Genomic DNA, 57,671 nt, shown 5'->3' on the forward strand with positions numbered 1-57,671 from the left:
ACTCAGAAGTGAAACGAAATAGCGCCGATGGTAGTGTGGGGCTTCCCCATGTGAGAGTAGGACATCGCCAGGCTTTAAATTTAAGAAGCCCGCTCGAAAGAGCGGGCTTTTTTGCATCTATAGAGTTTTAAAATTAGCCCACTTTATACCTAAAAAGTGTTCATCTAAGGTGCGATATACTTGCTCTCTGCAACCTTCCAAAAGGCTTTAACAAGCGGATTCTCCAGCTGAGTTTTGTTGCAGCAAACACCAAGTTTAAAAGGTTTAATTGGTAAGACTTTTAAACGATTTATCTTTTCTCTTACCGGACTGTTGTTGATTACAACATCAGGTGCGATACCTACTCCACACCCCAATGCAACCATACTTACGATGGCTTCATGTCCGGAGGTTTGTGCGTAGATCTTTGGCTTTATTTTCATTTGTTTGAGCCAAGTATTGGCCCTGTCCCTTGCCGTTCCTGCTTCTGGGAGTATGAATGGAATGACCGACCAGTCTGGTTTTTCTTTTTGTAGCTCTTCAGCAAACGCACTAACCCCAACAGGTACGATGACAGAAAGTGGGATTTCACTGATCGTTTCAAATGCGATTTTATTTGGCATCTGTTCTGACTTGGCTGATATGGCAATATCGGCTTCATCTGCTAGTATTTTGTCGATCGCTTGAGCTGGATCGCCGGTTGATAGTTTGAACTCAATGAAAGGGTTCTGAATACGAAAGTCAGAGATTAGCTCCGGAAGATGGCTGTAGCTTGCAGTAACAGAACAAAAGAGACGGATTTCTCCTTTCAATTCATCCTCGGTTCCCTTCAGGTGACTCTGATACTGCTGCCATTCGCCAAGAATCTTTAAGGCAACTGGGACTAGCTTTTTACCTTGGATAGTTAAATCAACGCTACGGTTGTCGCGTAAAAACAATTGTTGGCTGGTTTCCTCCTCTAATTTTTGTATCTGTCGGCTTAAGGCTGAAGGGCTAATATGCATTGCCGCTGCGGTCTTGGCGAAACTTTTACTCTCACAGAGATGAATGAAAAGTTGCAGGCTTTTGATATTCATTAAATTTTCATTTCCATGTTGCATAAATTGCAATAACTAATTGTGAATATATCACTTTAAGCAATCTCATGTCTGTTTTAGTATGAAGTTATTCGGTAAGGCAATTACTGACCTCAATGGAAGAATCTCAAAGGAGCACCCAGATGGCTAATTATTTCAATACCCTAAACTTGCGCGAGCAGTTGGACCAATTAGGTCGTTGTCGTTTTATGGACCGCAGTGAGTTCGCTTCAGAAGCGGATTATCTGAAAGGTAAGAAAGTGGTCATTGTAGGTTGTGGTGCTCAAGGTCTTAACCAAGGTCTGAACATGCGCGACTCTGGTCTAGACGTTGCTTATGCGCTTCGCCAAGCCGCGATTGATGAGCAACGCCAGTCATTCAAAAACGCAAAAGACAACGGTTTTGAGGTAGGTAGCTACGAAACGCTAATTCCACAAGCTGATCTAGTAGTAAACCTTACTCCAGATAAGCAGCACACAAACGTTGTTGAGACGGTAATGCCGTTAATGAAAGAAGGCGCAGCACTAGGTTACTCTCACGGTTTCAACGTTGTTGAAGAAGGCATGCAAATCCGTAAAGACCTAACGGTAGTAATGGTTGCACCTAAATGTCCAGGTACGGAAGTTCGTGAAGAATACAAGCGCGGTTTCGGTGTACCGACTCTTATCGCTGTTCACCCAGAGAACGACCCAAAAGGTGAAGGTTGGGATATCGCGAAAGCTTGGGCTGCAGCAACAGGTGGTCACCGTGCAGGCTGTCTAGAGTCTTCTTTTGTTGCTGAGGTGAAATCTGACCTAATGGGTGAGCAAACTATCCTTTGTGGCATGCTACAGGCTGGCTCTATCGTATGTTACGAGAAGATGATTGCTGATGGTATCGATCCTGGCTACGCTGGTAAGCTTCTTCAATACGGTTGGGAAACCATCACTGAAGCACTGAAGTTTGGTGGTATCACTCACATGATGGATCGCCTAACTAACCCTGCAAAAGTGAAAGCATTTGAGCTTTCTGAAGAGCTAAAAGAACTGATGCGTCCGCTATACAACAAGCACATGGATGACATCATCACCGGTCACTTCTCTAGCACTATGATGGCTGACTGGGCAAACGACGATGCAAATCTACTAGGCTGGCGTGCAGAAACAGGTGAAACTGCTTTCGAAAACTACCCAGAAACTGACGTAGAAATCTCTGAGCAAGAGTACTTCGATAACGGTATCTTGATGGTTGCTATGGTTCGTGCGGGTGTTGAGCTAGCATTCGAAGCGATGACGGCATCTGGCATCATCGATGAGTCTGCTTACTACGAGTCTCTACACGAGCTGCCACTTATCGCAAACACTATCGCACGTAAGCGTTTATACGAGATGAACGTGGTTATCTCAGACACTGCGGAATACGGTAACTACCTGTTCGCTAACGTAGCAACGCCGCTTCTACGTGAGAAGTTTATGCCAGCCGTAAATACTGACGTAATTGGTAAAGGTTTAGGTGAAACGTCTAACCAAGTGGATAACGCGACTCTTATCGCTGTGAATGAAACAATCCGTAACCACCCTGTAGAGTACATCGGTGAAGAGCTACGTGGTTACATGACTGATATGAAGCGTATCGCGGTGGGCGGCTAAATGACTCCATTTCGGTGTCGAAGGTGCTCGTTTACTATCGTAAAGTCCGCGCCTTCTCCTAGAAATGAAACCTTAATACAGCGTAATTTACTTAGTCTCAAGTAACGCAGTAGATAAACTCCAGGCAGACTGGAGTGATAAATACAAAATAAAACACAACATCTAATCAAAAGGCTTGGTCGCCGTTGACCAAGCCTTTTTGTTTTTAGCCGATTTATCTGCGCGCCGATAAGAAAAACGCTCCTTTGTGAGGAGCGCTTTGATACTTATTTTTCAGCAAGCTTTTCTTCAAGTTGCGCCAACTTCTGTTCCATTTCTGTTAGCTTTTGACGTGTACGTAGTAAAACTTGAGTTTGAACATCAAACTCTTCGCGACTTACAACATCTAGCTTGTTTAGCTGGCCTTGGATTACTTGACGAACTTTCTGATCGACATCAGAGCCCAATTCTTTTACAGGTTGAGGCATTGAGTCGTGAATCTGTTTAGCAATTTGCTCTAATTTCTTTGGGTCAAACATAGTGGCTAAAACTCCTTTTGATTTGTCCTCATTTTAAGTAAATGATACGTGAAAGTCGCCACTTAGATGGCAAAAAAGAGAGCGGCAATAAAAAAGGCCACCGAAGTGACCTTTTTGAATGCCTTAATAGCTTATCTGTTATCCGCTAATTCACGATGAGCTGCTTTCGCTTCGTCAACTCGCGCTAACTTCTCCAAGTCTTTGTCTTCAACAAATACTGGCAGAGGTTTGTGTTTTTCAGCTAGGTAGCTGTAAATCACAGGTAGTACGAATAGTGTGAACAGTGTACCGATTGCAAGGCCAGCAACGATGACGATACCGATACTGAAACGTTGCGCGGCACCTGCACCTGTTGCGTACATCAGCGGGATCAGACCTGCGATCATCGCTGCAGTGGTCATTAGGATAGGGCGAAGACGCACTTTCGCAGCTTCCATCACCGCATCAATACGAGACAGTTTATTATGTAACTGCTCTTCTTTGGCGACTTCACAGATCAAGATACCGTGCTTGGTTATTAGGCCGACCAGCGTTATCAAACCAACCTGCGAGTAGATGTTCATCGAGGCCGTACCCCAGGCCAATGCGATCAAGGCACCACATATTGCCAGAGGAACAGATACCATGATGACAATAGGATCGCGGAGTGATTCAAATTGAATCGCCAGAACGAGGAAGATGATCGCAAGTGCAAGACCGAAGGTTGCATACAAGGCACTACCTTCCGTTACAAACTGACGAGATTCGCCCATGTAATCGTGGTTATATCCTGCAGGCAGTTTGGTTTGTGCAATATTTTCAAACCAGTCGATTGCGTCACCCATAGCAACACTAGGTGATGGTACTGCACCCACAGTCGCTGAGTTTAGCTGGTTGAAGTGTGGCAAAGAGCGAGGCTCAGCCACCACATCGATTGTAATCAGACTGCCTAATGGAACCGCTTTACCATCCACAGAGCGTACATAGTAGTTCTTCATCGATTCTGGGTTTAGACGCCATTTACGCTCAACTTGAGGTATCACCTCATACGAGCGACCATTCAGGTCGATTCGGTTTACATAACCATCTGCCATCATGGTGCTGAGAGTGATGCCAATGTCTTGCATAGTCACACCGTAGGCACCCGCTTTGTCTTTATCGATCTTGATCTTCATCGTTGCTGAATCGTAGTTCAAATCCAGGTCGGAATAGACAAACATTGGGCTACTTGCAACATCGGTTAGAATATCGCTAGCGATAGTAAACAAGCTCTCGAAGCTATTTGGTGTTGTAATTACAAACTGAACAGGTAGACCTGAGCCTGCACCTGGAAGCTCTGGCATTTGGAATGCAGTGACAGACATACCAGGCACACTTGATACTAGGCCACCCACACGTTTCGTGATTTCAGATTGGCTTGCCTCTCGTTCACTCCAAGGCTTCAATGTTGCTAGGCCAAACGCTTGGTTTGAGTTTGGTACACCATTAAAGACCTGTGCGTATTCCACCTCCGGTTGATCTGAGAGTATTTGGTTTACGTCATCCATGGTATTTTGGATATAGTCCAAGTTCGCGTTTGATGGGGCAGTACCCATCAGCATGACCACACCTTTATCTTCAGATGGTGCTAGTTCGCTAGGAATAAACTTGAACAAGACCGGTAAGCTTGCAAATACAATGATTGCAAACGCAATAACAACCGGACGATGAGCCATTACCGCTTTCAACATGCCTTCGTAACGAGTGGTCATGCCATCAAGGATATGGTGAACTTTTTGCTCAAACTTGCTTGGCTTCTCGTTCGCCTTCAGCATCTTCGAACACATCATTGGTGATAGTGTCAAAGCGATGATGCCGGATACGAATACTGAACCTGCCAGTGTCAAAGCGAACTCTTTGAACAATGAACCGGTGATACCACCCATCAATGCGATCGGCGCGTACACTGCACCTAGCGTCAATGTCATCGCGATAACTGGAACCGCAATTTCACGCGTACCAATAATTGCAGCTCGGAATGGCGATTCCCCTTCTTTGATGTGACGGTCAACGTTTTCTAGTACAACGATCGCGTCATCCACCACCAGACCGATGGCAAGCACCATCGCCAGTAGCGTCATCAAGTTCCAAGAGAACCCCATTGCCTGCATCACCATTGCCACACCAATCAATGAAAGTGGAATGGTCACGATAGGAATGATTACCGCGCGGAATGAGCCCAGGAACAGTGTGATAACCACAAGTACGATTACTGCTGCTTCAAGAATCGTTTTCACTACTTCGTGAATCGATTCGTTGATGGCGATAGTTGAGTCGTACATTACGTTCATTTTGATGTTACTTGGTAGGTTGCGCTCAAGCTGAGGCAACAGTTCAAGTACGTCTGCTGCAATGTTGATTGGGTTAGCACTTGGCGCTGCGTTGATCGCTGCAACCACAGCTTCTTGACCGTTTGCACTTGCGCGATAAACGTCGTGACTCTTCTCTAGCGTTACTTTAGCGATATCACCTAGGCGGATGACATCCCCTTCACCAGTTTTCACGACCAATGCTTCAAGTTCAGCAACGTTTGATACCTGAGTATCTGCGCTACCGTTATAAAGCACGAACTCACCCGTCGCTTGACCGGTTGCAGATTGGTAGTTGTTGGCGTTAAGAACGCTCATCACATCGGTTGCGGTCAACTTCAAAGCGCCCATTTTGGCAGGATCTAGCCATACGCGCAGTGCGTACTTCATACCACCATACAGGTCAACTTTGGACACACCGTTTACGGTGAACAACTGCGGGTTGATTACACGCTCAAGGTAGTCAGTGATCTGGCTTGAAGATAACTCGTCACTCGTAAAGCCGATGTACAGTACCGCCGTTGTCGAACCTGTCGACATGGTTACGGTTGGGTCTTCGGCTTCTTTTGGTAGCTGTGAACGTACCGAGTTGGTTTTCGCCAGAATGTCAGACAACGCCGCATTTGGGTCAGTATTCAACTTCATGTTGACAGTAATGGTCGATTTACCCAGTACCGATTGCGAAGTCATGTAATCAATATTATCGGCTTGCGCTACCGCTTGCTCCAATGGCTGAGTAATAAAGCCTTGGATCAAGTTGGCACTTGCACCGTAGTAACTGGTGGTCACGGTGACCACCGTATTCGTCATTTCAGGGTATTCACGAACCTGCATTTTGAACACCGCTTGCAAACCAAGCAATGCAATCAAAAAGCTGATCGATACCGCTAAAACTGGACGTTTTATAAAAACATCTGTAAAGCGCATGATGCCTCCAACTTAAAGCATTGGTGTTTCAGCAGGTGGGGTAGTTGCATCGCTTTCGACAATGCTTACTTTCGCATGGTTACTCAAACGGACTTGACCCGATGTCACCACTACATCACCTGGCTTCACGCCTTCTAGAATGTGTGCGATATCTTTAGAGCGTTCGCCAACTTTTACCACATGCTGCTTAACGCGTTTTTCGCCATCTTCTTCTGTTACGATGTAAACATTGTCGCCATACAGCGTAAATGTGATCGCGGTTTGAGGTAGAGTGACCTGATTTTCTAATTTAGGCAGAATGATGTTTGCACGCGCGAACATACCACTACGCAGTTTGCCGTCACTGTTAGGGATATCCGCTTGAACTTGAATCAAACCACTTTGTACGTTTACAGCTGGTTCAATCGCAGAAATAGACCCTTTGAAAGGTTGGTCTGGATAAGCGTCAACAAAGATATCCACTTCTTGATCGATATTGATACGTGAAATATCGGTTTGTGGCACGGTGAAGCGCAAGCGCATCACGCTGGTATCTTCAAGGCGAACAATGTCGGTGCCCGCCTGTAGGTACTGACCGAGGTACACGTTACGAATACCTACCACACCATCAAATGGCGCTTTGATTTCGCGTCGGTCGATGGTCGCTTTCAGGCTTTCAATATCCGCTTTTAAGGAGAAGTAGTTTGCTTCTGCTTCGTCATACGCTTCTTTAGAAATAGAGCCTTTTTTGAATAGCCCTTGGTAGCGTTTGTATTTCGCTTCTGCCGCTGGCAACTTAGCTTGCGAGCTCTTCAAATTTGCTTTTTCGACTTCAGAATCAAGCAACACTAATGGCTGACCCGATTTAACTTGAGTACCGGAATCAAACGCGATTTTATCGATAACACCGCTGGTCTCATTTGCTACCGTCACGCCTTGGTTTGGCTCGATAAAACCAATTGCTTCGATGACTGGTACCCAATCCACCGCTTGCACTTCTGTCACGGTTACTGGGAACTCAGGTTCAGGACGGTTTGCCATGTATTCAGCGATCTTTTGTTGCTTAAATAAATTGAAACCTATCACGCTGCCGAACAAGAGAACGGCGATAAGTAACATAAAGAAAGTCCACTTTTTCATTCTATTAAGAACTCCAAGTTAGTGTTTAATAATTGCATCCCAACTGGCTTCAATAGCGGCCTCTAATGCCGTCTTATCCAGTTGATAAAATCCCAAAGCGTGTTTCCGAGCAAGTGCAACACTTGCCTCAAAACTTAATCCAGAAAGTACTTCGTTATCGAGAAGCTTGAATACTCCCTCGTCTTTACCCTGATTAAAAAGAAGATCTACTTGGGCAAACATTTGTCTCTCAAGTTCCCGAGCTTTGCTACTATTTGAACAGGGTAAAGATTCATATTGGACCCGGTTGCTGATCGCACTTAAGTTCGAGCTCGCTAGATTCCAAATATTGAGCCACATGGTTCGATAACGCTGTTTTAAAGGCATCTCTTCACTAACACCTAGTTGCACCGCAGTAGCAACACGCTTAGCAACGTTAAGGCGTAGTTCCTCTAAAAGATGTTCTTTATCTGAGAAATAACGGTAAATCGTCCCTGCTGCGACACCTGCCTCATTGGCGAGCTTTTGCATGGAAAGCCCTTGAAAGCCAGATTCAGCAATGAGTTGTTCAGCAGCGACTAAGATTTGTTCTCGTTTATCTACAGCAGGGTTATCCTTCATAATGTCACCCTTTAGTGAATGAACGTTCATTCATTATAGCTTAAATACCCGCCATTTATGCAACAGAATATTGCACTTAATTGGTGTGAAAATTACAAGAAATCAGCATAGCTTTCACGAGGCCACCCCTTTATCATAGGCGCCACATTCATCACCCGCAGAGAATTTCTATGAAGCTGAACCCTAGTCAAGATGAAGCCGTGAAATACGTGTCTGGTCCATGCCTAGTGCTAGCTGGTGCTGGCTCGGGCAAAACTCGTGTTATTACCAATAAAATCGCTTATCTGGTTCAGCAATGTGGTTACAAAGCGCGTAACATTGCTGCGGTGACGTTTACCAACAAAGCAGCACGTGAAATGAAGGAGCGTGTAGGTCAAACGTTAGGGAAAGGTGAGTCTAAAGGTTTGATGGTATCAACATTCCACACTTTAGGATTGAACATCATCAAGCGTGAGTACAAGCATTTAGGGTTGAAATCGGGCTTCTCACTGTTTGATGACCAAGACCAGCTAGCGCTGCTCAAAGAACTTACCGAAAAGCAGCTTGATGGTGATAAAGATCTGCTACGTCAGCTTCTGAGTTGTATTTCCAACTGGAAAAACGACATGTTGACGCCAGAGCAAGCCAAAGCGCGTGCGCAAGGTGAACAGCAACAATTGTTTGCGTTCTGTTTTGATATGTACCAAAAGCAAATGAAAGCCTATAACGCGCTCGATTTTGATGACCTAATTTTGATGCCCGTTTTACTCTTACGTAATCATGAAGATGTTCGTCAGCGTTGGCAGAATCGTATCCGTTACCTACTGGTTGACGAGTATCAAGATACCAACACGAGTCAGTATGAGCTGGTCAAATTAATTGTCGGAGAACGTGGGCGATTGACGGTTGTAGGGGATGACGATCAGTCTATTTATTCATGGCGTGGTGCGAAACCTCAGAACCTCGTGTTGCTGGGTGAAGATTATCCAAATTTGCGTTTGATTAAGCTAGAGCAAAACTACCGTTCAACGAGTCGAATCCTGCGTGCGGCCAACATTTTGATAGCTAACAACCCTCACGTCTATGAGAAGTCCTTGTTCTCTGAAATTCCTGACGGTGAAAAACTCAAAGTGTTGTTGGCTAAAAATGAAGAGCATGAAGCAGAGCGCGTAACGGGTGAACTAATTGCGCATAAGTTCCTAAACCGTACCGAATATAAAGATTATGCGATTCTATACCGTGGTAACCACCAATCACGTTTGATTGAAAAGTCTCTGATGCAAAACCGTGTACCGTATAAAATTTCTGGCGGCACCTCGTTTTTTGCGCGCGCAGAGATTAAAGACATCATGGCGTATTTGCGCGTTTTGGTTAATCCGGATGACGACAATGCATTTTTGCGCATTGTGAATACTCCACGACGTGAAATTGGCCCAGTAACGTTAGAGAAGTTAGGCAGTTATGCCAATATGCGAGGGAAGAGCCTGTTTGAGTCGAGCTTTGAAATGGGGCTCGAACAGCACCTAACGGGACGTGGCCTAGAAAACCTGCGTCGTTTCACCCAATGGCTAGTGGCGATTGCTGATCAAGCTGAGCGTGGTGATACCGTCGAAGCGGTTCGTTCGCTAGTTCGTGATATCCATTATGAAGATTGGCTATACGAAACTTCAGCAAGTCCGAAAGCCGCTGAAATGCGAATGAAGAACGTTTCTGATCTTTATTCATGGATAGTGGCGGACCTAGAGGGTGACAACTACGATCAAGAAGAGAAAACGTTAAAAGAAGTCGTTCAACGTTTGACCTTGCGTGACATGATGGAGCGCGGTGAAGAAGATGAAGACAGTGATGCAGTACAACTGATGACCTTGCACGCATCAAAAGGCCTTGAGTTCCCATATGTATACTTAATTGGGTCCGAAGAAGGTATTTTACCGCACCAAACCAGTATTGATGAAGATAACGTGGAAGAAGAGCGTCGCCTGATGTACGTTGGTATTACTCGCGCGCAACGTGAACTGACTTTCACTATGTGCAAAGAGCGTCGGCAGTTCGGCGAGTTGATCAAACCGACTCAAAGCCGCTTTTTGGATGAGTTGCCATTTGATGACGTTGAATGGGAAGTAAACAAAAAGCCAGTATCAGCAGAAGAGCGTATGGCGAAAGGTCAAGCACACATTGCCAATATTCGAGCAATGTTTAAGAAGTAAAGTAACCCTGTTCTCACTGACTAAAAACAAAAAGGCTTGCCAACTGGCAAGCCTTTTTCGTTGATGTCTTTACTTATAGACCTTCAATCATGTGGTCAATTGCTGCGATGATTTCATCGTCAGAACAGTCCATACAGGTTCCTTTGGCTGGCATCGCATTGAAGCCTTCTAATGCGTGCTTCACTAACGTATCTTTGCCTTGTGCAATACGTGGTGCCCAATCATCGGCATTACCTGTTTTAGGTGCGCCGTTTACACCAGATGCGTGACAAGCAATACAAAAAGTACCATAAACTGTGGCGCCATCACGTGGACCGGTTGGCTCTTCTTTCACTGGCTCAGAACCCGCTAGATAAACATCACCGACAGGTTGGATGCGTTCTGCGATCGCATCGTATTCAGTTTGGCTGATGTCAGAAGCTAAAGCTGCCGTAGAAAACGTTAAGGCAGCGAACAAAACGCTAATCATTTGTCGAGACATATCCATTAAACCCACTTCACATTCCCGAGGTAAGTGACTTACCTATTTATATAGTTAGAGTATTAATGCCGAGCAGAGAAATCATTAAATTCCACTGAATGGCATAGAATGATTAGACAACTTGGTTGCAGCTGTTAAATCAATGTAAATAATGGGTGATTATATCCCGATAACTTGTTGCAATAAACAACAAGTTATCCATGACAGGGCGTGAATCACATCAAAAATCCACTTTAACGGAAGATAACTGTCGAAAAAGAGACCAAACGATAAAAAAAGTAAAAAAAGTACTAGACGGCATAGTGTGATATCCGTATTATTCCACTCCGCCGATAGGGCATGCGCCCGTAGCTCAGTTGGATAGAGCGTTGGCCTCCGGAGCCAAAGGTCGAAGGTTCGAATCCTTTCGGGCGTACCATTGCCTCGGAGGATACATCGGTAAAAATCAGTGGTGGCTATAGCTCAGTTGGTAGAGCCCCGGATTGTGATTCCGGTTGTCGCGAGTTCAAGTCTCGTTAGCCACCCCATTCTTTCTTTTTTAGATTGAATGCGGTAGCATTGCTCCCAATCTTGATTCAATCAAGATAAAACATCGTCGGTGAATAGCGCAGCTTGGTAGCGCATCTGGTTTGGGACCAGAGGGTCGGGGGTTCGAATCCCTCTTCACCGACCACTATTTAGTTTATGGCTCTAATAGAGCGGTAAACAGCAAAAATTGATGGTGGCTATAGCTCAGTTGGTAGAGCCCTGGATTGTGATTCCGGTGGTCGCGAGTTCGAATCTCGTTAGCCACCCCATTAATTAAGGTGACTTCTTAGTTGAAGTGTCCTGTCTGATTTGAGAAAATCAGCAAATACAGTTCGGTGAATAGCGCAGCTTGGTAGCGCATCTGGTTTGGGACCAGAGGGTCGGGGGTTCGAATCCCTCTTCACCGACCACTATTAGAAAGCCTGCTTTTTAGCAGGCTTTCGTCGTTTTAGAGTTTATGATCTCGCTTGGACTGTATTAGTCGGTAATGTATCAATGGATTTGAACCCAAGTGGGGTTCGCCTGAAGTTAGAATTCGGCTCTTCACCGACCGCTATTTAGAGCCTCAGTCGAAAGACTGGGGCTTTTTTGCATATCTCCTGAAAAGAATCGGCATTCCATTTCAATTTTTCCCAAAAGTGTACAGCTCTAGGGGCTTTTGACCACCTATGATCCAAATGCTTTTCGAGCTGACAAAATAAACCCCAGAGCAGTGTCTGGGGTTTTGTAGTTTTCTAATCCGCTGCTTTTATTGGGCGAGTGTTTTAAGGATTTCTTTCAGGTCTACCGTTTCTTGGATTTCAAAACTTGGCGTTATATCCGTTGAGTTGCTTGCGCCTGTCGCATTCACCCACACACTCAAAATGCCCATATTGTTAGCGCCAGCAATGTCAGCAGGTAAAGAGTCGCCCACGTGTAGAGCCTCTTCTGGTTTTACTTCGACCAAGTCGAGCGCTTTTTGGAAAATACTTGTAGCAGGTTTCTCTTCTGGCTCTTCTCCTCCCACAATAATATGGTCCACCCAGTTGCTCATTTGTGTCGCGTTTAATTTAGGGTGTTGAGAAAAAATCGGACCGTTAGTGATCACGACGAGTTTGTAATGTTGACGAAGGTCGCTGAGCATTTCTTTTACACCAGGGAAGAAGGTGAACGCGCCCATACGTGCAGAGTCAAAGTAGTCTTGAGCTTGTTGAGCCTCTTTTGCAGTGATGCTGACGCCTTGCTCCGCCAAGATGTTTTGGATCAGGCCACAACGGAAGGCATTTTCATCGGGTAGCAGAGCCACAAGGTGAGGGAACTCAGCATTCAGCTTTTTGTATACACCCTGCAAGTAGCGCTGCAAAAACGCTTTTGGCTCGGTAACTTGTGGATAGGTCTTATGAATCCAAGTTGTAAACGCTTGTCCTGCAACTTTATCGGCTTGTGACGTTGCACATAAAGTCTCGTCCATATCAAAAAAAATCGCTTTAAGCACAGGGGCTCCTTTTATTTACGGCTTGGCTTTGACACTGTTCATCTATTATCCCACTCTCAATTGTGTCGTAAAGGGTTAAAACCGGCGAGTTTTCTTATGACGTACGAATGAGGATAGCGGTACTTTCCTTTGCTTAGTCAATAAACCGCTTAAGTGGCGCATATTCTGCGTTGGAGCAGGATTTGTGTGGTTTTGCTGTTTTGTTCACGTTTTGACCTATCCTTTCTCTTCCTAAGTTTGGCTTTTTGTATTTGCCGACTATTTTATTAATAGTTTTTTATGTTGAAAAAACACTTTTTGCATATGATATTGTTTGTTAAATGTTAATAAATACACATGAATAATATGGTTAATGATCTTGTTTAGCTCATGTTTACTTTTAGAGCATTTTTCTAGTTTTATTGGTGCATGACGCACAAAAATAGTGTGATATGAAAATGGTTAAATACTTGTTAATGCATTTTTATTCGCTAATTGTGCGTTTATTTAATGTTTTTTCGGCGGAATATACTTTAATTGTTGCTTTTTTGTGTGATTTTTGCCAAATTATTTCCGCATTAAGATTTCAGAGTATTATTCTGAATTTGAACGGATTCATTCAGGTGATGAATGGTGCCTTTGGCATGATTCGATACCACAGACAAGGCAGTAGAGGTCTGAAATGTCACTATTAGAAGTGAAAAACCTTCGTATTGAATACCCATCCCGACACGGCGTTCACGCTGCCGTGAAGTCACTTTCTTTTCATATTGAACGTGGTGAAATCGTGGGTGTTGTTGGCGAATCAGGTGCGGGTAAATCCACCGTTGGTAACGCCGTTATTGATTTGCTTAGCCCTCCAGGTCGCGTTGCTAGCGGCGATGTTTTCTTGGATGGAGAAAAAATTTCTGGCCTATCACCAGAAGCGATGCGTAAGGTTCGCGGCTCGAAAATAGGTTTTATTTTCCAAGATCCGATGACCTCGCTCAATCCACTTTTTACTGTTGAGCAACAGCTGAAAGAGACGATCCACGCCAACATGAAGGTCTCTGATGAAGAGGCGTATCAGCGCGCGCTTTCTCTTATGCAGCAGGTTGGTATTCCTCAACCAGAAAACCGCTTAAAGCAGTACCCGCACCAATTCTCTGGTGGTATGCGTCAGCGTGTTGTCATTGCCATTGCTTTGGCTGGTGAGCCTGATCTCATCATCGCGGACGAACCAACTACGGCGTTAGACGTTTCTATCCAAGACCAAATCCTCAACTTGATCCGCGAGCTGTGTATCAAGAACAATGTCGGCTGTATGTTAGTTACTCACGATATGGGTGTCGTCTCCAACGTCACCGATCGCGTGGCGGTAATGTATCGTGGTGACTTGGTGGAGTTTGGACCAACAGCCAAAGTATTGGGCGATCCTGATCACTCTTACACTCGCAGTCTAATTTCAGCGGTACCACGTTCAGACAGAAAGTTAGATCGTTTCCCGTTAGTAAGCTATATCGAAGAAGCGGCGGAAATGGAGCCACTCGATATCAAGAACCACTGGTTAGGACAAAGCCAAGATGAGCGTGAGTACACTGGCCCGCTTTTGGACGTGAAGAACGTCAATCTTCGCTTTGTGACCAAAGACTCTTTGTTCGAGAGCCGCCGAGAATACGTGCAAGCATCTAATAATGTGAGCTTTGAAGTGCACGAAGGCGAAACCTTTGGTTTGGTGGGCGAGTCTGGTTCAGGTAAATCGACCATTGCACGTGTGATTGCTGGTTTATACCAACCTAACTCTGGTCAGGTGAAATTCGAGGGCATTGACCTGACCGCTTTAACCTCTGAGAAAGAGCGCCGCCCGATGCGTCGTCAAATGCAGATGGTGTTCCAAAACCCATATACTTCAATGAACCCTCGTATGAAGGTATTCGATATTATTGCTGAGCCAATCCGTTTCCATAAATTGACGAAAAACGAGTCGGAAACTCGCCAAATCGTGAATGACCTATTGGATCATGTTGGTTTGGGTCGAATGGCTGGGCTTAAGTACCCTCATGAATTCTCCGGTGGTCAGCGTCAGCGTATTTCTATTGCGCGTGCGTTGGCGACTCGTCCTCGACTTTTGATTTGTGATGAACCGACCTCAGCACTGGACGTATCGGTACAGGCACAAATTCTAAACTTGCTGAAAGATCTGCAAAGTGAGCTGAACTTGACTATGTTGTTTATCAGCCACGATTTACCTGTTATTCGTCAGATGTGTGACCGAGTAGGTGTGATGCAAATGGGTACACTTTTAGAAGTGGCACCAACAGAACAGTTATTCACGGCACCTCAACACGAATACAGCAAAAAATTGATTTCTCTGATGCCGGAGTTTACTGGCTTGCGAGAAGAGATCGAAACGGCATAAACCAAGCAATTCGCTTGGCTAACCTTTAGTCATAACAAAGACGCAAACACAACAACAAGGGATCCGTATCCCCGCATGAAGGAGTTATGCAAATGAAAACCATGAAAAGCAAATTAGCAGTGGCGCTAATGGCTGCGGGCCTAAGCTTTAACGCAATGGCAGCAGATATCAAAGTTGGCTATGCAGCTGACCCAGTATCGCTTGACCCACATGAGCAGCTATCAGGTGGCACACTGCAAATGTCACACATGGTATTTGATCCGTTGGTTCGCTTTACTCAAAAAATGGATTTCGAGCCTCGCCTAGCGGAAAGCTGGGAACGTATTAACGATACGACTGTTCGTTTCAAACTGCGTGAAGGTGTGAAATTCCATTCTGGCAATACTCTAACGGCTGACGACGTCGTGTGGACGTTCCAGCGTTTACAAAGCTCTCCTGACTTTAAAAACATCTTCGACCCGTACGAGAAAATCGTCAAAGTTGACGACAACACGTTCGATCTTGTAACTAAAGGTCCTTACCCACTAGTGCTGCAAACCGCAACGTACATTTTCCCAATGGACAGCAAGTTCTACACTGGCAAAACTGCGGACGGCAAAGATAAGTCTGAGCTAGTGAAGCACGGTAATTCATTCGCATCGACTAACGTTTCTGGCACGGGTCCATTCATTGTGACTTCTCGTGAACAGGGCGTAAAAGTGGAATTTGAACGCTTTAAAGATTACTGGGACAAAGAGTCGAAAGGTAACGTTGATAAGCTAACGCTTGTGCCAATCAAAGAAGACGCAACTCGTGTAGCAGCGCTGCTTTCTGGCGGTGTTGACATGATTCACCCTGTAGCGCCAAACGACCACAAACGCGTTGAAGATGCTGACGGCATCGACCTAGTTACGCTACCTGGTACTCGTATCATCACGTTCCAACTAAACCAAAACAGCAACGAAGCATTGAAAGACGTTCGCGTTCGCCAAGCGATTGTTCACGCAATCAATAACGAAGGTATCGTGAAGAAAATCATGAAAGGCTTCGCAACGGCCGCTGGTCAGCAAAGCCCGGCTGGTTACGTAGGTCACGATGACAAACTGGTTCCTCGCTACGATTTGAAGAAAGCGAAAGAACTGATGAAAGAAGCGGGTTACGAAAACGGCCTGACGCTAACGATGATCGCACCAAACAACCGTTACGTGAATGATGCGAAAGTAGCACAAGCGGCAGCGGCAATGTTGTCTAAGATCGGTATCAAGGTTGATCTGAAGACCATGCCAAAAGCGCAGTACTGGCCTGAGTTCGACAAGTGTGCGGCAGACATGCTGATGATCGGTTGGCACTCAGATACAGAAGACTCAGCGAACTTCAACGAGTTCCTAACTATGACTCGTAACGAAGAAACCGGTCGTGGTCAGTACAACTGTGGTTACTACTCAAACCCAGAAATGGACAAAGTGGTTGAAGCTGCGAACGTAGAGACGGATCCTGCGAAACGTGCAGAAATGCTGAAGGGCGTAGAAGCGACACTATACAACGACGCAGCATTCGTACCGCTACACTGGCAAAGTGAAGCATGGGGCGCGAAGTCTAACGTGAAAGCGGCAGACATCGTTAACCCAATGGTAATGCCTTACTTCGGTGACCTAGTGGTTGAATAATCACGGTTAGTCGACTTTGAGGAGGGATGGATTTCCCTCCTCAACTTAAAGCACTCGACTCAGTTTTGTTTCAGTCGGATTGAGTTGGTTATTTAGACTGAATTTTCTCTCTAATTTAGAGATCTATGGATAGTTAAGGGGCAAGGAATGTTTTCGTTTCTGGTCAAGCGCCTGTTTCAGGCACTGATAGTGATGTTTGTGATCAGTTTGGTGGCGTTTGCCATTCAGGACAACCTGGGTGATCCGCTGCGTGAGCTTGTAGGTCAGTCGGTTTCGGAATCGGAGCGTCAAGCGCTACGCGACGACTTGGGCCTGAACGATCCCTTTATCACAAAGTACACGCGCTTTGTGGGTAATGCACTACAAGGTGATTTGGGTACATCATACTTTTTCAAGCGACCTGCGGTTGAGGTGATCCTCGATAAGCTGGTGGCAACATTAGAGCTCGTGTTTGGCGCGACGCTTATCATCATTGTTTTCTCTATTCCGCTTGGGGTGTACTCTGCGATTCATCCTAAGAGTGTTTTTACCAAATTTGTCATGGCGATGAGCAGTGTCGGCATCTCGATTCCGGTGTTCTTAACCGCAATCATGCTGATGTATGTCTTCTCCATAGAACTTGGTTGGTTGCCTTCCTATGGGCGAGGTGAAACCGCTAACGTACTCGGTTGGGAATCTGGCTTCTTTACCATTGATGGTATCAAGCACCTCATCCTACCTTGTATTGCGCTAGCGTCTATTATGCTGCCGTTGTTCATCCGCTTGGTGCGTTCAGAAATGCTGGAAGTTCTGAGTTCGGAATACATTAAGTTCGCCAAAGCAAAAGGTTTGAACTTACAAAAGATTTATTACCAACATGCACTTAAGAACACCATGCTACCAGTATTGACGGTAGGTGGCGTGCAGATTGGTACCATGGTGGCCTACACCATTCTTACTGAAACCGTGTTCCAATGGCCGGGCACTGGCTTCCTTTTCCTAGAGGCAATCAACCGTGTAGATACACCGCTGATCACTGCCTACGTTATCTTTGTTGGTCTGATCTTCGTGGTAACCAATACCATCGTTGACTTGCTGTACGGCATCATCAACCCAACTGTGAACCTAACTGGAAAAGGAGCTTAATCATGAGCCAATCAAATTTAACACCAGCTCCTGCTCCATCAGCGTGGCAGCGTTTCAAAGAGTCAGATTTTCTGTATTACTTCAAACGCGACAAAGTGGCGATGGCGAGTTTTACCGTCTTTATGATGTTCTTAGTATTGGCATTGGCTGCACCGATTCTTGCGCCAACAGACCCGTACGATCTGACGTCTATCGACATCATGGATTCTGAGTTGCCACCTTCGTGGATGGAAGATGGCGATGAGCGCTTTGTGTTGGGTACTGACGAGCAAGGTCGCGATATTTTATCGACCATTCTTTACGGTTCTCGTTTGTCTTTGACGATCGGCTTTTTAGCCGTCGGTCTTCAGTTGATTCTGGGTATCATCATTGGTTTGTCGGCGGGTTACTTCGGTGGTCGTATCGATAGCTTCTTGATGCGCTTTGCGGATGTTCAACTATCGTTCTCAACCATGATGGTGGCGATCATCGTATCGGCCATTTTCAAAGCCAGCTTTGGCAGCGATTTTTACAGCCAATACGCAGTGGTGATGCTGGTGGTGATCATCGGTGTGGCTGAATGGCCGCAATACGCACGGACTATTCGTGCCTCGGTATTGGCAGAGAAGAAGAAAGAATACGTCGAAGCGGCGCGTGTGATGGGCTTTAAAGCGCCACGCATCATGTTCCGTCACATTCTGCCGAACTGTCTATCGCCAATCTTGGTTATCTCGACGGTACAGGTAGCGAACGCGATCATGTCGGAAGCGGCACTGTCATTCCTAGGTTTGGGTCTTCCTGTTGATCAGCCGTCACTAGGTGCGCTGATCAGCATCGGCTTTAACTACATCTTCTCAGGTGCGTGGTGGATTACTGCCTTCCCAGGCATCGTGTTAGTTACACTGGTTCTGGTTATCAACTTATTGGGTGACTGGCTACGTGATGTATTCAACCCGAAACTGTACAAAGGATAAGAATTTTCCCACCAAGCGTTGTAAATTCACTTAATTCCTTCCTAAACTGAGAGCCGGATGCAAATTCCGGCTCTTTTTTTGCTAGTTATTCTTTGTTCACATTTTTTTGGCGCTTTGCCGCCATAATGACCTTACCCACTAATTTAGAGTGAAGTGTATGGAAATGAAGAAGGCACAACACCCATCTCGTATCTTCCAAGCAAGCCTGGCTTTGGGTTTGTTGCTGGTATGCGCCCAGTTTTCTAATCCAGTTGAGGCGGAGGAGTTCCTTTGCCAAGCCACTCAAGCCAGCGAGAAAGAATTACCGATGCTTGAGAAAACATGCCCAATTGGTAACGGAGTATGGGGAAAGAAAGTGCCGCAAGGAGGCAACTACCTCTACTGGATTCAATGCGGATTACTACCAAAGCCAATGTCACTCGCGAAAGCTAAGCCTCTCTATAGTAAAATCACGACTGACGTATGGATGAAGCCTGAATCCAAAGGCTATCGCTGTTTGATTGGACCTTACAAGGCATTGTCTGATGCGAGGGATGACTTACGAGGAGTCAAAACCTTGTCGAATTACAAAGAGGCGTTCATCCGAGTGGTTGGGAAAGGGACGAAACAACCAGTAACACCACCTACACCTAAATCTACTGTATCGTCGAAATCAGCCGCATCTTCGGTTAAGCCAACACCGACGGTGACCCCGAAACCCGCGCCAGTTCCTGCTGTGCGAGCTGATACCGACGCCTTTAAAGCGCGGGCAGAGAAGCCAGATACCAAGGCAAAAAGTTCGCGTGATAGCTCTTCGTCTACGCCTGTTGCTAAGACCAAAGCGAAGCCAATTGTCACTGGAAATGATGACATTGAAGTTCGGTTGAGAACTTCAGTACAGGGCAAAACGTACGTGGTCCCATATTTACTCGATCACCATAATCAGTTTTACATGGAACATGGTAAGCCGTGGAACCGCCTCAACTACGAAAACTCGCACAAAGTATGTCAGCAACTGGGTATGAACTTAGCTAACCCTGCAGAGTTTAAAGCGCTGAGGGCGTCTGGGGTGATGGAAAAAAATCAATGGCCACTGCAACTGCCGTATTGGGGCAAAGATAAGAAAGGTTTGTTCGCCGATCGTGAGCCCAATCAGCTCACCGGAACCTCATTATTGAACGTGGTGTGCGTGAAATAACGACTCAGATATTGCGGTCAAAATATAGAAGAAAGCCCCGAGTTCGGGGCTTTTTTGCGGTCTCAAATATTATCGCTATTTGAGTGGCGTTTCTTTGTGACAGTTAGAGCAGATATACACTTCTTTGATGCCGACCAATCGTTCCCAAAGTGTTCTGCGTCTTCTGCGCAAATGCACGCTATCACAGCAAGGGTTAACGATGGTTGCTTTAGTCATCATCACCAGGCTCCAAAATCGGTAGTGAACTCGCGATGCTTGTCATGGCTTCTTTGCTGTTAGAGTACAGACCATATTCCGGTGCGGATTCATGACCGTTTTGTTCTTTACTCCAACGAATACCAATATAAAAGTCACCAAAATCGCGGTTGATGTAACGATGACGAGTTTTGTAATCTGACTCTGAGCCTGTTTCTTCTAGAATCAGCAGTTCACGGTCTTCATCATTCTGGATTTCCCAATTACCTGGAGTTTGGAATCCTGTTGGCATGAACGAAGTGTAGTTGTAAGTATCAGTGTCGTATTCGTACGCACCTGACGAGTATTTCAGGACTGTGTCGTCGCCTGTGCCATTACTTTCTACCATCAAGTCATGCTCTACCGTGCCGTGTTTGATGTGTTCTGCAACCGAAAGTGATTCTGCAAATGGGGTATTGCTTGAGTCCATCCAGAACAGCTCATCATCTGATATTTTAACGATCATTTGAGTGCCGTTATGCTCGGTTTTGTGCTGGTACAACATTTCATACTCGTCGCCGTAGCTGTTGTATAGCTTACCGTCTTTCAGCTCAACGTCGTTACAGTCTTTATTGTTGTATTCCGTGTAACCAGTTTGTTGGTCCAGATCGGCAAGAATGGCGTAAGCATCGTGTTCCCATGTGTCTTTTAGGAAGTCACTGATGTTCGCTTTGTACTCTTGATTCATCTCATCGTGGTTTGAACCCCAGCAGAATAGTAGGCCTTCAGAATCTTGCATCAACATGGCGTAGCCAATTTCACCATCTTTCTGTGCAAAGCTACCCATTTTCCATTCTTGACCGTTGAAGTGCTCGTGAGTGAAGCCCAAAGTCGGTACTACTGGTGGTGGCGTGACGCCTTCGATAACCGTTGGCATGCTGAGCGCAATTTGTACCGCGGTATGGCCATCTGTTGCGCTAATCGCAAGTACTGCTCCAGCTTCACCTGCTTTTGTTGGTGTGCCTTTAATGGTGATAATTGCATTACCATCCTCAGATACTGTTAGACCTTCAATGTCTACATAGTCCGCTGAGTAGTCGGTAATTTGACCGTCTTTATCTTGGAACAAACCAGAAATATCGAGTGTTTGTTCAAACACTTCACCTTGTTGTAGGTACCAACCATCAACGATGGACTGCAGACGCGCTTGTTCTGTTTCTACAACCATTGGTGGTAAGTTTGCCGATTCGATTTCGAACTGAAATACGGTGCTTACCGTACCCAAAACCTTACCTGACGAATCAATGTCTTGCGCCGTTAGAACAATCTCAAAATCACCAGCTTTCTCTACGATTGCAGTTGGATGTAGAACAATCAGGTTGCCAGTTTGCACAACTTCAATGCCTGTGCCTGCAAAGTTGTGCGTCAGTTTGGTTGTCACAAGGTTTTGGTCTTTGTCTGCAAATAGACCTTCAATGTCTAGCTCTAAGCCATCAAAGTCCACGCCTTGTACGATTTTTGGTAGTTTTTCTAGCTTATCTTTAGCTGCCTTTTCGACGATTTTGTTTACGGTTAGCTTGTTATTAACTGCCGTTTCAGGAGCTAAGGTGTCGCTGTCTGGGGTCGCGTCAGTGATGATTGGACGTAGATTTGGGTCATTGATGTTTTCGCCAGATGCAACAAGACGTTCCACTTCTTGGTTTGCCGCTTGAGCAAACTCCGTGGCTTTTTTCTCGTAGTTCGTTGGGTTTTGTGCTTTCGAGTCGGTCAGAATCTGAGCGGTTTTATGTAGTTCGGCGTTTTTTGTCGCACCTTCAACAAAATCACTGTACAGATCAATTGGTGCTTCTTCTGAGCCTCCTAGCGCTTGGTTTACTTTCGCTTTCGCGTCTTCTTCACTAATGGCTGGATCTTTTGCCATTTCAATCGCCACAAGATCCGTGATAGGTGAAATCACGTTTGATGATGTTGGTGCACGGAATACGATTTCGTGCGCCATAGCTTGGCCTGGATGATCCATATCTACCGTGTATTTGCCAGCGTACTCTTTCGCATCCAAGGCGATGAGCTGTTTCTGCTTTGAACCGTTTGGTGTGATGGTCTGTAGCGCTAGAGTGCTTTCTGGTTTTGCATCCAATTTCAGTTGACCTTTCTCATCGGTCAGACCAAGGAATGTTTCTTGAGTGTCCCATTGGCCGTTGTTGTTCGTATCTTCAAAAACAACGGCATGCTTGAAGTAGCCGTCAAAACCTGTGATCACAACGCCGTCGTTAGCACTGCTTGAACCACCATCTGAACCGCCACAGCCTGTAAGAGCGATAGCCACTGACGCTGCTAGTAAACTCACCTTATTCATTATTTATTTGTCCTTGTTTCGTTTCCGAATGAGAAAGTCGCTTTTTTATTATTTTTTTCTTTATATCTCACTAGTGAGATATAAGAGAGTGGTGTCTTTTTAATGACTATTGAGCTTAGGTTCAAGACACGAAAATCCGCACAAAACCCGTAAAATTTATTTCTATTTTTTGTCTATGGTGGAAAATTGATAATTTGATCACGGTTCCAGTTTTGTTTTTGGGATGATTGTTTTGTCAAAATAACCATCTGTAAATAAAGGTTTATTGGGTATTAGTAAGGGCTGGGGCGTGATAAATCATGTTGATCTTAAATTCCTCAACGCGATCAGCGAGCTCAGGTTTTGGACGTAAAATGTAGCTATACACCTCGCCATCAAGTAGCTCGTCGTAAGGGGAATAGTTAAGATCAAACGATAACGATTGTTGTCCAGTAGCAGGGGTGCTGATGAACTCGTGGCAATCAATTTGGTAAGTCGGATCGTCTGGGTTAGGGTCTGATATGATGTCGATTTGATAGTCTCCTTGACCAGCAATGACATGGCTGTGATACCAAATGGCGACATCACTACAATACAGGTTAGGACCATAAGTGTGTAAATTGAAATCGGATTCGATGCTTTCACCATGAGGACCAATGACTTGAGTACCATAGTGATAAATATAATTGCCAACTTCAGCAACCAGATCCCCCCCACTTGGGAGAGGTAGCAAATAATCAAAAAAGGAGATTTGATGCAGATATCGTCCTGTCGGTGCATTGATGCGCTTCTCCATGGACTGCTTGTTCTTTTGCATGGTATAGCTTTCGAATTGTTTACCATCAAACACGGTGGTGAAGTAGTTCCGAGTATCTTCATGAACCTGAGATGGGTATTCTTTTTTGATGGTCCAAATTTGGCGTACACCTTGGACATAAACGATCAACGAATCATCACTGATTTTGTACTTGCCCACTTTTTTCAAGTCTCCCTTTTCAGGACACTGGCGTTTGTTGTGTGAGGCGGCATAACTTACTTCGCCCCCCTCAAACTGAAAGGCCTCGCAATACACCACTTCATACGCGTACGCGATACCTGCAAGATTTTGTGTCGTCTCTAGGCGATAAACTACATCGCCAACTAACGGGTGTTCTGTGTCATTTTGATCGGGTGTGATAACGGGTAACTCAAAGCGCGTTGTGACCCATGCATGATCGCTATTACCGTGATAATCATCGCGCGCTGCTACCGCCAAATATGTGGTGGTTTTTATTTCCTCAGGCGCTCCTTGCACCATCATTTGTCCTTGGTTGAGGACTCTTAACCCATTGGCGTTTTCAAGCCAAATCTGAGTGGTGAGGAGATCGCCATCTGGGTCTTCAAAAAGCTGGTTAAGGTTGAGCGAATAACTCACCGGAGAGTTTTGTTTCAGCTCCCAAGCATAAATAATGGTTTGTAGCTGCTGTTCCACAGTGAGGTTGATGATGGGTTTATTATTCTCTGATGGGTCCTCTTGTGGTCGGCTGTTCTTATCACCCAATGCTGACTCGTAAAACGTGTTGTCTTCTGTGGTATGAAATGGATTCGTAACAGGGCCTGGTTGTCCTAAAAGGGCGGAGTTAAATGCGTCATCTCCCGTTTTTTTAGGAGTGCGATCCAACGCAGAACCTGTCAACGCTTGCTTTACTTCAACTAAAGATGTGCGCTCATATTGACGATGTGCTTGCTGGGTTGACTTGTCGGCGTTGTCTGACGAGTCTTTTACAGATGCCAAATTGTGTTTGTTTGAAATGAAGTAAATACCGAACAAACCGACGCATACTGCGCCGATTATCCAAAGCTTTTTGTTCATGATTACGTGTGCGCCATTCGTGATTGTAGCCAACTGCGAGAGAATTTGAGGTCTTTCTCTATCAGGCTTGCGCTGCACTCGAGTAGCTCACTGATTTCTTGGTTTTTCATGCCCATTAAATACTTGAGTTTGAGTGCGCTCGATTGGCGTGGATAGCGGCTACTGAAACTATCCAGAGCTTTATCCATGATAATCAATTGCTCGAAACGATCTTCTTCATCTCTCATCAATGTAATGTGTTGACGCTTTTGTGCTTGGTGCGAGCGTGCGTTGTCGATCAAGATTTGACGCATCACTTTGGCGGCCATCAAAAAGAAATCGCGCTTTGTTTCAATTTCACTCATGTCGCAGTTGGACATTTTCAGGTAAGCATCATGAATTAATGCCGTGGTGCTGTTGACGCTGTCTGCCAGTACTTTGTTGTCGGTGCCGTACTTTTCTGCATTTCGTTCACGCTCGTGTTGGGCGATCTTACGCAACTGTAAATAAGCAAACTGATAGAGCTCGCTCTCAGCTCGTTTATCACCAGATTGCCATTGTTGAATGATTTGTGTCAGTGCTACTGCTGTTGCCATGGTTATACATCCTCGCTCACTTTGACAAATTCAGAAATGGTGTGGGTTTCAATGCGATCGGAACCGTCTTGGTTGCGCAGAACATTTTGTTGATAGCGATATAAAATGCCTTGCTCCCAAGTTGCACCAGCTGGCAAGTATTCCCAGGTGGTGTAATTGATTTCGGATGGGGTTGTTGACCAACGTACCATGACGTTCATTTGCGCGAGTTCGGCTTTGGGGGCGCTATTGTTGACCCACCACATGTCGGCAAATTCGCGGGTAACATCTTGGGTGTACAGGCTTGTATCGGTTGGGCAGGTGTCCGTATTTTGCGGCAGTCGCATGACTTGTTGATGGCGCATCAATAGGCACGATTGTGTCATGGACTGTTGGTGGTATTCGGTTTGCTGCCACACGCCGAGGTAGTCAATGTCGTGTTCGCTAGTATTGGGATACGTAAACCAGAGCATTTCTGTGCGGTTATTGTGTTGGATGTTTTTTTTACGCCCGAGGCCTTGTACTTTTTCCATCAATAACTCGGTGCTCGGATCAAAATTGAGGGCAACGGAGCGGTACTTCCAGTCGCCTTCATCATCGAAGTCTTCGAGAGAGAAGCCATTCAAGTCGTTGCGGGTGCACCCTGTGATTGAACAACCAACGATATTAAACCAATCCGCAAACTTGCTTATCGGTTCGACGACATCTTCCGTGATAGGGCGCTTCATCGAGAGGAAGCAGCCTTGAAAATGGTCGCCAATGCTTGGGTGTTCAATCAATGAGTCTTTGGTGATGGTGAATCGAGTTTCACCAATAGGAGGACGATATTTGGGATGATGCTGATAGCGTAGATCGTAAGCACAAGCGCGGCCTTGCCAATCCTTCTTTTTGATGACGATGTTTTTGAACGTCATGTCGCGAGGTTCAAAAATGATCTCATCAGAGGAAAAATTTTTTTCAATGTACTGCTGGCTTTCGTTTAGGTGCTCAATCGCCTCATTGACAGATACCCAATCGAGATTGAGGTAGCGTTTAGCGTCATCCAGGTAATTGAGATCAAGGCCTTTGAGCTGGCTTTGAAAGTGAGGATCAGACAGCACACGGTTTGCTAGGACAATTTCCTCACGATTCTCAGGCGTGCTGTCGAGAGAAAGCAGCAGACGCGTCATATTGATGCTGCGGCTAGGTTTGGTTGTCGCCATCGTCGGCGTCAGCACTTCTTGGCTTGATAAGGTCGTCAGCAGATAACCTTTATCATCGTTACCAAGGAAGAAGCTAATTACATCACCGGGTTGGTAATGAAATGCTCCTTGCTGAGTGACGCCAGTGATATTGGAACTGGTTTTGTAATACAGGCCAGTCACTGGGGCGTCGATAAAGTAGCCTTGCTTCAAGGTTGAAGCTGGTGGGTGTGAAGTGGCAGCTGAAACGTCTGCTGCCAACGTGGACGTAGCCGTCAATGCAGACAGCCAAAATACCACTGAACGTATATACATCTTGTTTTAAGCCTTATTGGTTGGTGCTGTCCTTAGACGCACAATTTGGCTGACAACTCATTGGTGTAGTTAGGTGCTTCTCTGGCACCGGTGTCATCATCGCCAACAACATTTTTTGTTTTATATGTTTGGGGATATCTGGGTTAGAGAGTATCCGCCTTCGTGTTAACTCCATCATGGAGTTCACTGAGAGATGTTCGACATTTTTCCCCTTCGCGTGGAAGATGAGGCGAGTCATTTCGTACATCATATCTTCTGCAATCTTCTTCTCTTGTTGCAGCTGGATATTCTTTTGCATCATGGCGCTGCCAAATAACACACCAGAGAGCACAATGATGCCTGACAATACCGAAGCAAGGGGACGTCGCTGTACCAAGCGAAAGGCGCTATACAATGGCCAGTTTTTTTTCTGCTCGATTGGACGGCGTTCGATAATTCGTTCGATATCAATGCGCAATGCTCTAGCATCGGTATATCGCATTTGAGTGGCAGGACGCGTTGCGCGTCTTATCACCCAGTAAACATCAGACCAAATTGTTGGTGATGGAAACATCAAAGCGAGAATTTTGCCTAAGGAGTACACGTCGCTTTGCTCTGTTAGAACCTGTCCTGCTTGCTGCTCTGGGCTGGCAAAATTTTGGCTAAACGCAATCAGCGCTGAGGGTGAATCTTCTCGGTTGGAGTGCGCTTTTTGAGTCAAGTTGAAGTCAAGCAGCTTGGGACGCTTGCTACGATCAATCAGTATATTTTCTGGTTTTAGATCGGCATGCAAAACCTGGTGCTGGTGGGCGTGCTCCATCGCCTGGCAGATCTGCTTAAACAACAGCAGCTTCTCCGTTTTTTCTAGCTTATTTTCAGATAGATACTCATCCAAAGTTTGACCAAACACCCGCTCCATCACGATGTAAACCGAATCTTGATGGAGACCGCCGTCAAACACTTTCGCGATGTAAGGATGGTTTAGACGCGCGAGAAGTTGAGCTTCATCGAAGAGTGCGCGTTGCCCTAACACATTGCTCAAATTGCTTTGAATAAACTTGATAGCCAGATCTTGCTCGAACGTTTCATCTGCACGTAGAGCGGCGTATACGACACCCATGCCACCACGCCCCAACTCATGAGTTAGGCGGTACTTACTGATGATTTCTCCGCTTAGATCGACGTCTTGGTTCGTAGCCTGATGAGCACCAAAATAAAGTAACTGCGTTAGTTGTTCTTCCGGTGTCTCGTTGGCTAAAAGAGGAACGAGTTGTCGATACAGCTCAGGTTGACTTCGTTGCAATGCTTGGAGGTATTGCTGCTTTTGGGAGTCGTCCAGATCAAGCAGGTGGTAGTAAATCTGGGTTTCGCTAGAGCCTAACTGCACTGTGACTAATGTCTTATTCTTTTAGGTACGGCATTTTATAAGAACTTTGATATAAATGTCATTTATTTATTCGGTTTTGATTCACAATCCATGAAACGCAATTTGATGGCTAATGGAGTAATAACGTCATGATTTTGCGAATTATTTTCACTGAACTTGTCGGCAGAGAGTCTATTCGTCATAATGTTACTTGTAACATTACTGATAAATCACATATTTATGGCTCAACAGAATAAGAAAACTCGTACGACATTGCAGGATGTCGCAGACCAGGTTGGCGTCACGAAGATGACCGTTTCACGCTATATGCGTAACCCTGAATCGGTGGCAGAAAAGACTCGGGCCAAGATTGCGACTGCGATTGAAGAGATGGGTTACATCGAAAACCGTGCACCGGCGATGTTGTCAAAGTCCTCCAGTAAAGCCATTGGTATTTTACTGCCGTCTTTGTCCAACCAAATTTTTGCTTCCTTTGTTCAGGGCATAGAGATGGTGACCAAAGCCAATGGCTATGAGACGCTTTTAGCGCATTTTAGCTACGATGAGCTTGAAGAAGAGCGCAAGATCGCGTCATTACTCTCTTATCAAGTCGATGGGCTTATTCTAACTGAAAGCCATCACACGCCGCGTACATTACAGATGATCAAAAATGCGGGCATTCCGGTGGTCGAAACCATGGAACTGCCATCGGAGCCGATTGATATGGCGGTTGGACTCGATCATGAAGATGCGTCGTACACCGTGGTTAAGCAGATGCTAGATACGGGGAAGCGTACAATCGTCTATTTTGGCGCGCGTCTGGATACGCGAACCAAATTGCGGATGCAAGGTTACGATCGCGCGATGACAGAAGCAGGGCTAGAACCTAAACATGTATTAACTGGTGATCATTCGAGTTTTTCTTTAGCGCATGATTTGCTCGAACGTGCACTGGAAACGCACCCAACGCTCGATGGGGTGTTCTGTACCAACGATGACATCGCAATTGGCACCATGCTGAGTGCGCAGCAACGTGGCATTCAAGTTCCACAGCAATTGGCAGTGGCGGGCTATAACGCGCTGGATATCGGTCAAACCATCAGTCCGAAACTGACCAGCGTTGATACGCCGCGTTTCCAAATTGGTGTAAAGAGCGCAGAGCTATTAATTGCGCGCCTGAAAGGCGAAACGCAAGAAGAAAAAGTCTTCGATATGGGTTATCAGATCACGTCGGGAGAGAGTGTTTAACTAATTGTTAACTGCTCTTTGTATTCGCTCATCAATGGTATTGGTAGGTTAGGGTATGGCACATCAGCTGGATGCATTGGATCTCAACTTAATGCGTTTATTAAAAGCCGTGGTGGAAAACCGCAGCATCAAGCTGGCCGCAATGCAGCTTGGCATTTCTCAACCGAGCGCCAGCCGCGGCGTGATGAAGTTGAAGCAAGTGTTTGATGACCCGCTTTTTGTGCGTAAAGCACATGGGGTAGAGCCATCACCCATGGCGATTCGTCTCGCCGCCGAGTTCGACAATATGGTTGCACCACTGGAAAAAGTGGTGCAAGAATTTGAAGTGTTCGACCCACTGCAATACCAAGGGCAGATTGCGATTGTAACTGACCCTTATTTGATGGATGAACAAGGGCAGCGACTGCTCACTGGTTGTCATCGAGCCTTTCCCAAAGCGCACTTTGCCTTTTCCAGCTGGAATACTTACTCGCACGATGAAATGTTAGAAGGCGAGCACGATTACTGCATTCTTGACCAAGAGACCGAGCTGTCGAAAGACATTTACATGCGCCCGTTATTCGTTGAAAAACGAGTGATTTTGGCGCGCAAAAACCACCCAACGTTGTCGAAAGTCAGCAATGATTGGGACACGGTGTCCAAACTACCACTCGTCTCTTTGCCTGCGCCTGCGTCATATAAACCGCTTTGTACCGTGGAGTCCGAGTATCGACGCATGGGTTATGAGCCAGTAGTGTTACTGAAGTCCTATAATTTGCGTTTGGCTTGCCAAATGTTGCAAGAAACCGACGCGATTATGTATGCCAGTCAAAGCTCGGCATTGTTGATGCCAGAACTCGCCTCTTACGCAATGCCACCCGTTAATCGTGAGTTCAGTCAGTTTGTGGTCTCTGGCGGTTTCCTTCAAACCAACCGCAACCATCCTTTGCACAGACACCTACATAAAGTGGTGCGACAAACCCTCAATACGCCGCTGATTTTTACGCAATGACGTCACCTGATGGCATCGGCTGAATGAGAGAGTAGATGCTTTAACCTTATCAATATTATGTGATTACATAGACAACTTACTTCTTAAGATATTCAAAAATGAATATCTCAATTACCTGTCTCTTTTTCCTACCCAGCGCTAACCTTATCTCAAATAGTCAGGAGAAGTGGCTCATTTTTATCTTTTTAACTTTTTGAATGTCGATACAGGTACGCGACATTCACCATTCTCCGTTATGCATTTTTTTTATTTCTGATGGAGGATTAATCATGCTAGTTGCACGTCTATTTTTATTGCTCGCCATCGTTGCCGAAGTGGCTGGTACAAGCACTATGTCTCTTATCGGACAAGGGCACGGGTGGTGGGGCTACATCGTAATGTATGTGCTGATCGCAATCTCTTACTACTTTCTCGCGTTTGCCGCGAAGAAAATATCTATCGGTGTGGCATACGCTGTTTGGGAAGGGTTGGGTATCTCGTTGATCACCGTGGTGTCGATCATCGCCTTTGATGCACACTTAAACCATCAAGAGTTGTTTGGTTTGATGTTAGCCGTTGTTGGCATTGTGTGTGTGACCTTAGGGGAATCACATGGTCAACCTAACGCCAAGAAAAATGCCGATAAACCGGCAAAAGAACGTTCATTTTCTACTAGTACAAGGTGCGAATCATGAGTCAATTTTTTACGATGTCATTTGGATTTGTCGTGATGGCTGCCTTGGTCGATATCATGGCCAATATGGCGCTGACACGCTCAAAAGGTTTTAAATATAAAGGCTGGGGCATTGCGGCGATTGTGTTGGTACTGACAGCATTCACGCTGTTGGCACAAGCGGTGAAAGAGATCGACTTAGCCATTGCTTATGCCTCTTGGGGTGCGATCGGTATCTTGGGTACCGCAGTGGGTGGAGCCTTGCTGTTTAAGCAGAAACTCAAGCCAATCGGCTGGTTTGGTATCTTTGTGGTGATTGCTGCGGTCGTAGTGATGAAGACCGCTTGATGTAATTTACTGAATGCTAGATATCGTCATTCTGAGTAGCAAGAGACGAGTGTGATTCAGAATCTACCAACACAAAAGTGTTTCGGCAGAGGTGTTTTCTCTGGATTCACAGCACCTTGATATTAGATTCCTGATCTCGCCTAGGCTCGTCGGAATGACGGATTCATTCGTTTTTTAGAAAGAACTGAGGCCAATCCCAAAGCTTGCCATTTTGAAAAGCGAGGGATGAGCGTGATTCAGAATCTACCAACAAAAAGTGCTGTGGCAGAAGTGTTTTTTCTGGCTTCACAGCACGTTGATAGTGGATTCCTGATCTCGCCTAGGCTCGTCGGAATGACGGATTCATTCGTTTTTTAGAAAGAACTGAGGCTAATCCCAAAGCTCGTCATTCTGAACAGCGAGGGACGAGCGTGATTCAGAATCTACCAACAAAAAGTGCAGTGGCAGAGGAGATTTTCTCTGGCTTCACAGCACGTTGATAGTGGATTCCTGAGCTCGCCTAGGCTCGTCGGAATGACGGACTCATTCATTTTTAAAAAGAACCGAGGCCAACTCCAAAGCTTGCCATTCTGAATAGCGAGGGACGAGTGTGATTCAGAATCTACCAACACAAAAGTGTTTCGGCAAAGGGGGTTTTCTCTGGCTTCACAGCACGTTGATATTAAATTCCTGATCTTGCTTGGGCTCTTCGGAGCGACGGATTCATTCGTTTTTAGAAAGAACTGAGGCCAATTCCAACGCTCGTCATTCTGAACAGCGAGGGACGGGCGTGATTTAGAATCTACCAACAAAAAGTGCTGTGGCAGAGGTGTTTTCTCTGGCTTCACAGCTCGTTGATATTAGATTCCCGATCTCGCTTAGGCTCGTCGGAATGACGGATTCATTCGTTTTTAGAAAGAGCGGTGGCCAATCCCAAAGCTCGTCATTCTGAACTGCGAGGGACGAGCGTGATTCAGAATCTACTAACAAAAAAGTGCTGTGGCAGAGGAGTTTTCTCTGACGTCATAGCATGTCGATATTAGATTCCTGATCTCGCCTAGGCTCGTCGGAATGACGGATTCATTCGTTTTTAGAAATAGCGGTGGCCAATCTCAAAGCTCGTCATTCTGAATAGTGAGGGACGAGCGTGATTCAGAATCTACCAACAAAAAGTGCTGTAACAGAGGGGGATTTTCTCTTGCTTCACAGCACGTTGATAGTAGATTCCTAATCTTGCTTAGGCTCGTCGGAATGACGGACTCATTCATTTTTAAAAAGAACCGAGGCCAATCCCAACGCTCGTCATTCTGAACAGCGAGGGACGAGCGTGATTCAGAATCTACCAACAAAAAGTGCTGTGGCAGAGGAGTTTTCTCTGGCTTCACAGCACGTTGATATTAAATTCCTGATCTTGCTTGGGCTCGTCGGAACGACGAGGTCTTTCTTCTCGCCTTAAACAATAAAGCTTGCGCCTTCTTCTGCACTCGATACGTTTTGGCGGATCACGCTAAACAGACCTCGTCCCCAAGTTTGTTGGGTCGATTCGGTATCGAAATGAATCAACTCGCGACCAGTGGTGTCGCTTAAGTTGTTCAGTTCACCCGTTTGGCAATCCAGACGAATCAAATCACCGTTGCGCACCAAACCAATCGCGCCACCACGAATGGCTTCTGGAGAAACGTGAATCGCAGACGGAATTTTACCGGATGCACCAGATAAACGACCGTCCGTCACTAGCGCGACTTTAAAGCCCGCTTTTTGCACGTTCCCTAAAATTGGCATCAGCTTGTGCAGTTCAGGCATGCCGTTTGCCGCTGGGCCGTTGTGTGTGACCACAACGATGCAGTCTTTGTTCAGGTCGCCACGTTTGTACGCGGCCTCCACTTCGTGTTGGCATTGGAATACGATCGCTGGTGCCACAATCACGCGTTGCTCTTCTTTCACCGCAGACACTTTCACCACGGCTTTGCCTAAGTTGCCAGTCAGTACGCGAGTGCCGCCAGTATTTTGGAATGTGGCGTCTGGTTTGGCGATCACGTCACCGTCTTGGCTGCCTTGGCACGGTGTCCAAGTCAGTTGGCCATCGACAAGACTCGGTAGCGTCATTTGGTCTTCAAATTCACCAAACACGGGTTTCACATCGCGATGCAAAAGCTCGGATTCGTTCAAGCGGTGCAATAACGCTGGCACGCCCCCCGCGTCTTGGAACGCGTTCATATCGGCTGGGCCGTTCGGGTAAACGCGAGCTAACAAAGGAACCACATCCGACAGATCGCTGATGTCTTGCCACGTGAGCAAGATGCCAGCAGCACGTGCCACGGCGATCATATGAATGGTGTGATTGGTGCTGCCGCCAGATGCAAGTAGAGCGATGATGCCGTTGACCAAGCTCTTTTCTGTGACCACCTCGGCCAACGGACGGAAGTGTGCAGAACCCGCCGTCATTGAGGCGATTTTCAGAGCCGCGTGATCGGTTAACGCTTTACGCAGTTGGGTATGGGGATGGATGAATGCCGAACCTGGCAGCATCAAGCCCATGGCTTCGAACACCAACTGGTTGGTATTGGCGGTGCCGTAAAACGTACACGTACCCGCAGAGTGGTAAGCGCGACACTCCATATCCAGCAGAGCGTCTTTGCCGACTTCTCCCGCTGCGTATTTTTGGCGCACGTCGACTTTCTCTTCGTTGCTGATGCCCGTAGCCATCAGACCCGCTGGTACAAACGCAGTCGGTAGATGCGCGTAAGACAGCGCGCCCATCAGTTGCCCCGGGGCGATTTTGTCACAGATACCAAGCAGTAATGTGGCATCAAAGACATTGTGACTCAAAGACAACGCCGTTGATTGCGCAATTAAGTCACGCGAAAACAGCGACATATCCATGCCTGCTTGACCTTGAGTCACCCCATCGCACATCGCTGGCACACAACCTGCGACTTGCGCTGTATGGCCGTAGTCCGCCAGCACTTGTTTGATTTGCACTGGGTAATCTTGGTACGGCTGGTGGGCGCTCAACATGTCGTTGTAGGCGCTGATCAGCGCGACATTGGCATGAGTAAAATCGAGAATATTTTTCTTTTCAGAAGAGCAAGAAGCGGCGACTGCATGGGCTAAGTTACCACAAGATAAACCAACACGGCCTTTGCCAGCTTCGGCTTGCACTTCGGTGCGAGCAAGAAAGGCAGCGCGCGCTTCACGGCTGCGCTCGGTCAAGCGTTGTGTGACCTCAAGAACAACAGAGTGAGTCATTACGCCACCTCGATCGCTTGCATTTTGATTAGCTCAGCGGCAGAGCGTTCCACCACGTCGCTGATGTCTCCGTCGATACTGACGATCAGAGTTTGAGGCTCGTTGTCTGGGCGCTCTAGTGTCTCGAATTGGCTCTTCACCATGTTTTCTTTCATGAAGTGGCCTTTGCGCATACGCATGCGATTAAGGATCAACTCCCTATCGCCATCAAGGAACAGGAAGGTCACGTTGTTGTTGCCTTCGCGGATCTGATCGCGGTAAATCTTTTTCAGTGCTGAACAGACAATAATGCCGTGTTCGTTTTTGCTTTCTAGGCTGTACGCCGCATCACGAATGCGTTCTAGCCATGGCTTGCGATCATCATCGTTCAGAGGCTGGCCCGAAGCCATTTTCTGAATGTTCGCTCGTGGATGAAGATCATCACCATCAATGAATTTACGCCCTAGCTTTTTCGCTAGATGCTCACCAATTGTGCTTTTACCACTAGCACAAACGCCCATAACGATGACACTACTACCAGCCATAACTTATCCTCATAACCAAATTTGCGCGTGATCTCAATTTTTGAATTCACTTTAAAATATGGGTTTATCTTATTCATGTTATCGGTAACATGTTACCGGTAACTGAAATAAATGTGAACCATAACACAAACAATAATTCTTAAAGGTGAACCTATGGAGCAATTAACCCAAGCCCCAGATCCTACGTTCCTACTGACGATTGCAGGCCTTGCCATTGCAGCGTTACTCGTTCTGATCATTAAACTGAAAGTCCATGCTTTTGCTTCCCTTACTATGGTGAGTTTAGGTACGGCAATCGCCACTGGCGTTCCTTCAGAGAAAGTCGTATCGACCATGATGGGCGGCTTCGGCGGCACGCTGGCTTCCGTGGCATTGCTGGTTGGTCTCGGTGCGATGATCGGTAAAATTCTTGAAGTGACTGGCGGTGCGAAAGTGCTGGCAGACACTTTGATTGGTCGCTTTGGTAAAGAGCGCGCACCATTTGCTTTGGGCGTCGCTTCATTACTGTTTGGCTTCCCAATCTTCTTCGATGCTGGCCTTGTAGTGATGATGCCAATCATCCTAAGTGTGGCGGCTCGTTTTGGTGGCTCACCAATTAAATACGCGTTGCCTGCAGCTGGTGCTTTTGCGGTTATGCACGCGTTTGTTCCACCACACCCAGGTCCGGTTGCAGCGGCAGAATTCCTTGGTGCAAACATCGGTCTGTTATTGGTGGTGGGTATTCTGGTGGCTATTCCAACTTGGTACCTTGGCGCTTACCTATTTGGTTTGTACGCGGGCAAAAAATTCGATATCCCACTATCTAAAGCCTTCTTTAATGGCGAAGCGATGGTGGATGAGCGCAACGCACCAAAATTTGGCACGGTTATGACCATCCTTGTGCTGCCAGTCCTGCTAATCTGTTTGGATACGGTACTGAACACACTGGCGGTTGCGGGTGTGATTGATGGCAAAACGGCACTGGTTGAGTTCCTACGTATGCTAGGTAAAACTCCAGTCGCGTTGCTGATTACTTTGATTGTCTGTCTGGCTGTGTTTGCCAAAGACTACGGCATGGCAAAACTAGAAAAATTGTGTGGTGAGTCATTGGCTCCAATCTGTGGCGTTATCCTAGTAACGGGTGCTGGTGGCATGTTTGGCGGCGTACTGCGTTCAAGTGGTATCGGTGATGCACTGGCTGACGTTCTTACAGACACAGGTATGCCTGTGATTGTGGCGGCGTTTGTGATTTCAACCTGTCTGCGTGTTGCTCAAGGCTCGGCAACGGTAGCGCTAACCACTACGGCAGCTCTTATCGCGCCAGTTGTGGCTGCATCAACAGGTTTGAGTGAACTCGACCTTTGCTTTATCGTAATCGCGATTGCGGGTGGTGCAACGGTACTGTCTCACTTCAATGACTCTGGTTTCTGGTTGGTATCTCGTTTGCTTGAGATGGATGAGAAAACCACATTAAAAACTTGGACGGTAATGGAAACGTTACTTGGCGGTATCGCGTTTATTATCGTCGCAACATTAAGCTTTATTCTTTAGAGGTTCCCCATGACAACACTTGAACAACGATTAAGAGATATCAAAATCGTCCCAGTTATCGCAATCAACGACGTAGCACACGCTCTGCCACTGGCAAAAGTGTTGGTAGAAAACGGTTTACCATGTGCGGAAGTGACATTCCGCACCGAAGCGGCGGCGGAGTCGATTCGCATCATGCGTGAAGCGTACCCAGAATTGTTGATTGGCGCGGGCACCGTTCTGACCACAGAACAAGTGGATATCGCGATCGAAGCGGGCGTGGACTTTATCGTTAGCCCAGGCTTCAACCCAACCACAGTGAAATACTGTCAGCAACGTGGCGTGACTATCGTACCGGGTGTAAACAACCCAAGCTTGGTTGAGCAAGCGATGGAAATGGGTTTGCGTACGTTGAAGTTCTTCCCTGCTGAGCCATCAGGCGGCGTAAACATGCTGAAAGCACTGACGGCGGTTTACCCAGTGGAATTCATGCCAACAGGTGGCGTAAGCCCATCCAACGTGGAAGATTACCTAGCGCTGAAATCGGTTGTAGCTTGTGGCGGTACTTGGATGGTGCCAACCGCAATGATGGACAACGGCGATTGGGAAGGCATTGCTGAATTGGTTCGTGCAGTTAAGTAAAACGCACAAACGGCTCCGAAATACCCCCGAACGTTAGAAAACGTGACACAAAAAAGGGTCATCAAGTTACTTGATGACCCTTTTGCTTTTGGGAATGAAACAGCTTTAGAAGTGATGCTTCATAAAGCGCTTAATAAAGCGAATGAAATCGGCTTCGGCTAGCTTCGCGCACTTCAATGTTTGGGCGTGAGACAGTTCTACATCTCCCAAGCCTTCTGCCATGTTGGTGATCGCACACACTGCCAATACGGGTAAGCCGCAATGCGCCGCAGAAATCACTTCTGGCACGACCGACATGCCCACCACATCACCACCGATGATTTGCATCATGCGGATTTCGGCTGCGGTCTCAAAGTTGGGGCCTGTGTAAGAGACAAACACACCTTCATTGAGGTGAATGCCATTGGCTTTGCCGACTTCAAACGCTTCTGCGCGTAGGTCTTTGTCGTACGCATTGGCGAGGCTGAAGAACCTCGGGCCGTACTCTTCATCATTCGGACCGATCATTGGCGATTCAGGCATGGTATTAATGTGATCATGAAATACCACCAGAGAACCGACATCAATGCGTTCAGGGCGAAGTGAGCCTGCTGCGTTGGTGACGAGTAAAAACTCACAGCCCAGCTTTTTAAAGGTGCGCACGGGCGTGGTCATGACCTTCATTGAGCCGTGTTCGTAGTAGTGACCGCGACCTTTCATGCACACTACGTCTACGCCGCCCATGGTGCCAAGTACCAACTCACCAGAGTGGCCTTGCACGGTGCTAACCGGAAAGCCTTCGAGCTCTTCGTATGGAATGACCACTTTGTCTTGTAGCTCGTCTGCCAATACGCCTAAGCCAGAGCCTAAAATAAACGCCGCTTTAGGTTGGAAGTTTGGTTTGCGTTCGCGAATGGTTTGTAGCGCGCCGATTACTGGATCGTGATTCATGTTAGTCACCTTCTGGTTGTGTGTTGATTCCATTGTGTGACTTTCTGCGCTGGTTATCTTTGCTTTATTCGCTACTATCATCCTTAAAAAGAGGATGATGAAATTCGCTAGGACTCAATGCATGAAGTCAGAACCATTTGAGCGCGTGACGCTGAAGATGCTGCGTTACTTTTACGAGGTCGCACAAACCAAGCATTTCACTAAGGCGGCCGAGAACCTCAATATCACCAATTCGCCGTTGAGCAATCGCATCAAAGAGTTGGAAGAGGTGCTTAACGTCAAACTGTTTGAGCGCGATTCAAGAAATGTCATGCTGACGGAGGCCGGGCGATTGTTGGAGTCCAAATGCCAACTGATTTTTCAGACCTTGGATGTCTCGCTCAATCAAGTGCAGCAAGTGGGGTTGAACCAGAGAAATATCCTGCGAGTTGGTGTGGTAAGTAGCGCATTTTGGGGCGGATTTGATCGTTTGTTACAGCGCTTCCATGCTGAGCATAGCACTTATCACGCCGACATTTTTGACCTTAACCCAGAGACGCAAAAGAAGCATCTGAGTGAGAAGAAAATCGACGTGGGCATTGTACGTTTTGCCGATGCACTCAACATTTATCCGTATCAGTCGGTGTCTTTGGGCAAAGATGTGTTTGTGGTGGCGGTGTCGGAGCAACATGAGTTAGCCAGCAAATCTTTGCTGCGGCTCCAAGATTTAAAGACGTGTGAGTTTGCGTTTATGAGTTTGGCGAATTCAGCCTCGGCAAACTTCATCATCAATGCCTGTCTGCAAGAAGGCTTTTCACCCCATATTGGCAAACAAGTGGTGGAGCCAAGCACCTTGATGGCGTATGTAGCAAACAGCAATACCGTGACGTTGGTGCCGTCGACGTTTTCTCAGCATCATTGGCATGGGATTCGTTTTATCAAGCTGAAAGAATCACTGCGTGCAGACTTATGCCTGATTCATGACGGTAAGCAGGAGAGTGCTATCAAAGCCGAGTTTATTCGCACGTTATTGGAGAATGCGAGTTAAGCATGGGCTAACAAAAAAAGGTCACCCTAAGGTGACCTTTTCAAATGATTCGCTGAAATCAGCAATGCGATTTCAGCGCAATTAACGCATCGTTACGAACTCTTCTGAGCCCGTCGGGTGGATAGCCACAACAGAGTCGAAGTCTGCTTTGGTTGCGCCCATCTTCATTGCTACGCCGAAGCCTTGGATCATTTCATCTACCGTGAAACCGATGCCGTGCAGACCAACAACCGTTTCTTCTTCGCCCGCACATACAAGCTTCATCTTACATGGTTGACGGTGCTTAGTAACAGCGGTGTACATCGCCGTAAAGCCAGACGTGTAAACTTTGATGTTGTCTTTGCCGTACTTCTCTTCTGCTTCTTGCGTTGTAAGACCGATAGTGCCGATTGGTGGGTGGCTAAATACCACAGTTGGTACCAAATCGTAGTCCATCTTCGCGTTTGGTTTGTTGTTGAACAAACGCTCAGAAAGTTGACGACCCGCTTTAACTGCTACTGGCGTTAGCTCGATACCGCCTTCCATGATGTCACCCACGCAGTAGATGCCTTTCACGTTGGTTTCTTGGTATTCGTCCACCTTAATGTAGCCTTTTTCGTTCGTTGCCACGCCGGTTGACGCTAGGTTGATTGCGTCTGTCGCTGGGTGACGACCGATTGCCCAAATCAGTTGGTCAACGTTTTGGCTTTCACCGTTTTCTAGGTGCAGAGTTAGGCTGCCATCGGCTTCTTTTACCACTTCTTTTGGTACAGAGTGGGTGTGCAGTTTTGGACCTTCTGCGTCCATTACTTCAACCAACGTATCGATGATCATTGGATCGAAGCTACGTAGTGGTGACTCTTTACGTACGAACAGGTGCGTTTCTGTACCTAGCGCGTGCAGTACGCCAGCAATTTCAACTGCGATGTAGCCAGCACCCACAACCGCAACGCGTTTTGGTTGCTCTGCTAGGTCGAAGAAGCCGTTTGAATCGATGCCGTATTCAGCGCCTGGAATGTTTGGAATAGTAGGACGACCACCAACCGCGATCAGGATGTGATCTGCTGTGTAGTGTTCACCGTTTACTTCGACAGTTTTTTCGTCAACAAACTTAGCAAAGCCTTTAATCACGTTTACTTTGTTGTTGCCAAGAACGCGATCGTAAGATTGGTGAATACGACCGATGTATGCCTGACGGCTCTCAACCAGTTTGCTCCAGTCGAAACCTTTCACGTCGACATCAAAACCGTAATCTTCTGCGTACAGGTTCATTGCTTCTGCGATTTGCGCGCCATGCCACATCACTTTTTTCGGTACACAACCTACGTTTACACAGGTACCGCCAAGGTCTTGAGCTTCGATTAGCGCAACTTTCGCGCCGTACATCGCCGCACGGTTTGCAGATGCGATGCCGCCACTGCCGCCACCGATACAGATATAGTCAAAATGAGTCGCCATTACTTTCTCCAAGAGCTTATAAATTTTATCTGGTACATAGATAGATTGGGATGACCTTGCCCGAACTCAATGCCACCGTTATCCCACTATCATAAATCGAATTCGACTAATTCCTAAATGGGAAAAAGCGACAATACTTATGACAAATAGCGATGAGAGGCACAAAAAGAAGAATAAGCACGATTGGAGGGAGAAGGTGAGAGCATAAAAAAGCGCAACGAGAATATCGTTGCGCTTGAAGATATCAGTACTGAAGTGCTTACTCTGGCACAATCCAGTCCACTTTCCAGTGGCCAGTTGCTGGTGCGATCGCGTCTTGCAGGAATGGCAGAATCTCTTTCATCTGGCTTTCCAGTTTCCATGGCGGGTTAATCACAATCATGCCGGATGCCGTCATGCCGCGCTCGTTGGTATCTGGTGCAACACCTAACTCGATTTGCAGAATTTTACGAATGCCCAGTGCTTCCAAGCCTTCGATCATATCTTCGATGTCGTGACGGTTTACCACTGGGTACCAAATCGCGTAGATACCGGTTGCCCAACGTTTATGGCTCTGATGAATCGCTCGCACCACATCGCGGTACTCTTTCGCGAGTTCGTATGGTGGGTCAATCAGCACCAAACCACGACGTTCTTGTGGCGGTAAGCTTGCTTTGAGGCGTTGGAATCCGTCTTCTTTGAAGATGCTCACTTGGCGATCACGATGGAATTCTTGCTCTAACAATGGGTGATCGGCCGGGTGCAACTCGGTCAGCACCATGCGATCTTGTGGGCGGATTTGCGCGCGCGCCACACGTGGTGAGCCTGGGTAGTAACGCAGCTTCTCGCCATTGTTGAGCACTTTAATGGCATCGATGTAGCTTTTGATGTCTTCGGGAATGCTTGGGTTATCCCAAATACGTGCGATGCCTTGTTTGTATTCGCCCGTTTTTTCAGACCATTCGTGAGTCAGATCGTAACGGCCCACACCCGAGTGGGTATCGTGATAAACGAATGGCTTATCTTTTTGTTTCAGCGCATCAAGAATGAGGCTTTGAACGATGTGTTTGACCACGTCGGCATGGTTGCCAGCGTGGAAGCTGTGGCGGTAACTTAACAAATTAAACTCTCGAAACACTCTTTGGTTGAGTGTGGTCTGTGATTTTCACTCTATGGCGGTATTATACTCAAGTAACTTAAAGATGTAGAACTTCCAATCAAATCTGTTCCTCTGATAAGGGGACGCTATTGAAATTTCTTTAAGTCACCCACACTTACTATTGGTAATCGAATTGAACTAGGTGAGTTTCTCGCACTCAAAAGGGTGTGAAATTTCATTTAGGTATAACAAGACTCAAGGACAGAGTAGCGCTGGTTGACTATATGATGGTCATCGCGGCATAGAGAAAGGGAACGGAGCTCCCCCAATCCATGTTGCTGGCTCGTCTGTACATTGAGTTGGCCTATCTACACAAAATAGACAGGCAATCACAGAGTCAAAACACAAAAGGAATTATTCATGTCTAATCCTCTTCTGACGTTTACGGACCTACCTCCGTTTTCTCAAATTAAACCAGAACACATCAAGCCTGCCGTTGAGCAAGCGATTGCTGACTGCCGAGCAAAAATCGATGAAGTTCTACAAGACAACGCTCATCCAACTTGGGACAGTGTGATTGCGCCAATTGAAGAAGCGGATGATCGCTTAAGCCGCATCTGGTCGCCAGTGGGTCACATGAACTCGGTAGTGAACAGCGAAGAGCTACGTGAAGCTTACGAAAGTTGCCTACCAATTTTGTCAGAGTACGGCACTTGGGTTGGTCAGCACAAAGGGTTGTACGAAGCGTACAAAACCATCAAAGCGAGCGAAGAATTTGCAACGTTAACTCGTGCCCAGCAGAAAACCATCACTGATGCACTGCGTGATTTCGAGTTATCAGGCATTGGTTTGCCATCCGATGAGCAGCACCGTTACGGCGAGATCAGCAAACGTATGTCTGAGCTGAGCTCTAAATTCTCTAACAATGTGCTGGATGCCACCATGGGTTGGACCAAGCACATCACAGACGAGAAAGACCTAGCAGGTATGCCAGAATCGGCGCTGGCAGCAGCGAAAGCTGCCGCAGAAGTAAAAGAGTTAGATGGTTACCTCATTACGCTAGATATCCCATCTTACCTACCTGTCATGACGTACTGCGATAACCAAGAGTTGCGTAAAGAAGTGTACGAAGCGTACGTGACGCGCGCTTCTGATCGAGGTCCAAACGCAGGCAAATGGGATAACTCAGAAATCATTACTGAGCAGCTAAAACTGCGCCATGAAATTTCACGTATGCTAGGTTTCAATACTTACAGTGAAAAGTCGTTAGCAACAAAGATGGCTGAAACGCCGGATCAAGTGCTGGGCTTCCTGAATGACCTAGCGACACGAGCGAAACCGCAAGGTGAACGTGAAGTCGAAGAGTTACGTCAGTTTGCGAAAAGTGAGTTTGGTGTTGAAGAGCTGAACGTTTGGGATATCGCTTACTACAGCGAGAAACAAAAGCAGCACCTGTTCCAAATTTCGGATGAAGAACTGCGCCCATACTTCCCAGAGTCAAAAGTCGTGAGCGGTCTGTTTGAAGTGCTAAACCGCGTGTTTGGCATGACCGTTACTGAGCGCGAAGGCGTAGACACTTGGCATGAGTCCGTGCGCTTTTTCGATATCTTTGATGCTGAAGGCACACTCCGTGGCAGTTTCTACCTAGATCTCTACGCTCGTGAACACAAACGTGGCGGCGCGTGGATGGATGATTGTCGTGGTCGTCGCGTTACGCTATCTGGCGAGCTGCAAACGCCGGTTGCGTATCTAACGTGTAACTTCAACCGTCCAGTGGGCGACAAACCAGCACTGTTCACGCACGATGAAGTCGTGACGCTATTCCATGAGTTTGGTCATGGAATCCACCACATGTTGACGCAAGTTGATACAGGTGCTGTTTCAGGTATTAATGGCGTGCCTTGGGATGCGGTTGAGCTACCAAGTCAGTTCCTAGAAAACTGGTGTTGGGAAGAGGATGCGCTGGCGTTCATTTCTGGTCACTATGAGACAGGTGAGCCGTTACCTAAAGCGATGCTAGACAAAATGCTCGCAGCGAAAAACTTCCAATCTGCGATGGGTATTTTGCGTCAGCTAGAATTCGGCTTGTTCGACTTCACGCTTCACACCGAATATGACCCTGAAGTGGGTGCGCGTGTACTGGAAACTCTGGCGAAAGTGAAAGAGAAAGTCGCGGTAGTTCCTGCGGTTGAGTGGGCGCGTTTCTCACACAGCTTCGGCCATATTTTTGCTGGTGGCTACAGTGCGGGTTACTACAGCTACCTGTGGGCTGAAGTGCTGTCGTCAGACGCGTATTCTCGCTTTGAAGAAGAAGGCATCTTCAACAAAGAGACGGGTCTAAGCTTCCTGAACAACATCCTAGAAATGGGGGGCAGTGAAGAGCCAATGGAGCTGTTTAAGCGCTTCCGTGGCCGCGAGCCACAAATCGATGCACTGTTGCGCCATTCGGGTATTGCGGCGTAAATTGAGCAAAAAACATCAAGGCCAACCGTTCGGTTGGCCTTTTTTGTACAGTTTTTATAAAAAATTTTACGGATTTACGTTTCGGTTGATCGGGTTCTGCAACGATATCAATGTCTCCGTGGACTGAACCTCATCAATGGCTTGCAGCTTGTCGATCAGTACAAATTGCAGCTCTTCAATCGATTTGCACATCAATTTGACGAATATGTTATACGCGCCCGTGGTGTAGTAAGCTTCAACGACTTCGTCGAGCGCGTTGAGTTTTTCTAACGCGGAGTGGTAATCACGAGCTGCATTGAGGTTAATACCAATAAAGCAGCACACATCGTAGCCAAGCTTTTTAGTATTGATGATCACCTCCGTTCCTTCGATGATGTCCGCCGACTTCATCTTCTCGATACGCACATGGATAGTGGCAGGGCTGACATCGAACTGCTTTGCCATTTCTGCGTAGGGCGTTCTGGCGTCAGCCATCAGTGTTTTTAATATTGCGCGGTCAAGGTCGTCGAGTTTCGGCAGGCTCGCATTCATACTATGATTTCCGTTAGGGATAGAGTTTTACCTCCCTTTTATACTCATAGCGGATAGGATTCACAAGGTTTGGCAGGAGTAACTGCGGGTTAACTCCGAGCTATGGAGAGAATGTGCAGCGTTTTCTGGTTATTGCCGCGCTATGTTGGAGCGCGTTTGCTACGGCCTCAGATCCGAAGGTGTTGGTCGTGCACTCCTATCATCAGGGTTTTTTCTGGACGGACTCCATACAGCGAGGCATCGAGCAACAGCTGGGCGATCGAGCGCTGGACATGCGTGTGCTCTATCTAGACTCGAAACGTAACCAGAGTGAGCAGTTTTTTGCACAACTAAAATCCTTGTATCTTACGAAATTACGCAAAGAGCGATTCGATGCCATTTTAGTGAGCGATAACAATGCGCTTGAACTCATGCAGCGTTTAGCCCCAATCATCAAAGACACCCCAGTTATATTTAACGGCATTAATAACTACCATCCTTCTTTACATCGTTCTCTGAATGCAACCGGAGTCATGGAAGATGTCGATTTGGAAGCGAATCTCGCTCTTATTGAGCGCTTACATCCGAACTACACACAAGTTCTCATCGTCAGTGACCACTCGGTGACCGGTGAGGTGTTGCGTTATCAAATCGACAATTTTGTCCTCAAGTTCCCGCAATATCGAGACAAAATCGTACAACTTGTCCCAGACAGCATCATCGATCTAAAACAACAAGTCGCAAAACTGAGTTCCGATAAAGTCGTCTTGTTCTGGACCTATTACCGAGATAAACAAGGTATGGTTGGCAGCGAGCGTGACTGGGTTGGTGTCAACAAAGTCTCAAACGCGCCGCTGTTTATGGTGCATGACATTGGTTTGGGTCATGGCGCAGTTGGAGGGGTTATTCAAAGTGGTTATCGGCATGGTATTGAGAGCGCAGAGATGCTTGAGTTCGTTTTGGATAACCCTGATCAGCCTCTGCCTGCGGTGAAAAAAAGTGATTCTGAAATAAAGCTCGATTACCAAGCGGTAGCGCGTTGGGGATTGGGGGCTGAACAAGAGGTTTCTGCGGTATTTTTTAATAAGCCAATGAAGCTTTCTGAACGTTTTGCCAAGGAAATTCGCCTGTTTGGTAGCCTGTTTGTGGTGATGTCGGTGGTCATTTTGCTGATGGGTTATTATTTACAACGGATGCGTCGAAGTGAGAGCGCTGCGCGAGAAAGCCAGGCTATTCTAGAATCGATTTTCGATCAGAGCATGCAGTATATGGGCATTTTGGATGCCAACGGTGTGCTTAAATCGGGCAACGATCACCTTCAATCCTTACTTTATCACCAAGGACTGCGTTTAGACCGACCACTTTGGTTTCACCCCAACTGGAGTGAAAAAGCACAAGCGTTGCTTGAGGAGTATTTCCACGCGCCTCACCATCAAGTGTCGACGTTTGAAGCTGAAATTTGGAGTAAAGAACACGGCGCATTGGTGTTAGAAGTTTCGCTCAAGCCTTTTTCTCAGCAAGTAGGGAATCATAAGCAATACTTGTTTGAAGCGCGCGATATTACCAGTCGTAAATTGATGGAGGACAAGCTTTACCAACGTGAGTCAACCCTACGCAACTATTACGAGCAGCAGCCCGTGATGATGGTGACGCTTGATAGTAATAACCGAATTCAAGAAGTGAATCGATTTGCTCAACTACTTCTTGGCTACAAACCGATGGACATGCTCGGACATCGCCTGAGGGAGTTCTATTTTGATGACAAAGTGCTGTTCCCTCGCCAAGTGTTATTGCAACCCAACCAGCAAGTGCATGGTGTTTGGCGACGTGAAGTCGAGTATCGTCATGCAAATGGTCATCGTGTTTGGGTGCGCGAGAATATTCGTCCGCTGAGTGAATCTGAGCAACTACTGATTGTGGGCGAAGATATTACCGAAACCAAACTGCTTTCCGAGAAATTGGAATACCAAGCTCGCTATGACTTACTGACGGGGACTTACAACAGAAACCATTTTGAACTAGAGCTTAAGACCGCACTGTGCGAAGTGGACAGCCATCGTCGAGTCCACGCCATGTTGTACCTCGACTTAGATCAACTAAAAGTCCTCAATGATACGGTTGGGCATGATGCAGGTGATGCGGCGATTCAATTCTGCGCCAGTATGCTGGAAGGCGTTCTGCCGTACAATTCCATCTTGGCTCGAATGGGAGGCGATGAGTTTGCGGTGTTACTCAAAGACTGTGACGAATATGGCGCCATCAATATTGCCAAACTGATCATCTCGACACTAAGCGAACACCTCTTTATTTGGGAAGACACACGCCTGTTCATCAGTTGCTCAATTGGTATCCGTATCATCGATCATACCGCTGATACGCCACAAATGGTGCATGCTCAAGCAGACTCTGCTTGTCACGCCGCTAAAGAGCAAGGCCGTAACCGCTATAATCTATTCAGCTTAGATAACGAAGAGTTGCAGCGTCGTCAGATGGAAATGCAGAGCGTCAATTTGGTGCATGAGGCATTGTCGAATCAACGTTTAGAACTGTTTGCTCAACCGATAAAAAGCTTACAAAAGCACGAGACTCAAATGTATTTTGAGATTTTGGTGCGTATTCGCAATGGGTACGGTGATTATGTTTCTCCTGCGCTGTTTATCCCTGCTTCCGAGCGTTACAACATTGCCCATTGGATTGATAAGCAGGTTATTACTCAAACACTAGAGTGGTTTGAACAGCGTCCTGAGGTGGTTGAACAGCTTGGTCGCTGTTCGATAAACCTTTCAGGTCAATCTATGGGGAATCAAGAGTTTATTGACTTCTTATTGGAGCGATTGGAAAGTTCGACTCTGCCGTGTGAAAAAATCTGCTTAGAAATCACCGAGACAGCGGCGATGAGCAATCTGGATCAAGCCATTGAGCTGTTTACCAAGCTAAAGGCTTTGGGTTGTATGATTGCATTGGATGATTTCGGATCTGGATTGTCTTCATTTGGTTACTTAAAGAAACTTCCTGTCGATATCGTGAAAATTGATGGTCTTTTCGTGCAAGATATCAACGTAAATGAAATGGACCGCGTGATGGTTCGTTCAATCAATGACTTGGCGAAGCAACTAGGTAAAGTGACGGTGGCGGAGTTTGTCGAAAATGACCAGGTCATGCAGCATTTGATAGACCTCGGTGTGGACTACGGCCAAGGCTACGGTATTGGCCATCCTAAGCCGCTTTCTGAGCTAGTGGAGCAACTGACGGCTGTATAACCTCTGCGTAGCAAGCTCAACCTAGCATTAATAGGTAACTTAGGTATACACTCAGCGCCAGTTACCTCGATTTTTATTGGAGCCTCCTTTTGCAACTGCAATTGATCTGTGAAAACCCGTCTCAACAATCTCATCTTGATGAACTCGCTGCGCGTTGGCAGCTTTCACACACTGACGATAGCGATTTTGCTTTGGTGCTAACCACCGAGCGTTTGGAGCTACGTAAAGTGGATGAGCCAAAGCTGGGTGCAATCTTTGTGGATTTGATTGGTGGTGCGGTCGGTCATCGTCGCAAGTTCGGTGGTGGTAAAGGCCAGGCAATTGCGAAAGCTGCGGGGTTGAACAAAGGGGCAACGCCAACCGTGTTAGACGGCACGGCAGGTCTTGGTCGTGATGCGTTTGTGCTCGCCTCGCTAGGTTGTAAAGTGCAGATGGTCGAGCGTCATCCAGTCGTAGCGGCTTTGTTAGATGATGGCTTGGATCGAGCGAAACAAGACCCAGAAATCGGCACCTGGGTATCTGAGCGCATGTCGCTAATCCATGCTTCTAGCCATGATGCGCTGGAACAATTGGCGCAAGATAAAGACTTTGTCCAGCCAGATGTGGTGTATCTTGACCCGATGTATCCGCACCCAGAAAATAAAAAGAAGTCGGCGCTCGTAAAAAAAGAAATGCGCGTTTTCCAATCGTTGGTTGGCGCCGATTTGGACGCCGATGGTCTGCTAGAACCAGCCATGGCGTTAGCCACAAAGCGTGTAGTAGTTAAACGCCCAGACTATGCTAACTGGCTGAACGAGAAAAAACCGACCATGGCGATTGAAACGAAAAAAAATCGCTTCGATGTCTACGTTAAAGCATCGATGGCATAACTTCCTGACGGCTCAACTTTTCTTGTCACAGTACGGTGTGTCGTGCTGTGACTCAGCCTCTCTTTCCTAGTCTCTATTGATAGTTTTCTCTTGCTAATTCCCTTCCCTGACTGTATATCTAACTAAGAATTATTATTATTTCACTTGTTGTGATGCGGTCGATAACTGGGAAGCTGGAGTAGTAGAATGGCTAAACGTTTATGTAAAATGAGTCGCAAACAGATCGCGGCAGAACTTGGTGATATCCATCGTTTAGTTGTCGCACCAAAATTCGTTTGTCGTTCTTGCGCACGCTCTTCATCGGCCAAAGATACCCTTTGTAAGCCAGCCGCAATTCCTCCACAAAAATGCCAAGACAAGCCATTGAGTGAGCAACAAGCATGTGGCTTATTGGTTGAAGCTCTGCCAGCACAAGCGATTCCAGTGATCACTAAACAAAGCAACGAAAAAGCCGCGATTGTGAGGCGTGTTGTTGAGCGTGTGAAAGAGAAAAAACAAGCCGAAAAATCTCCGGAGCCAGTAAGAGCCGACGCACCAGTATGGTTTGATTTAGCGGATAAAAAATCGCTCAAGAAAGCGAAAAAAACACTGAAAAAGCACTATAAGCAGCAAAAGAAGTTGCTAAAAGTGGCGAAAAAACAACAAAAGTTACTTAAGCGTCAGCGCAAGCTTGAAGCGCGCAATGCGAAACTAGAAGTGTTGCTGCCAACGCCACCTAATGCTTTGATAAACGCAATCTCACAAGCCAAAGTGCATTAATCAAACAAAAAACGCTCTCCAGTCGGAGAGCGTTTTTTATTGCTGGAATATTTGTTAGTAGCGATGGCGTTACTTATTGGCGTAGCTCATTTCGACGCGCTTTTTCACCCAGGTTTCGTTAATCCATAGGGATAGCATGATGATCGCACCGCCAATGGCGAGTCGCATGACATCAACATCGCGGTTCCAAATCACAATGTTTACAATCAAGCCCGCCGGAACCAATGCATTGTTCATTACTGCCAGTGCACCTGCGTTCACCATAGTCGCGCCTTTGTTCCAAGCAAAGTAACCAAAACCAGAAGCAATCAACCCAAGGTATGTCAGAATGCCCCATTGCGTTGTAGTGGTTGGTAGTTTGTCGAGGTTACCCATGAGCGCGAAAGCCACGGTTGCTACACAAAGTGCACCTAAGTAGAAGTAGCCAAACACGGTGTGTTGTGGCAAATCGACGGGTTCACTCTCCATGATATATTTGTAGCCCACCTGACCGATGGCAAAGCAGAGGTTTGCTCCTTGTACGACCAAAAAGCCCAGTAGGAAATCTTCATTAATGCCTGCAAATTTAATCCAGGCGGCACCAAATACGGCTATTGCAGCGGTAACTAAGTACCAAGGTGAAAAGCGACCTTTCAAGAAGTCATAGATTAGCGTGACGTAAATGGGTGTGAATACGGTGAACAGCAATACTTCTGGCACGGAAAGGAGCAAAAAAGATTGGTAGTAGAAGCAATACATCAAGCCGAGCTGGAAGCCACCGACGGTCATCAGTTTCGCGATTAGGGATTTGCTAACGCCACGGAATTTCAAAAAGGGAATGAAAACCAAACTCGCCAGTGCCACGCGCATGAACACCGAGAACCAAGAATCAACCTGACCGGCGAGGTAAACGCCGATCAGGCTAAATGAGAATGCCCAAAGTAGGGTAACTGCGGATAGATAAGCCATGGATGAGAATCTTTATCAACAACAAATGTGCCCGCAGTCTAACCAAGTTTTATCGTTGCGCCAATCAGTCTTTTAGCGGTACGACCAGCATATCGACTGGTGAGCAGTTAATCAGCTGTCGAGTCGAAGATAGAATCTTGCTCCAGAAATCTTGGTGATGACCACAAACCACCAAATCAATGCTGTAGTCTTGAATGGTATCGCACAGCTCATTACTCAAATCGCCACTACCGACTAAAGTATGGGCAATTGGGTATTGCGCATATTCTGCGAAGTTTGCCAATTGTGTGCGCGATGCTTCCATTGCTTGATGTTGCGCTTCTGCCATATTGATATCGATAAGCCCGGTGTAGAGTTCTGCGTAGTTCACGTCGATGTGAATAAAAGAGACTTTCGCATCCAGAGGTTTAGCCAGTGATACGGCTTTCTTAATCAACACTTTACTGTCGTCTGAAAGGTCGACTGCCACAAGTATGTGTTTGTAACTCATATTGCTATCTCCTTGTAAGGTCATAGTTTTAGATTAGCACCAACCCCAAAAAAAATTTGCTGAAGTGATCTCATATCGGTGCCGTAGGTACAAAGTCTTGTCTCAGTAATCATGTTATAGTGGCGTTATACCCAAGTGACTTTGATATGCTGAAATAAGCGTAGTGTTACTGACTAGAGTTGAAGTGAAACTTCGCCGTGTCTGCCAGACCAAGCTATTCTCGCAGCGTCATTTATTTCGAGGTTACTTGGGTATATTGCATGCACAATAATAGGAGTTAACATGCTGTCTCAAACTATGGTCGAACAATTGAATGAGCAAATTAACCTAGAATTTTTCTCATCCAATCTATACTTACAAATGAGTGCTTGGTGTGAAGACAAAGGTTTTGAAGGTGCGGCTGAATTTTTACGCGCTCACGCCGTAGAAGAAATGGAGCACATGCAACGCCTATTCACTTACGTGAGTGAAACTGGCTCAATGCCAATCTTAGGCGCTATTGATGCGCCAAAGCATGACTTTGCGAGCCTAGGTGACGTTTTCCGCGAGACATTTGAACATGAGCAAATGATCACGGAAAAAATCAACAAACTGGCGCACGTTGCATTTACTAGCCAAGACTACTCAACGTTTAACTTCCTACAGTGGTACGTGTCAGAACAGCACGAAGAAGAGAAGTTGTTTAAAGGGATTTTAGATAAGATCGAACTGGTAGGTGAAGACGGTAAAGCGTTGTTCTTCATTGACAAAGATCTAGCACAAATGGCGAAAGAAGGTTCATCTTCAATCATGGATGCTCCAGCTGCGTAAACGCGTTTTGGGACGTTGTAAGTAGCGGGTAAAGACGAAGTGTTGATCGTCTTTTTCTCTTGAGCATTGTTGAAGATGTAGGGAGGAAAAGATGATCAGTGGAGACACAATCTTATTTGCGCTAATGGTGGTAACTGGAGTTAATATGGTCCGGTATCTCACCGCTCTTCGTTCTCTAATTTATATCATGCGTGAAGCGCATCCGCTGTTATATCAGCAAGTTGATGGTAATGGTTTTTTTACTACTCATGGAAATGTCACCAAGCAGGTGAGGTTGTATCACTACATTAAAAGTAAAGAATATCATCATCACCACGATGAAATTTTTACTGGTAAGTGTGAAAGAGTGCGTGAATTGTTTGTTCTATCGACCGCGTTGCTCGGCGTGACGCTACTTGCGGCCTTCATTCTCTAAGAGTCAATAATCCAGAAGTTGTTCTGTCTGAGATTTTGCGGACATACAGAGCGCTTAGAGTTTAAGCGCTTTTCCCTTTCGGTATTTGTCGGTAGAATGTCGCGCCTAGAAAGCAAGGATGTGCAATGTGCACATCCTTTTTTATTTTGATTCGATACCAATCAGTCTAAGAGCTACCGATGAGTAAGAAATTTGATGTTGTTGTAATTGGCGCAGGCGCAGCAGGTTTAATGTGTGCTGCAGAAGCAGGCAAGCGAGGCCGCCGTGTTTTGGTGCTCGATCATGCTAAAAAGCCAGGACGTAAAATCCTTATCTCGGGCGGTGGTCGTTGTAACTTCACTAACTACGACGTTTCAGCTAATCACTATTTGTGTCAAAACCCGCACTTTGTTAAGTCGGCGCTCTCCCAATACACTAACTGGGATTTCATCTCGATGGTGTGTAAACATGGCATTGAGTTCGAAGAGCGTGATCACGGTCAGTTGTTTTGTGTCGATGCATTTACGGCCAAAGATATCGTGAAGATGTTGTTAGCTGAGTGTGACATGCCGAACATCGAGCAGCGTTACCAATGCGATGTTCATTCGATTGAAAAAATTGATGAAGGCTTTCGTTTGCATGCTGGTACTGAGATTGTCGAATGTGAGTCTTTAGTTATCGCAACAGGTGGCTTGTCGATGCCAAAACTGGGAGCGACACCATTTGGTTATAAAGTCGCGGAACAATTTGGTCTTCGAGTTATTCCAACCACGGCAGGGCTTGTACCATTTACTCTGCATAAAGAAGACAAAGAAGACTTTGCTGAGTTATCTGGTATCGCGGTACCTGCGGAAATTACGGCTGAAGATGGCACCATGTTCAAAGAAGCCCTGCTCTTCACACATCGTGGGTTATCTGGTCCAGCAGTGTTACAGATTTCTTCATTCTGGCGGGCCGGACAAAAGGTGTTGATCAATCTTGTGCCAAACGATGATGTTGCTGAGTTATTAGAACGCAGTCGTGAGAAGCATCCAAATCAGTCACTCAAGAATACGCTTGCCAAAGTGCTGCCTAAGCGTCTGGTTGAAGTCTTAATTGAACGTAAAGAGCTAGTCGATAAACCGCTAAAACAGTTCAATCAAAAGGAGCTTGCGGCGATTGTGGAGCGTCTAGAGCATTGGGATATCGCCCCGAATGGCACTGAAGGCTACCGAACTGCGGAAGTGACACTCGGCGGTGTCGATACTGATCACTTATCCTCGAAAACCATGGAATGCAAAGACATTAAAGGGCTTTATTTTATTGGTGAAGTGATGGATGTGACTGGTTGGCTAGGGGGCTACAATTTTCAGTGGTGCTGGTCGAGCGGCTTTGTTGCGGGGCAGTGGGTTTAATCAAACACCAAACGCAGCCTAACTGCATAAAAGATAAGATACAAAAAGAGCACTGAATAAAATTCAGTGCTCTTTTTGTACTCCCATAGCGAGTTACTCGTCTTGATACTTTTCGAGTTTGTTATAGAGCGTTTTCACGCTAATGCCTAACTCCTGCGCTGATTCCGTTTTATTGCCTTGATTCTCTTCAAGGGTATTGAGAATGGCGGCTTTTTCTAGCTCTTCTAGCGAAACGCCCGCCGGAACAAGGTCTTCGATGCTGGTGCCTGTTTCCAATGGTGGTGTGTCGAAGATAAGATGTTCATCTCGGATGGTGTCATCAGCCAAAATGAATGCACGCTCGATCGTGTGTTTGAGCTCACGGACATTACCTGGCCAGTCGTGTGCAGCGATTTTTTGGATCGCAGAGTCAAGAATCGTTTTGGTTTTTGCCTCATTGGCGTTGCGGTGCGCAATAAAGTGCTTGGCCAGACCTACGATATCACCGCCTCGTTCTCGCAGTGGCGGTATCGTTAATGGGAAATGCGATAAGCGGAAAAACAGATCTTCACGCAGGAACTGCTCCTCAATGGCGATTTTAGGATCACGGTTTGTAGCAGCAATGATGCGAGTATTAGCGATATGAACCGTATTACTGCCAACTGGGCGATACTCTCCGGTTTCTAGCACCCGCAATAGCTTCACTTGATGCTCGATAGGCATCTCGGTGATTTCATCTAAAAATAGGGTGCCGCCCTCTGCCTGCTTAAATACACCTTGGTGAGTTTTATTTGCTCCGGTAAAAGCGCCTTTCTCATGGCCAAACAGTTCACTATCAACCAATTCAGGGCTAATGGCACCACAGTTAATCGCTATAAAGGGCTGTTGTTTACGCTCACTCGCTAAGTGGATGGTCTGCGCCACCAGTTCTTTGCCTGATCCACTTTCACCGACAATAAGGACGTTGGCTTCTGTTTTAGCAACGCGCCTGATCATACGATAGAGCTGATGCATCGGAGAGGAAGAGCCGACCAAAAGACCAAATTGGTCAAGATCGCTGGTGGACACTTTACGCCCTTGATCTTGTTTGTGTTGATAGTACTGGCTGACTTCGCTCAGGGTGTCCGTCAGAATGGCAATATCAACGGGCTTTCTGTAGTGAAAAATAGCACCCAAGTTCATCAGCTTATCCAAGTTCTCGTTTGGAGCGCCTGAGCTAATGATGATCAAGTCCATATCGTAGATGTCTTCGATATTAGAAAGACGTTGATAATCTGCACTAGTAAAGTGGGCGACTTCAACAATCGCAACTTCCGGTTTGAGTTGTAGGAAATCTTCAATCCATTGGTCTGCGGCATCGATGTCATGCAGACGAAATTTGTTCAGTTCCTGGCAAGAAGCGATGGCATTTTTAAGTGATGGATCTTGTATTCTTAGAAACAGGCTTGGCATCGACATAGAAATGTCCTCTTTACTATGACAGAAACAATGTACGTGGATTATTCTCACTTCACAAGACAAAATATTGTCAGCATAGATTTAAGGATTTGTTCGGTATTTTTATGTTATTAGCCCCTTTTTGATATATATCGGTGAGAGCCATCAGTAGATATTTCCTTTTGTTCAGATTTTTATTTTTAAAATAATAATTTTGCTATTAATTGATTCTGGAGAAATAGCCTTTCTGTTTTATCAGGTTATTTAGGCACAAGTGACGGAGGCTTTATCACCGATTAAAAATTACATTTTTTACGTGTAAATAATTCATGCTTATACTTTATTGCTCATCTCATTTTTACCTCTTTCCTTTATTAGTCACTTAAAAACAATGAGTTATAAAGTTGGCACGTGGTTTGCTCCTAGGGAAGTGCAACGTCAATAAAGGAGAATTACCATGAATAACATCGCAGCTAAAATTGTACTTACGTCAGTTCTTGCTACTTCATCTACAGCAGTCTTAGCGAGTGATAAATGGGAAAAAGAATCCATGGACGCTTGGCTAGATGGTAAAGCTGAAACCACACTACTGCTAAACAGCAATCTCAACTCTTTTGATATCAATACCGATGTTGAGAATCAGGTCGTTACCCTTTCTGGTTCGGTAAACAATGATCTTGAAAAATCACTTGCCGAAGAGCTTGTTACTGGTCTTGATGGTGTGAAAAAAGTAAACAACGAATTGTCAGTAGTGAATGAAGGCAAGAAAGAAACTGATTCAGAAGCTTTAGCTACACTGACCGATTCTAAAATCACGACTATAGTTAAAACGCGCCTACTAATGGATACCAATGTGAGTGGTACGGATATTGATGTAACGACAGAACGCAAAACGGTAACGTTGGCAGGTCAAGTTAATTCAGATGCGGAGCATGATCTTGCAATTTCAATTGCAAATAACACCAATGACGTAAATAAGGTGATTGATAAGCTAGAAGTGGTTCAATAATAGCGAGCCGAGTGATTTAACCCACTTTTATTAGGAGGTAACACTATGGTTCGTTGGATGTTTATTTTTCTGGCACTGGCACTAATTTCTGCACTATTAGGCTTTACTGGTATTGCAGGAGCTGCTGCCTCTATCGCGCAAGTGATATTTTACCTATTCCTATTGTCATTAATTGTATCAATAGTGATTGTTCTGCTGGGAAGAAAAAACGTAAATAGATAGGAGATTCCATGCGACTTACGTCATTTATTTACCGTATCGCCGCAGTATTCGGTTTGGTGTTTGCGTTGGCAGCTTGTAGTGAAGAAGGGCCAATGGAACAGGCCGGCAAAAAGATAGATGAAGCCGCCGAAGAAACCCAAAATGCGATTGAAGATGAATGTGAAAACATTAAAGAAAACCTAAACGCTGAAGACCAAGACTGTTAGCCGAATCAGGTTAGGTTTTTTACGCATAGCTATGTAAGAGAGGGGCGGTCAATAACCGCCCTTCCTTTTGTCCCAATTGTTTACAATCAGATAAGGAGTCAAAGATGAAAAACATATTTGATGTACTGAAAGAGAGTCATGAAAAGCAACGCCTTTTACTCGATGCTCTGATGGAAACGTCTGGAGATTCCCCCGCTCGTGAAGAGTTTTATCACAACCTTAAAGAGGAACTCGAACAGCACGCAGCGGCAGAAGAGCGGTTTTTCTACGCGCCTTTAATAGATAGCGATAAGACCATTGATCTCACTCGCCATGGCATCGCAGAGCATCATGAAATTGATAAAGTGATTGCACAGCTTGATGCAACCGATATGAGCTCGCCAGCGTGGCTCAACCTAATGAAAACCTTACGTCACAAAGTGTTGCACCATCTTGAGGAAGAAGAGCAGCGTTTCTTCCAGTTAGCCGGCAAGGTAATGACCGATAAGCAGAAAATGAAACTAGCGGATGGTTATGTTGAAGAGGTGGCAAGCTAGGTAGAGTGTTGGACCTTTTCGTGCCATTTCGGCACGGGAAGGCACTCAATCAAGGCGTTTACTCAAGTTCATGTATCCAAGCTCAATCCCCCGCGTATTCTAACTTCCACTAAAAAGTGCACTCGCTGAAGGCAAGGAGAGCGAATGTTTATCATCAAATATTATATTCTTGGCGCTCTGATCAGTTTATTGGCCGCTATCTATACGCCTCAAATTATCGTTAGTCTGCTGTTCTTGTGGATATCTCTTTCTTTAGCGTTGGTCAGCGTAGCCTACGTATTCGACATTCCCTCTATTTTTAGAAAAAACCAAGATGGCAAGATTGTCAGGTGGATTCGCTGGGCATTCATCCCATTTTTATTGGGGGCTAGAGCGTATAACGCCTGGGAAAGACGGCGTGATACTGTACCTCCAATCCAAAAAGTCAGCGACAATTTATACCTATCTCGCCGTTTGTTTCAGAGTGACTTAGATTTTCTCGAATCCAATGAGATCTCTTGTATTGTCGATGTCACCGCAGAATTTGCAGGCCTTGAAAGCGCGATGACCGACAAGCAGTTTCATTACCTTTCGATTCCGGTACTCGACCACAAAGCCCCAACGCTAGAGCGCCTGCGCCATGCGATTAACTGGATTGATACTCAAATCTCGTGCTCGCGGGCAGTGGTTGTGCATTGTGCGTTAGGGCGTGGTCGTTCAGTGTTTGTTGTGGCGGCGTATTTATTAAGCAAAGACCCGTCACTGACGGTTGAATCCGTGATGAAAAAAATCAATGACGTACGCAGTACCGCGAGATTGAATAAATTACAGATTAGAACGTTACGAGCGATCAGTGAAAAAGGCGTGCTAGGGCTGGATCAATCCACTTGGATGGTGGTTAACCCTGTTGCAGGT

The 57,671-nt window shown here is 46.2% G+C and carries 48 protein-coding genes and 5 tRNA genes (1 of these 53 running past the window's edge); 31 read left to right on the forward strand and 22 right to left on the reverse strand.

What is annotated here, in order from left to right:
- Positions 1 to 164: 164 nt before the first annotated feature.
- Complete coding sequence (gene ilvY / locus R8O10_RS00005; protein ID WP_005379097.1) at positions 165 to 1,055, reverse strand: HTH-type transcriptional activator IlvY; 891 nt, start codon at positions 1,053 to 1,055, stop codon at positions 165 to 167.
- 143 nt (positions 1,056 to 1,198) lie between these two features.
- On the opposite strand from ilvY, the gene ilvC reads away from it, so the two are divergent.
- Complete coding sequence (gene ilvC / locus R8O10_RS00010; RefSeq protein ID WP_005379098.1) at positions 1,199 to 2,683, forward strand: ketol-acid reductoisomerase; 1,485 nt, start codon at positions 1,199 to 1,201, stop codon at positions 2,681 to 2,683.
- A gap of 266 nt (positions 2,684 to 2,949) precedes the next feature.
- Here the strand turns inward: ilvC and ubiK are convergent, their stop codons facing one another.
- The 4 genes from ubiK to R8O10_RS00030 all read right to left on the reverse strand — a co-directional run bounded on the left by ubiK (position 2,950) and on the right by R8O10_RS00030 (position 8,174).
- Entirely contained in the window at positions 2,950 to 3,201 is a 252-nt protein-coding gene (ubiK, locus tag R8O10_RS00015; protein WP_005379099.1) for a ubiquinone biosynthesis accessory factor UbiK, read from the reverse strand.
- Between the two features lie 131 nt (positions 3,202 to 3,332).
- Entirely contained in the window at positions 3,333 to 6,455 is a 3,123-nt protein-coding gene (vmeD, locus tag R8O10_RS00020) for a multidrug efflux RND transporter permease subunit VmeD (RefSeq protein ID WP_005379100.1), read from the reverse strand.
- A gap of 12 nt (positions 6,456 to 6,467) precedes the next feature.
- Positions 6,468 to 7,574: a multidrug efflux RND transporter periplasmic adaptor subunit VmeC gene (vmeC, locus tag R8O10_RS00025; protein WP_005379101.1), complete on the reverse strand. Its 1,107-nt coding sequence runs from the start codon at positions 7,572 to 7,574 to the stop codon at positions 6,468 to 6,470.
- An 18-nt stretch (positions 7,575 to 7,592) separates the two neighbouring features.
- Positions 7,593 to 8,174, reverse strand: a complete 582-nt coding sequence (locus R8O10_RS00030) for a TetR/AcrR family transcriptional regulator (RefSeq protein ID WP_005384254.1) — start codon at positions 8,172 to 8,174, stop codon at positions 7,593 to 7,595.
- A gap of 170 nt (positions 8,175 to 8,344) precedes the next feature.
- On the opposite strand from R8O10_RS00030, the gene rep reads away from it, so the two are divergent.
- Entirely contained in the window at positions 8,345 to 10,360 is a 2,016-nt protein-coding gene (gene rep, locus R8O10_RS00035) for a DNA helicase Rep (protein ID WP_318146095.1), read from the forward strand.
- A 73-nt stretch (positions 10,361 to 10,433) separates the two neighbouring features.
- Here rep and R8O10_RS00040 read toward each other — a convergent pair whose 3' ends face one another.
- Entirely contained in the window at positions 10,434 to 10,847 is a 414-nt protein-coding gene (locus R8O10_RS00040; RefSeq protein WP_005384252.1) for a c-type cytochrome, read from the reverse strand.
- 335 nt (positions 10,848 to 11,182) lie between these two features.
- On the opposite strand from R8O10_RS00040, the gene R8O10_RS00045 reads away from it, so the two are divergent.
- The 5 genes from R8O10_RS00045 (at position 11,183) to R8O10_RS00065 (ending at position 11,779) form a co-directional block, all read left to right on the forward strand.
- Positions 11,183 to 11,259, forward strand: a tRNA-Arg gene (locus R8O10_RS00045).
- A gap of 33 nt (positions 11,260 to 11,292) precedes the next feature.
- A tRNA-His gene (locus tag R8O10_RS00050) sits at positions 11,293 to 11,368 on the forward strand.
- 69 nt (positions 11,369 to 11,437) lie between these two features.
- Positions 11,438 to 11,514 (forward strand) — tRNA-Pro (locus tag R8O10_RS00055).
- 48 nt (positions 11,515 to 11,562) lie between these two features.
- Positions 11,563 to 11,638, forward strand: a tRNA-His gene (locus R8O10_RS00060).
- 64 nt (positions 11,639 to 11,702) lie between these two features.
- Positions 11,703 to 11,779 (forward strand) — tRNA-Pro (locus R8O10_RS00065).
- 338 nt (positions 11,780 to 12,117) lie between these two features.
- Here the strand turns inward: R8O10_RS00065 and R8O10_RS00070 are convergent.
- Positions 12,118 to 12,843: an HAD family hydrolase gene (locus R8O10_RS00070; protein WP_130544890.1), complete on the reverse strand. Its 726-nt coding sequence runs from the start codon at positions 12,841 to 12,843 to the stop codon at positions 12,118 to 12,120.
- 661 nt (positions 12,844 to 13,504) lie between these two features.
- On the opposite strand from R8O10_RS00070, the gene R8O10_RS00075 reads away from it, so the two are divergent.
- From R8O10_RS00075 to R8O10_RS00095, 5 genes are all read left to right on the forward strand, one after another.
- Positions 13,505 to 15,220, forward strand: coding sequence for a dipeptide ABC transporter ATP-binding protein (locus R8O10_RS00075; protein ID WP_005379108.1), 1,716 nt, complete (start codon positions 13,505 to 13,507; stop codon positions 15,218 to 15,220).
- Positions 15,221 to 15,312: 92 nt separating this feature from the next.
- Positions 15,313 to 16,866, forward strand: coding sequence for an ABC transporter substrate-binding protein (locus tag R8O10_RS00080; RefSeq protein WP_005379109.1), 1,554 nt, complete (start codon positions 15,313 to 15,315; stop codon positions 16,864 to 16,866).
- Between the two features lie 147 nt (positions 16,867 to 17,013).
- Positions 17,014 to 17,991 (forward strand): ABC transporter permease, encoded by a 978-nt coding sequence (locus R8O10_RS00085; RefSeq protein ID WP_005379110.1) that lies wholly within the window; start codon positions 17,014 to 17,016, stop codon positions 17,989 to 17,991.
- 2 nt (positions 17,992 to 17,993) lie between these two features.
- Positions 17,994 to 18,944 (forward strand): ABC transporter permease, encoded by a 951-nt coding sequence (locus R8O10_RS00090; protein ID WP_005384239.1) that lies wholly within the window; start codon positions 17,994 to 17,996, stop codon positions 18,942 to 18,944.
- 157 nt (positions 18,945 to 19,101) lie between these two features.
- On the forward strand, positions 19,102 to 20,121 hold the full coding sequence (locus R8O10_RS00095) for an SPOR domain-containing protein (protein ID WP_005384238.1): 1,020 nt from the start codon (positions 19,102 to 19,104) through the stop codon (positions 20,119 to 20,121).
- Between the two features lie 75 nt (positions 20,122 to 20,196).
- Here the strand turns inward: R8O10_RS00095 and R8O10_RS00100 are convergent, their stop codons facing one another.
- From R8O10_RS00100 to R8O10_RS00125, 6 genes are all read right to left on the reverse strand, one after another.
- The gene (locus R8O10_RS00100; protein ID WP_012841245.1) at positions 20,197 to 20,340 is read right to left on the reverse strand and encodes a hypothetical protein; all 144 of its coding nucleotides are present in this window, start codon (positions 20,338 to 20,340) and stop codon (positions 20,197 to 20,199) included.
- The gene (locus R8O10_RS00105) at positions 20,330 to 22,651 is read right to left on the reverse strand and encodes an acid phosphatase (RefSeq protein WP_318146094.1); all 2,322 of its coding nucleotides are present in this window, start codon (positions 22,649 to 22,651) and stop codon (positions 20,330 to 20,332) included. The genes R8O10_RS00100 and R8O10_RS00105 overlap by 11 nt, the downstream gene beginning before the upstream one ends.
- Before the next feature lie 262 nt (positions 22,652 to 22,913).
- Positions 22,914 to 24,482: a hypothetical protein gene (locus tag R8O10_RS00110; RefSeq protein WP_318191050.1), complete on the reverse strand. Its 1,569-nt coding sequence runs from the start codon at positions 24,480 to 24,482 to the stop codon at positions 22,914 to 22,916.
- A 2-nt stretch (positions 24,483 to 24,484) separates the two neighbouring features.
- On the reverse strand, positions 24,485 to 25,057 hold the full coding sequence (locus R8O10_RS00115) for a sigma-70 family RNA polymerase sigma factor (protein WP_005379118.1): 573 nt from the start codon (positions 25,055 to 25,057) through the stop codon (positions 24,485 to 24,487).
- A 2-nt stretch (positions 25,058 to 25,059) separates the two neighbouring features.
- A complete protein-coding gene (locus R8O10_RS00120) occupies positions 25,060 to 26,532 on the reverse strand; it encodes a hypothetical protein (RefSeq protein WP_005384234.1) in 1,473 nt (490 codons plus the stop codon).
- 13 nt (positions 26,533 to 26,545) lie between these two features.
- Positions 26,546 to 27,898: a serine/threonine-protein kinase gene (locus R8O10_RS00125; RefSeq protein ID WP_213912314.1), complete on the reverse strand. Its 1,353-nt coding sequence runs from the start codon at positions 27,896 to 27,898 to the stop codon at positions 26,546 to 26,548.
- A gap of 219 nt (positions 27,899 to 28,117) precedes the next feature.
- Here R8O10_RS00125 and R8O10_RS00130 point away from each other — a divergent pair, with 219 nt between their 5' ends.
- From R8O10_RS00130 to R8O10_RS00145, 4 genes are all read left to right on the forward strand, one after another.
- Positions 28,118 to 29,125, forward strand: coding sequence for a substrate-binding domain-containing protein (locus R8O10_RS00130; protein WP_017636149.1), 1,008 nt, complete (start codon positions 28,118 to 28,120; stop codon positions 29,123 to 29,125).
- A 55-nt stretch (positions 29,126 to 29,180) separates the two neighbouring features.
- Positions 29,181 to 30,116 carry a LysR family transcriptional regulator gene (locus tag R8O10_RS00135; RefSeq protein WP_005379132.1) on the forward strand — a complete coding sequence of 312 codons (936 nt, stop codon included), beginning with the start codon at positions 29,181 to 29,183 and terminating at the stop codon, positions 30,114 to 30,116.
- Between the two features lie 269 nt (positions 30,117 to 30,385).
- Positions 30,386 to 30,790, forward strand: a complete 405-nt coding sequence (locus R8O10_RS00140; RefSeq protein WP_005384225.1) for an SMR family transporter — start codon at positions 30,386 to 30,388, stop codon at positions 30,788 to 30,790.
- A complete protein-coding gene (locus R8O10_RS00145) occupies positions 30,787 to 31,116 on the forward strand; it encodes an SMR family transporter (RefSeq protein WP_005478614.1) in 330 nt (109 codons plus the stop codon). The genes R8O10_RS00140 and R8O10_RS00145 overlap by 4 nt, the downstream gene beginning before the upstream one ends.
- 1,431 nt (positions 31,117 to 32,547) lie before the next feature.
- Here the strand turns inward: R8O10_RS00145 and edd are convergent.
- Positions 32,548 to 34,344, reverse strand: a complete 1,797-nt coding sequence (edd, locus tag R8O10_RS00150; protein WP_318146093.1) for a phosphogluconate dehydratase — start codon at positions 34,342 to 34,344, stop codon at positions 32,548 to 32,550.
- A complete protein-coding gene (locus R8O10_RS00155; RefSeq protein WP_005379140.1) occupies positions 34,344 to 34,868 on the reverse strand; it encodes a gluconokinase in 525 nt (174 codons plus the stop codon). Before R8O10_RS00155 ends, edd begins: the two co-directional genes overlap by 1 nt.
- 153 nt (positions 34,869 to 35,021) lie before the next feature.
- Between R8O10_RS00155 and R8O10_RS00160 the strand changes: the two genes are divergently transcribed.
- On the forward strand, positions 35,022 to 36,398 hold the full coding sequence (locus R8O10_RS00160; RefSeq protein WP_012841240.1) for a GntP family permease: 1,377 nt from the start codon (positions 35,022 to 35,024) through the stop codon (positions 36,396 to 36,398).
- A 9-nt stretch (positions 36,399 to 36,407) separates the two neighbouring features.
- A complete protein-coding gene (locus R8O10_RS00165) occupies positions 36,408 to 37,019 on the forward strand; it encodes a bifunctional 4-hydroxy-2-oxoglutarate aldolase/2-dehydro-3-deoxy-phosphogluconate aldolase (protein ID WP_025624148.1) in 612 nt (203 codons plus the stop codon).
- A gap of 105 nt (positions 37,020 to 37,124) precedes the next feature.
- Here the strand turns inward: R8O10_RS00165 and xapA are convergent, their stop codons facing one another.
- Positions 37,125 to 37,949, reverse strand: a complete 825-nt coding sequence (gene xapA / locus R8O10_RS00170) for a xanthosine phosphorylase (RefSeq protein ID WP_005379149.1) — start codon at positions 37,947 to 37,949, stop codon at positions 37,125 to 37,127.
- Between the two features lie 121 nt (positions 37,950 to 38,070).
- On the opposite strand from xapA, the gene R8O10_RS00175 reads away from it, so the two are divergent.
- Positions 38,071 to 38,976, forward strand: coding sequence for a LysR family transcriptional regulator (locus R8O10_RS00175; protein WP_062730780.1), 906 nt, complete (start codon positions 38,071 to 38,073; stop codon positions 38,974 to 38,976).
- Between the two features lie 81 nt (positions 38,977 to 39,057).
- Here R8O10_RS00175 and gorA read toward each other — a convergent pair whose 3' ends face one another.
- Positions 39,058 to 40,413, reverse strand: a complete 1,356-nt coding sequence (gorA, locus tag R8O10_RS00180; protein WP_005379157.1) for a glutathione-disulfide reductase — start codon at positions 40,411 to 40,413, stop codon at positions 39,058 to 39,060.
- A gap of 259 nt (positions 40,414 to 40,672) precedes the next feature.
- Positions 40,673 to 41,512, reverse strand: a complete 840-nt coding sequence (locus tag R8O10_RS00185; RefSeq protein WP_005379158.1) for a 23S rRNA (adenine(2030)-N(6))-methyltransferase RlmJ — start codon at positions 41,510 to 41,512, stop codon at positions 40,673 to 40,675.
- 399 nt (positions 41,513 to 41,911) lie between these two features.
- Here R8O10_RS00185 and prlC point away from each other — a divergent pair, with 399 nt between their 5' ends.
- Positions 41,912 to 43,954: an oligopeptidase A gene (prlC, locus tag R8O10_RS00190; RefSeq protein WP_318146092.1), complete on the forward strand. Its 2,043-nt coding sequence runs from the start codon at positions 41,912 to 41,914 to the stop codon at positions 43,952 to 43,954.
- Between the two features lie 66 nt (positions 43,955 to 44,020).
- Here prlC and asnC read toward each other — a convergent pair whose 3' ends face one another.
- Entirely contained in the window at positions 44,021 to 44,485 is a 465-nt protein-coding gene (asnC, locus tag R8O10_RS00195; RefSeq protein WP_005389595.1) for a transcriptional regulator AsnC, read from the reverse strand.
- Positions 44,486 to 44,598: 113 nt separating this feature from the next.
- Between asnC and R8O10_RS00200 the strand changes: the two genes are divergently transcribed.
- The 3 genes from R8O10_RS00200 (at position 44,599) to R8O10_RS00210 (ending at position 49,352) form a co-directional block, all read left to right on the forward strand.
- Positions 44,599 to 47,724 carry an EAL domain-containing protein gene (locus R8O10_RS00200; RefSeq protein WP_318146091.1) on the forward strand — a complete coding sequence of 1,042 codons (3,126 nt, stop codon included), beginning with the start codon at positions 44,599 to 44,601 and terminating at the stop codon, positions 47,722 to 47,724.
- 89 nt (positions 47,725 to 47,813) lie between these two features.
- Positions 47,814 to 48,593 (forward strand): class I SAM-dependent methyltransferase, encoded by a 780-nt coding sequence (locus tag R8O10_RS00205; RefSeq protein ID WP_005379162.1) that lies wholly within the window; start codon positions 47,814 to 47,816, stop codon positions 48,591 to 48,593.
- A 186-nt stretch (positions 48,594 to 48,779) separates the two neighbouring features.
- Entirely contained in the window at positions 48,780 to 49,352 is a 573-nt protein-coding gene (locus R8O10_RS00210; protein ID WP_171343024.1) for a hypothetical protein, read from the forward strand.
- A gap of 69 nt (positions 49,353 to 49,421) precedes the next feature.
- Here the strand turns inward: R8O10_RS00210 and R8O10_RS00215 are convergent, their stop codons facing one another.
- Positions 49,422 to 50,300, reverse strand: a complete 879-nt coding sequence (locus R8O10_RS00215; RefSeq protein ID WP_025768287.1) for a carboxylate/amino acid/amine transporter — start codon at positions 50,298 to 50,300, stop codon at positions 49,422 to 49,424.
- A gap of 64 nt (positions 50,301 to 50,364) precedes the next feature.
- Entirely contained in the window at positions 50,365 to 50,790 is a 426-nt protein-coding gene (gene uspA, locus R8O10_RS00220) for a universal stress protein UspA (protein ID WP_005379165.1), read from the reverse strand.
- A gap of 282 nt (positions 50,791 to 51,072) precedes the next feature.
- On the opposite strand from uspA, the gene ftnA reads away from it, so the two are divergent.
- The 3 genes from ftnA to R8O10_RS00235 all read left to right on the forward strand — a co-directional run bounded on the left by ftnA (position 51,073) and on the right by R8O10_RS00235 (position 53,388).
- Positions 51,073 to 51,600: a non-heme ferritin gene (gene ftnA / locus R8O10_RS00225; RefSeq protein ID WP_005379167.1), complete on the forward strand. Its 528-nt coding sequence runs from the start codon at positions 51,073 to 51,075 to the stop codon at positions 51,598 to 51,600.
- A gap of 91 nt (positions 51,601 to 51,691) precedes the next feature.
- Positions 51,692 to 52,015, forward strand: coding sequence for a universal stress protein UspB (uspB, locus tag R8O10_RS00230; protein ID WP_005379169.1), 324 nt, complete (start codon positions 51,692 to 51,694; stop codon positions 52,013 to 52,015).
- A 179-nt stretch (positions 52,016 to 52,194) separates the two neighbouring features.
- Positions 52,195 to 53,388 (forward strand): NAD(P)/FAD-dependent oxidoreductase, encoded by a 1,194-nt coding sequence (locus R8O10_RS00235; protein WP_005382944.1) that lies wholly within the window; start codon positions 52,195 to 52,197, stop codon positions 53,386 to 53,388.
- Positions 53,389 to 53,481: 93 nt separating this feature from the next.
- On the opposite strand, the gene R8O10_RS00240 is transcribed toward R8O10_RS00235, so the two are convergent.
- A complete protein-coding gene (locus R8O10_RS00240; RefSeq protein ID WP_005382945.1) occupies positions 53,482 to 54,825 on the reverse strand; it encodes a sigma-54 interaction domain-containing protein in 1,344 nt (447 codons plus the stop codon).
- Positions 54,826 to 55,261: 436 nt separating this feature from the next.
- Between R8O10_RS00240 and R8O10_RS00245 the strand changes: the two genes are divergently transcribed.
- The 5 genes from R8O10_RS00245 to R8O10_RS00265 form a co-directional block, all read left to right on the forward strand.
- Complete coding sequence (locus tag R8O10_RS00245; protein ID WP_042522589.1) at positions 55,262 to 55,813, forward strand: BON domain-containing protein; 552 nt, start codon at positions 55,262 to 55,264, stop codon at positions 55,811 to 55,813.
- 45 nt (positions 55,814 to 55,858) lie between these two features.
- Entirely contained in the window at positions 55,859 to 56,035 is a 177-nt protein-coding gene (locus R8O10_RS00250; RefSeq protein WP_005379177.1) for a DUF1328 family protein, read from the forward strand.
- An 8-nt stretch (positions 56,036 to 56,043) separates the two neighbouring features.
- Positions 56,044 to 56,241 carry a hypothetical protein gene (locus tag R8O10_RS00255; protein ID WP_005379178.1) on the forward strand — a complete coding sequence of 66 codons (198 nt, stop codon included), beginning with the start codon at positions 56,044 to 56,046 and terminating at the stop codon, positions 56,239 to 56,241.
- 104 nt (positions 56,242 to 56,345) lie between these two features.
- Positions 56,346 to 56,777, forward strand: coding sequence for a hemerythrin domain-containing protein (locus R8O10_RS00260; RefSeq protein ID WP_042522590.1), 432 nt, complete (start codon positions 56,346 to 56,348; stop codon positions 56,775 to 56,777).
- Positions 56,778 to 56,921: 144 nt separating this feature from the next.
- A protein-coding gene (locus R8O10_RS00265; RefSeq protein ID WP_042522591.1) for a diacylglycerol kinase family protein crosses the window boundary here: on the forward strand, positions 56,922 to 57,671 show its 5' portion. It continues 915 nt past the right edge of the window; 750 of the gene's 1,665 nt are visible here — the first part of the coding sequence; it begins with the start codon at positions 56,922 to 56,924; its stop codon lies beyond the right edge, outside the window.

Source organism: Vibrio sp. 1727 (assembly GCF_033344415.1).
Lineage (GTDB): Bacteria > Pseudomonadota > Gammaproteobacteria > Enterobacterales > Vibrionaceae > Vibrio > Vibrio alginolyticus.

Bases quoted from the DNA above. Each gene is read 5' to 3' on its own strand.
- ilvY (WP_005379097.1), bottom strand. From the start codon at position 1,055: ATGAATATCAAAAGCCTGCAACTTTTCATTCATCTCTGTGAGAGTAAA.
- ilvC (WP_005379098.1), top strand. From the start codon at position 1,199: ATGGCTAATTATTTCAATACCCTAAACTTGCGCGAGCAGTTGGACCAA.
- ubiK (WP_005379099.1), bottom strand. From the start codon at position 3,201: ATGTTTGACCCAAAGAAATTAGAGCAAATTGCTAAACAGATTCACGAC.
- vmeD (WP_005379100.1), bottom strand. From the start codon at position 6,455: ATGCGCTTTACAGATGTTTTTATAAAACGTCCAGTTTTAGCGGTATCG.
- vmeC (WP_005379101.1), bottom strand. From the start codon at position 7,574: ATGAAAAAGTGGACTTTCTTTATGTTACTTATCGCCGTTCTCTTGTTC.
- R8O10_RS00030 (WP_005384254.1), bottom strand. From the start codon at position 8,174: ATGAAGGATAACCCTGCTGTAGATAAACGAGAACAAATCTTAGTCGCT.
- rep (WP_318146095.1), top strand. From the start codon at position 8,345: ATGAAGCTGAACCCTAGTCAAGATGAAGCCGTGAAATACGTGTCTGGT.
- R8O10_RS00040 (WP_005384252.1), bottom strand. From the start codon at position 10,847: ATGGATATGTCTCGACAAATGATTAGCGTTTTGTTCGCTGCCTTAACG.
- R8O10_RS00075 (WP_005379108.1), top strand. From the start codon at position 13,505: ATGTCACTATTAGAAGTGAAAAACCTTCGTATTGAATACCCATCCCGA.
- R8O10_RS00080 (WP_005379109.1), top strand. From the start codon at position 15,313: ATGAAAACCATGAAAAGCAAATTAGCAGTGGCGCTAATGGCTGCGGGC.
- R8O10_RS00085 (WP_005379110.1), top strand. From the start codon at position 17,014: ATGTTTTCGTTTCTGGTCAAGCGCCTGTTTCAGGCACTGATAGTGATG.
- R8O10_RS00090 (WP_005384239.1), top strand. From the start codon at position 17,994: ATGAGCCAATCAAATTTAACACCAGCTCCTGCTCCATCAGCGTGGCAG.
- R8O10_RS00095 (WP_005384238.1), top strand. From the start codon at position 19,102: ATGGAAATGAAGAAGGCACAACACCCATCTCGTATCTTCCAAGCAAGC.
- R8O10_RS00100 (WP_012841245.1), bottom strand. From the start codon at position 20,340: ATGATGACTAAAGCAACCATCGTTAACCCTTGCTGTGATAGCGTGCAT.
- R8O10_RS00105 (WP_318146094.1), bottom strand. From the start codon at position 22,651: ATGAATAAGGTGAGTTTACTAGCAGCGTCAGTGGCTATCGCTCTTACA.
- R8O10_RS00110 (WP_318191050.1), bottom strand. From the start codon at position 24,482: ATGAACAAAAAGCTTTGGATAATCGGCGCAGTATGCGTCGGTTTGTTC.
- R8O10_RS00115 (WP_005379118.1), bottom strand. From the start codon at position 25,057: ATGGCAACAGCAGTAGCACTGACACAAATCATTCAACAATGGCAATCT.
- R8O10_RS00120 (WP_005384234.1), bottom strand. From the start codon at position 26,532: ATGTATATACGTTCAGTGGTATTTTGGCTGTCTGCATTGACGGCTACG.
- R8O10_RS00130 (WP_017636149.1), top strand. From the start codon at position 28,118: ATGGCTCAACAGAATAAGAAAACTCGTACGACATTGCAGGATGTCGCA.
- R8O10_RS00135 (WP_005379132.1), top strand. From the start codon at position 29,181: ATGGCACATCAGCTGGATGCATTGGATCTCAACTTAATGCGTTTATTA.
- R8O10_RS00140 (WP_005384225.1), top strand. From the start codon at position 30,386: ATGCTAGTTGCACGTCTATTTTTATTGCTCGCCATCGTTGCCGAAGTG.
- R8O10_RS00145 (WP_005478614.1), top strand. From the start codon at position 30,787: ATGAGTCAATTTTTTACGATGTCATTTGGATTTGTCGTGATGGCTGCC.
- edd (WP_318146093.1), bottom strand. From the start codon at position 34,344: ATGACTCACTCTGTTGTTCTTGAGGTCACACAACGCTTGACCGAGCGC.
- R8O10_RS00155 (WP_005379140.1), bottom strand. From the start codon at position 34,868: ATGGCTGGTAGTAGTGTCATCGTTATGGGCGTTTGTGCTAGTGGTAAA.
- R8O10_RS00160 (WP_012841240.1), top strand. From the start codon at position 35,022: ATGGAGCAATTAACCCAAGCCCCAGATCCTACGTTCCTACTGACGATT.
- R8O10_RS00165 (WP_025624148.1), top strand. From the start codon at position 36,408: ATGACAACACTTGAACAACGATTAAGAGATATCAAAATCGTCCCAGTT.
- xapA (WP_005379149.1), bottom strand. From the start codon at position 37,949: ATGAATCACGATCCAGTAATCGGCGCGCTACAAACCATTCGCGAACGC.
- R8O10_RS00175 (WP_062730780.1), top strand. From the start codon at position 38,071: ATGAAGTCAGAACCATTTGAGCGCGTGACGCTGAAGATGCTGCGTTAC.
- gorA (WP_005379157.1), bottom strand. From the start codon at position 40,413: ATGGCGACTCATTTTGACTATATCTGTATCGGTGGCGGCAGTGGCGGC.
- prlC (WP_318146092.1), top strand. From the start codon at position 41,912: ATGTCTAATCCTCTTCTGACGTTTACGGACCTACCTCCGTTTTCTCAA.
- asnC (WP_005389595.1), bottom strand. From the start codon at position 44,485: ATGAATGCGAGCCTGCCGAAACTCGACGACCTTGACCGCGCAATATTA.
- R8O10_RS00210 (WP_171343024.1), top strand. From the start codon at position 48,780: ATGGCTAAACGTTTATGTAAAATGAGTCGCAAACAGATCGCGGCAGAA.
- R8O10_RS00215 (WP_025768287.1), bottom strand. From the start codon at position 50,300: ATGGCTTATCTATCCGCAGTTACCCTACTTTGGGCATTCTCATTTAGC.
- uspA (WP_005379165.1), bottom strand. From the start codon at position 50,790: ATGAGTTACAAACACATACTTGTGGCAGTCGACCTTTCAGACGACAGT.
- ftnA (WP_005379167.1), top strand. From the start codon at position 51,073: ATGCTGTCTCAAACTATGGTCGAACAATTGAATGAGCAAATTAACCTA.
- uspB (WP_005379169.1), top strand. From the start codon at position 51,692: ATGATCAGTGGAGACACAATCTTATTTGCGCTAATGGTGGTAACTGGA.
- R8O10_RS00235 (WP_005382944.1), top strand. From the start codon at position 52,195: ATGAGTAAGAAATTTGATGTTGTTGTAATTGGCGCAGGCGCAGCAGGT.
- R8O10_RS00240 (WP_005382945.1), bottom strand. From the start codon at position 54,825: ATGTCGATGCCAAGCCTGTTTCTAAGAATACAAGATCCATCACTTAAA.
- R8O10_RS00245 (WP_042522589.1), top strand. From the start codon at position 55,262: ATGAATAACATCGCAGCTAAAATTGTACTTACGTCAGTTCTTGCTACT.
- R8O10_RS00250 (WP_005379177.1), top strand. From the start codon at position 55,859: ATGGTTCGTTGGATGTTTATTTTTCTGGCACTGGCACTAATTTCTGCA.
- R8O10_RS00255 (WP_005379178.1), top strand. From the start codon at position 56,044: ATGCGACTTACGTCATTTATTTACCGTATCGCCGCAGTATTCGGTTTG.
- R8O10_RS00260 (WP_042522590.1), top strand. From the start codon at position 56,346: ATGAAAAACATATTTGATGTACTGAAAGAGAGTCATGAAAAGCAACGC.